This is a genomic window from Flavobacterium pectinovorum, assembly GCF_006438875.1.
GTDB lineage: Bacteria > Bacteroidota > Bacteroidia > Flavobacteriales > Flavobacteriaceae > Flavobacterium > Flavobacterium pectinovorum_A.
Genome location: NZ_RCZH01000002.1, coordinates 403,700 through 461,370, shown reverse-complemented (window position 1 = coordinate 461,370; position 57,671 = coordinate 403,700). Strand labels below are relative to the sequence as shown.

Annotated in this window: 49 protein-coding genes and 1 tRNA gene (1 of these 50 cut by a window edge); 27 read left to right on the top strand and 23 right to left on the bottom strand. The window is 31.9% G+C overall.

Annotation, left to right across the window (positions count from 1 at the left end; genetic code table 11):
• Positions 1–424 precede the first annotated feature (424 nt).
• From EAH81_RS04345 to recA, 4 genes are all read left to right on the top strand, one after another.
• Positions 425–1,573 carry an ATP-binding protein gene (locus tag EAH81_RS04345; protein WP_140504142.1) on the top strand — a complete coding sequence of 383 codons (1,149 nt, stop codon included), beginning with the start codon at positions 425–427 and terminating at the stop codon, positions 1,571–1,573.
• 7 nt (positions 1,574–1,580) lie between these two features.
• Positions 1,581–1,964 (top strand): DoxX family protein, encoded by a 384-nt coding sequence (locus tag EAH81_RS04340; RefSeq protein WP_140504139.1) that lies wholly within the window; start codon positions 1,581–1,583, stop codon positions 1,962–1,964.
• Positions 1,965–2,084: 120 nt separating this feature from the next.
• A complete protein-coding gene (locus tag EAH81_RS04335) occupies positions 2,085–2,594 on the top strand; it encodes an acyl-CoA thioesterase (protein ID WP_140504137.1) in 510 nt (169 codons plus the stop codon).
• Positions 2,595–2,783: 189 nt separating this feature from the next.
• Positions 2,784–3,791 carry a recombinase RecA gene (gene recA / locus EAH81_RS04330; RefSeq protein ID WP_140504181.1) on the top strand — a complete coding sequence of 336 codons (1,008 nt, stop codon included), beginning with the start codon at positions 2,784–2,786 and terminating at the stop codon, positions 3,789–3,791.
• 586 nt (positions 3,792–4,377) lie between these two features.
• Here recA and EAH81_RS04325 read toward each other — a convergent pair.
• A complete protein-coding gene (locus EAH81_RS04325) occupies positions 4,378–5,118 on the bottom strand; it encodes a lysophospholipid acyltransferase family protein (protein ID WP_140504134.1) in 741 nt (246 codons plus the stop codon).
• A gap of 270 nt (positions 5,119–5,388) precedes the next feature.
• Here EAH81_RS04325 and EAH81_RS04320 point away from each other — a divergent pair, with 270 nt between their 5' ends.
• Both EAH81_RS04320 and trpS read left to right on the top strand, forming a co-directional pair.
• The gene (locus EAH81_RS04320) at positions 5,389–5,799 is read left to right on the top strand and encodes a GxxExxY protein (RefSeq protein ID WP_317130488.1); all 411 of its coding nucleotides are present in this window, start codon (positions 5,389–5,391) and stop codon (positions 5,797–5,799) included.
• A gap of 169 nt (positions 5,800–5,968) precedes the next feature.
• Positions 5,969–6,943, top strand: a complete 975-nt coding sequence (gene trpS / locus EAH81_RS04315) for a tryptophan--tRNA ligase (RefSeq protein WP_140504129.1) — start codon at positions 5,969–5,971, stop codon at positions 6,941–6,943.
• A 77-nt stretch (positions 6,944–7,020) separates the two neighbouring features.
• On the opposite strand, the gene dprA is transcribed toward trpS, so the two are convergent.
• The gene (gene dprA / locus EAH81_RS04310; protein WP_140504126.1) at positions 7,021–8,121 is read right to left on the bottom strand and encodes a DNA-processing protein DprA; all 1,101 of its coding nucleotides are present in this window, start codon (positions 8,119–8,121) and stop codon (positions 7,021–7,023) included.
• A gap of 237 nt (positions 8,122–8,358) precedes the next feature.
• Between dprA and EAH81_RS04305 the strand changes: the two genes are divergently transcribed.
• Both EAH81_RS04305 and EAH81_RS04300 read left to right on the top strand, forming a co-directional pair.
• The gene (locus EAH81_RS04305; protein WP_140504124.1) at positions 8,359–9,327 is read left to right on the top strand and encodes an SPOR domain-containing protein; all 969 of its coding nucleotides are present in this window, start codon (positions 8,359–8,361) and stop codon (positions 9,325–9,327) included.
• A gap of 132 nt (positions 9,328–9,459) precedes the next feature.
• A complete protein-coding gene (locus EAH81_RS04300; RefSeq protein WP_140504121.1) occupies positions 9,460–9,879 on the top strand; it encodes a hypothetical protein in 420 nt (139 codons plus the stop codon).
• Between the two features lie 40 nt (positions 9,880–9,919).
• Here EAH81_RS04300 and EAH81_RS04295 read toward each other — a convergent pair whose 3' ends face one another.
• The 9 genes from EAH81_RS04295 to EAH81_RS04255 form a co-directional block, all read right to left on the bottom strand.
• Entirely contained in the window at positions 9,920–10,681 is a 762-nt protein-coding gene (locus EAH81_RS04295; RefSeq protein ID WP_140504118.1) for a hypothetical protein, read from the bottom strand.
• Positions 10,682–11,052: 371 nt separating this feature from the next.
• Positions 11,053–11,814, bottom strand: a complete 762-nt coding sequence (locus EAH81_RS04290) for a hypothetical protein (RefSeq protein ID WP_140504116.1) — start codon at positions 11,812–11,814, stop codon at positions 11,053–11,055.
• Positions 11,815–12,849: 1,035 nt separating this feature from the next.
• Entirely contained in the window at positions 12,850–15,129 is a 2,280-nt protein-coding gene (locus EAH81_RS04285) for a helix-turn-helix domain-containing protein (protein ID WP_140504113.1), read from the bottom strand.
• Between the two features lie 100 nt (positions 15,130–15,229).
• Complete coding sequence (locus tag EAH81_RS04280) at positions 15,230–15,808, bottom strand: OmpH family outer membrane protein (RefSeq protein WP_140504111.1); 579 nt, start codon at positions 15,806–15,808, stop codon at positions 15,230–15,232.
• 672 nt (positions 15,809–16,480) lie between these two features.
• On the bottom strand, positions 16,481–17,329 hold the full coding sequence (locus tag EAH81_RS04275; protein WP_140504179.1) for a class I SAM-dependent methyltransferase: 849 nt from the start codon (positions 17,327–17,329) through the stop codon (positions 16,481–16,483).
• A gap of 93 nt (positions 17,330–17,422) precedes the next feature.
• On the bottom strand, positions 17,423–17,887 hold the full coding sequence (locus EAH81_RS04270) for a GNAT family N-acetyltransferase (RefSeq protein WP_140504109.1): 465 nt from the start codon (positions 17,885–17,887) through the stop codon (positions 17,423–17,425).
• A 560-nt stretch (positions 17,888–18,447) separates the two neighbouring features.
• Positions 18,448–20,319, bottom strand: a complete 1,872-nt coding sequence (gene mnmG, locus EAH81_RS04265) for a tRNA uridine-5-carboxymethylaminomethyl(34) synthesis enzyme MnmG (RefSeq protein ID WP_140504107.1) — start codon at positions 20,317–20,319, stop codon at positions 18,448–18,450.
• A 482-nt stretch (positions 20,320–20,801) separates the two neighbouring features.
• Entirely contained in the window at positions 20,802–21,221 is a 420-nt protein-coding gene (gene ybeY, locus EAH81_RS04260) for an rRNA maturation RNase YbeY (RefSeq protein WP_140504105.1), read from the bottom strand.
• Positions 21,218–24,604, bottom strand: a complete 3,387-nt coding sequence (locus EAH81_RS04255) for a DUF4175 family protein (protein WP_140504103.1) — start codon at positions 24,602–24,604, stop codon at positions 21,218–21,220. Before EAH81_RS04255 ends, ybeY begins: the two co-directional genes overlap by 4 nt.
• A 161-nt stretch (positions 24,605–24,765) precedes the next feature.
• Here EAH81_RS04255 and gltX point away from each other — a divergent pair, with 161 nt between their 5' ends.
• Positions 24,766–26,271, top strand: coding sequence for a glutamate--tRNA ligase (gene gltX / locus EAH81_RS04250; protein WP_140504101.1), 1,506 nt, complete (start codon positions 24,766–24,768; stop codon positions 26,269–26,271).
• Positions 26,272–26,305: 34 nt separating this feature from the next.
• On the opposite strand, the gene EAH81_RS04245 is transcribed toward gltX, so the two are convergent.
• Complete coding sequence (locus tag EAH81_RS04245; RefSeq protein WP_140504098.1) at positions 26,306–27,283, bottom strand: hypothetical protein; 978 nt, start codon at positions 27,281–27,283, stop codon at positions 26,306–26,308.
• Between the two features lie 140 nt (positions 27,284–27,423).
• On the opposite strand from EAH81_RS04245, the gene EAH81_RS04240 reads away from it, so the two are divergent.
• Positions 27,424–28,404 (top strand): SPFH domain-containing protein, encoded by a 981-nt coding sequence (locus tag EAH81_RS04240; RefSeq protein ID WP_140504096.1) that lies wholly within the window; start codon positions 27,424–27,426, stop codon positions 28,402–28,404.
• A 22-nt stretch (positions 28,405–28,426) separates the two neighbouring features.
• On the opposite strand, the gene EAH81_RS04235 is transcribed toward EAH81_RS04240, so the two are convergent.
• From EAH81_RS04235 to EAH81_RS04215, 5 genes are all read right to left on the bottom strand, one after another.
• Complete coding sequence (locus tag EAH81_RS04235; RefSeq protein WP_140504093.1) at positions 28,427–28,681, bottom strand: DUF6327 family protein; 255 nt, start codon at positions 28,679–28,681, stop codon at positions 28,427–28,429.
• 2 nt (positions 28,682–28,683) lie between these two features.
• Entirely contained in the window at positions 28,684–29,034 is a 351-nt protein-coding gene (locus tag EAH81_RS04230; protein ID WP_140504091.1) for a competence protein, read from the bottom strand.
• A 127-nt stretch (positions 29,035–29,161) separates the two neighbouring features.
• Positions 29,162–29,488, bottom strand: coding sequence for a YtxH domain-containing protein (locus EAH81_RS04225; protein WP_089354172.1), 327 nt, complete (start codon positions 29,486–29,488; stop codon positions 29,162–29,164).
• A gap of 91 nt (positions 29,489–29,579) precedes the next feature.
• Positions 29,580–30,059, bottom strand: coding sequence for a hypothetical protein (locus EAH81_RS04220; RefSeq protein ID WP_140504088.1), 480 nt, complete (start codon positions 30,057–30,059; stop codon positions 29,580–29,582).
• A 915-nt stretch (positions 30,060–30,974) separates the two neighbouring features.
• On the bottom strand, positions 30,975–33,092 hold the full coding sequence (locus EAH81_RS04215) for a glutamine--tRNA ligase/YqeY domain fusion protein (RefSeq protein ID WP_140504086.1): 2,118 nt from the start codon (positions 33,090–33,092) through the stop codon (positions 30,975–30,977).
• A 131-nt stretch (positions 33,093–33,223) separates the two neighbouring features.
• On the opposite strand from EAH81_RS04215, the gene EAH81_RS04210 reads away from it, so the two are divergent.
• From EAH81_RS04210 to EAH81_RS27290, 4 genes are all read left to right on the top strand, one after another.
• Positions 33,224–33,442 carry a hypothetical protein gene (locus EAH81_RS04210; RefSeq protein WP_140504084.1) on the top strand — a complete coding sequence of 73 codons (219 nt, stop codon included), beginning with the start codon at positions 33,224–33,226 and terminating at the stop codon, positions 33,440–33,442.
• Complete coding sequence (locus EAH81_RS04205; RefSeq protein ID WP_140504082.1) at positions 33,443–33,739, top strand: hypothetical protein; 297 nt, start codon at positions 33,443–33,445, stop codon at positions 33,737–33,739.
• A gap of 2 nt (positions 33,740–33,741) precedes the next feature.
• Positions 33,742–34,101, top strand: a complete 360-nt coding sequence (folB, locus tag EAH81_RS04200) for a dihydroneopterin aldolase (protein WP_140504079.1) — start codon at positions 33,742–33,744, stop codon at positions 34,099–34,101.
• A gap of 93 nt (positions 34,102–34,194) precedes the next feature.
• Positions 34,195–34,265 (top strand) — tRNA-Cys (locus EAH81_RS27290).
• A 450-nt stretch (positions 34,266–34,715) separates the two neighbouring features.
• On the opposite strand, the gene EAH81_RS04195 is transcribed toward EAH81_RS27290, so the two are convergent.
• The 3 genes from EAH81_RS04195 to rnr are packed head-to-tail and all read right to left on the bottom strand — an operon-like array spanning position 34,716 to position 38,281.
• Positions 34,716–35,393, bottom strand: coding sequence for a LysE family translocator (locus tag EAH81_RS04195; RefSeq protein ID WP_140504076.1), 678 nt, complete (start codon positions 35,391–35,393; stop codon positions 34,716–34,718).
• Positions 35,394–35,407: 14 nt separating this feature from the next.
• Complete coding sequence (locus tag EAH81_RS04190) at positions 35,408–36,076, bottom strand: head GIN domain-containing protein (RefSeq protein ID WP_140504074.1); 669 nt, start codon at positions 36,074–36,076, stop codon at positions 35,408–35,410.
• A 24-nt stretch (positions 36,077–36,100) separates the two neighbouring features.
• Positions 36,101–38,281 (bottom strand): ribonuclease R, encoded by a 2,181-nt coding sequence (gene rnr / locus EAH81_RS04185; protein WP_140504071.1) that lies wholly within the window; start codon positions 38,279–38,281, stop codon positions 36,101–36,103.
• A 223-nt stretch (positions 38,282–38,504) separates the two neighbouring features.
• Here rnr and EAH81_RS04180 point away from each other — a divergent pair, with 223 nt between their 5' ends.
• Positions 38,505–38,738 (top strand): putative signal transducing protein, encoded by a 234-nt coding sequence (locus tag EAH81_RS04180; protein ID WP_140504069.1) that lies wholly within the window; start codon positions 38,505–38,507, stop codon positions 38,736–38,738.
• 785 nt (positions 38,739–39,523) lie between these two features.
• A complete protein-coding gene (gene rpiB / locus EAH81_RS04175; RefSeq protein WP_041520454.1) occupies positions 39,524–39,955 on the top strand; it encodes a ribose 5-phosphate isomerase B in 432 nt (143 codons plus the stop codon).
• 187 nt (positions 39,956–40,142) lie between these two features.
• On the opposite strand, the gene EAH81_RS04170 is transcribed toward rpiB, so the two are convergent.
• A complete protein-coding gene (locus EAH81_RS04170; protein WP_140504066.1) occupies positions 40,143–40,412 on the bottom strand; it encodes a DUF1294 domain-containing protein in 270 nt (89 codons plus the stop codon).
• A 166-nt stretch (positions 40,413–40,578) separates the two neighbouring features.
• On the opposite strand from EAH81_RS04170, the gene EAH81_RS04165 reads away from it, so the two are divergent.
• Together EAH81_RS04165 and EAH81_RS04160 are read left to right on the top strand one after the other, a co-directional pair.
• Positions 40,579–41,877, top strand: coding sequence for a Fic family protein (locus EAH81_RS04165; RefSeq protein ID WP_140504064.1), 1,299 nt, complete (start codon positions 40,579–40,581; stop codon positions 41,875–41,877).
• Between the two features lie 59 nt (positions 41,878–41,936).
• Positions 41,937–44,060, top strand: a complete 2,124-nt coding sequence (locus tag EAH81_RS04160; RefSeq protein ID WP_140504062.1) for a Tex family protein — start codon at positions 41,937–41,939, stop codon at positions 44,058–44,060.
• A gap of 58 nt (positions 44,061–44,118) precedes the next feature.
• Here EAH81_RS04160 and EAH81_RS04155 read toward each other — a convergent pair whose 3' ends face one another.
• Both EAH81_RS04155 and EAH81_RS04150 read right to left on the bottom strand, forming a co-directional pair.
• Positions 44,119–47,748, bottom strand: coding sequence for a T9SS type A sorting domain-containing protein (locus tag EAH81_RS04155; RefSeq protein WP_140504059.1), 3,630 nt, complete (start codon positions 47,746–47,748; stop codon positions 44,119–44,121).
• 131 nt (positions 47,749–47,879) lie between these two features.
• Positions 47,880–48,059, bottom strand: a complete 180-nt coding sequence (locus EAH81_RS04150; RefSeq protein WP_140504057.1) for a twin-arginine translocase TatA/TatE family subunit — start codon at positions 48,057–48,059, stop codon at positions 47,880–47,882.
• 211 nt (positions 48,060–48,270) lie between these two features.
• Here EAH81_RS04150 and EAH81_RS04145 point away from each other — a divergent pair, with 211 nt between their 5' ends.
• From EAH81_RS04145 to EAH81_RS04105, 9 genes are all read left to right on the top strand, one after another.
• Positions 48,271–48,771 carry a peptidase gene (locus tag EAH81_RS04145; protein WP_140504054.1) on the top strand — a complete coding sequence of 167 codons (501 nt, stop codon included), beginning with the start codon at positions 48,271–48,273 and terminating at the stop codon, positions 48,769–48,771.
• A gap of 11 nt (positions 48,772–48,782) precedes the next feature.
• Positions 48,783–50,267, top strand: a complete 1,485-nt coding sequence (locus EAH81_RS04140) for a GH3 auxin-responsive promoter family protein (protein ID WP_140504052.1) — start codon at positions 48,783–48,785, stop codon at positions 50,265–50,267.
• Between the two features lie 42 nt (positions 50,268–50,309).
• Entirely contained in the window at positions 50,310–50,834 is a 525-nt protein-coding gene (locus EAH81_RS04135) for a hypothetical protein (protein ID WP_140504050.1), read from the top strand.
• 75 nt (positions 50,835–50,909) lie between these two features.
• Positions 50,910–52,589, top strand: coding sequence for a DUF6909 family protein (locus tag EAH81_RS04130; protein WP_140504048.1), 1,680 nt, complete (start codon positions 50,910–50,912; stop codon positions 52,587–52,589).
• Positions 52,590–52,599: 10 nt separating this feature from the next.
• The gene (locus tag EAH81_RS04125) at positions 52,600–53,586 is read left to right on the top strand and encodes a hypothetical protein (protein ID WP_140504045.1); all 987 of its coding nucleotides are present in this window, start codon (positions 52,600–52,602) and stop codon (positions 53,584–53,586) included.
• A 13-nt stretch (positions 53,587–53,599) separates the two neighbouring features.
• Positions 53,600–54,904, top strand: a complete 1,305-nt coding sequence (locus EAH81_RS04120) for an MATE family efflux transporter (RefSeq protein WP_241676505.1) — start codon at positions 53,600–53,602, stop codon at positions 54,902–54,904.
• 9 nt (positions 54,905–54,913) lie between these two features.
• A complete protein-coding gene (locus EAH81_RS04115; RefSeq protein WP_140504041.1) occupies positions 54,914–56,002 on the top strand; it encodes a glycosyltransferase in 1,089 nt (362 codons plus the stop codon).
• Positions 56,003–56,004: 2 nt separating this feature from the next.
• Positions 56,005–57,069, top strand: a complete 1,065-nt coding sequence (locus tag EAH81_RS04110) for a hypothetical protein (protein ID WP_140504039.1) — start codon at positions 56,005–56,007, stop codon at positions 57,067–57,069.
• Positions 57,041–57,671: the start of an O-antigen ligase family protein gene (locus EAH81_RS04105; RefSeq protein ID WP_140504037.1), read on the top strand. It continues 662 nt past the right edge of the window; 631 of the gene's 1,293 nt are visible here — the first part of the coding sequence; its start codon is at positions 57,041–57,043; the stop codon falls past the right edge of the window. The genes EAH81_RS04110 and EAH81_RS04105 overlap by 29 nt, the downstream gene beginning before the upstream one ends.

Genomic DNA, 57,671 nt, shown 5'->3' with positions numbered 1-57,671 from the left:
ATTATAAGTGGTTGTTATGAAAACAAAAATATATAAATTAACTTAAATTGCAACTTTATTGATTTCTTTTTTCAAAAAAAAAGCTTAAAAAAACCTTAAAAAACAACCTTATGTCGAGAAAATGTGCGTTTTAACGGGGTTTTTGTTAAAATTGTTAAAACAAAAACCGTAAGATTATGTTTATTAAAAAATTTTAATGTTTGAAATTAATAACCAAAAAAACCTTACGTTAGTCGTTTTATCCAAAAAACTATTAACAAAAAAGTCTTAATATCTCCTCAGATTCGTCTCTTTATTAACAAAAGTTGGTTAACAAACTTCAAAAAATTGCATCCAAAACTCCAATAACGTCAGAAATGAAACGCAACGAGTAAACTTTTGATCGAAAATTTTTGCCTGTATCATTTTCTTCTATCTTTGCTTCATGCAATTTTCACAAATTTTAGGTCAGGATTACATCAAAAGTCACTTGATAAAAAGTGCATCTTCCGGACGAATTCCGCACGCTCAATTATTCATTGGGCCAGAAGGGAGTGGCACATTATCAGCAGCAATTGCCTACGCGCAATATATTTTGTGTAACAATACAGGAAATGAAAACTCAAACGGAAATGATTCCTGCAATTTGAAGTTTCAAAACATCTCACATCCCGATTTGCATTTTATATATCCAACAGTAACAACCGAGGATGTAAAAACCAAACCAAAAAGTTTAGACTTCATTCAGGACTGGCGCACCTTTATTCAGGAAATGCCTTACGGAGGATTGTTTGACTGGTATAAAATTCTTGGTGTTCAAAACAAACAGGGAGAAATTCGGGTCGAAGATGCTCAGGAAGTTTTAAAATCGCTTTCGCTAAAATCTTATGAAGGCGGCTACAAAATTATGATCATCTGGATGGCTGATAAAATGAATATCGCAGCATCAAATAAGCTTCTGAAATTATTGGAAGAACCATCGGATAAAACCATTTTTATTCTGATTTCTGAAAATGAAGAAGACATCATACAAACCATAAGATCACGTTGTCAGGTAATTCACTTTAATGGATTACCGGAAAAAGTAATTGCCGAAGCTCTAATTTCAAAAGAAAATATCGACGAAAAAGCCGCTTTTAAAATTGCACATCAGGCGCAGGGAAATTTTAACCGTGCCTTACATTTATTAAAAGAAGATGATTCAGAATATCCTTTTGAGCAATGGTTTGTCAATTGGGTGCGTGCAGCTTTTAGAGCCAAAGGAAATGCCGCTGCAATTCAGGATCTGATTTCCTGGAGTGAAGAAATAGCAGGATTAGGACGCGAAAGTCAAAAAAAATTCATTCAGTTTTGTATCGAAATGTTTCGTCAGGCACTTTTACTCAATTATCAGGCACCAACTTTAGTCTACATTGAACCAAAAGTTGATAAATTCAAACTCGAAAATTTTGCTCCGTTCGTAAATGGAAATAACATTCACGAAATTTTCAAAGAACTTTCAGAAGCCATGTATCACATTGAAAGAAATGGAAATGCAAAAATAATCCTAACCGATTTATCCATAAAATTGACTCGTTTAATTCATAAAAAATAATTTTCAAATGAATAATGTTGCCTCTATTTTACTATTAGCTTTTCTAGCCTTAACGTTTTTACAATCAGGATATGAAAAAATATTTTATTGGAAAGATAATGTGGAATGGCTTAAAGGTCATTTTGCCAAAACAATACTAAAGAACCAAGTGCCTCTCGCCTTACTTCATCTTTTAATTTTAGAATTAATTTCCGGAATTTTATGTGTTGTTGGTGCCATACAATTATTGACAGACAGCGGTCGTGAATTTGGTTTATATGGCGCTATTTTCTCCTGTATCTCTTTGTTAATGATGCTTTTTGGGCAACGATTAGCCAAAGATTATGATGGCGCGAGAACTATCGTTATCTATTTTATCCCAGCTATAATGGCTGTTTATTGGTTGAATTAAAAAATATGCCACAGATTTCACAGATTAAAAGGATTAGAAAAATCGTTGAAATCCTTTTAATCTGTGGCAAAAAAACGTCTACAAAGTGGACATGAAAAATAAAATTTTACAGTGAAAAAAATGAATCCAAAACATCCTTCAGAATCCCTAACAATCTTAACTGATTTAGTTTTACCGAGCGAAACAAATCCTTTAAACAATCTTTTTGGCGGTGAATTATTAGCCCGTATGGATCGTGCAGCCAGTATTGCAGCGCGCAGACATTCACGCCGAATTGTGGTTACTGCATCTGTAAATCACGTTGCTTTTAACAGGGCCATTCCCCTTGGAGCCGTAGTTACAATAGAAGCAAAGGTTTCCAGATCTTTTAAAAGTTCTATGGAAGTTTTTATCGATGTTTGGGTAGAAGACCGTGAATCTGGAAGCAGAACCAAAGCCAACGAAGCCATTTATACTTTTGTTGCCGTTGATGATAGCGGAAGACCTGTTGAAGTTCCGCCAATTGCGCCGGAAACGGATCTTGAAATTCAACGTTTTGATGCTGCTTTACGTCGTAAACAATTGAGCTTATTGCTTGCCGGAAAGATAAAACCGGAAGAGGCCACAGAATTAAAGGCTTTATTTTTATAATACAAATTGTGCAAATTTGATACAATTTGGAACAATCAAACTTCAAAAAAAGAAGTATTTTTACACCATTCCAAGCCTGATACAAATCTAAATCAGTAAGTTATTTAATTTCTGATTTGTTTTGAAAATGAAAGAATTATAAAAATTTAGATGAAAGAAAAAGTAAAAGAAGTAAAAGAAAAAAAAGAGATGAGTTCAGAAAAAGAAGCCAAATTAAAAGCGCTCCAACTTACGCTTGATAAACTAGATAAGACATACGGTAAAGGAACTGTAATGAAAATGGGCGACAAAGCCATTGTAGAAGTAGAAACTATTTCTTCAGGTTCTCTTGGTGTTGATTTAGCGCTTGGAGTAAATGGTTACCCTAGAGGAAGAATCATTGAAATATATGGTCCGGAATCTTCTGGAAAAACAACCTTAACCTTACATGCAATTGCTGAAGCTCAAAAAGCGGGTGGAATTGCTGCTTTTATAGATGCTGAGCATGCTTTTGATAGAAATTATGCAGAAAAATTAGGCGTAGATATCGAAAACCTAATCATCTCTCAACCAGATAACGGGGAACAAGCTCTGGAAATTGCTGAGAATTTAATTCGTTCAGGAGCAATTGATATTGTGGTAATTGACTCTGTTGCTGCATTGACACCAAAAAGTGAAATCGAAGGTGAAATGGGAGATTCTAAAATGGGTCTTCACGCACGTTTGATGTCACAGGCTTTAAGAAAATTAACCGGAACTATTAGTAAAACGAATTGTACTGTTTTCTTCATCAACCAGTTGAGAGAGAAAATTGGTGTTATGTTTGGAAATCCTGAAACTACAACGGGTGGTAACGCATTAAAATTCTACGCTTCTGTACGTATCGATATTCGTCGTTCTTCTCAAATTAAAGATGGTGAAAATGTTATTGGAAACCGAACTAAAGTTAAGATCGTAAAAAACAAAGTAGCTCCGCCTTTCAAAACTGCTGAATTCGACATTATGTACGGAGAAGGAGTTTCTAAAACTGGAGAAATTCTTGATTTAGCGGTTGAATTTGAGATCGTTAAAAAAGCAGGATCTTGGTTTAGCTACGGAGATACAAAATTAGGACAAGGTCGTGATGCTGTAAAATCTTTAATCAAAGATAATCCGGAATTAGCAGATGAATTAGAAGCAAAAATTAAAGCGCATATCAAAGAATTGGCAAACGCTTAATACACAAATACATCACAATACATCAACAAATTGTTGATCAATTTACAAAACCGACATGTTTTAATAACTGTCGGTTTTTTTATTTAAAAATAAATCCAAAAAGGACGCAACCATTTTAAAACATTTCCATCTATACAATTAAACCTAAGATTTGATTCGTATTTGGCCATAAGTACCCATTTCGAAGGTTCTTTTTATAATAAATTTGGTTGGTTTATTTTATAGAAATCCGTTAGTTTATTTGGTGCTAACGGGTTTTTATCCTTTTTTTATTTCGTTTTTAAAATTTTTACGCAACCTTTTTCCTTTTTTTATCTCTATACTATATGACATTAACTGGAGTTCTAAGCAAACTCTTTATTAGCAATCCTATAATATTTTTGACTTATGAAAGAGAAAATAGAAGTGTTGTACAATAAAAACCGCCGAATAACCAAATTAAAATTAAAAAAAGTATTACGTTTCATTTCAGAAAAGATAATTCATCGATAATCTTTGAATAGAAGACGGGGGTTTTTAATTCAAAAGGAAACCCGACAAATTTCAAAGTTTGTCGGGTTTCATCGTTTTATTGCGATTTTAGATTTTACTTTTTAAATTCAAGTAAACCTTTATAAATCAATTGTCTTACTCTGTCACGAAGCTCTTTCCTATTTTCACTTCCAAGACCTTCTGTTGCTACAAAAGGCAATACTTTCACGCGCATTTTTCCGGGACTTCCGCTGAAAAAACGATACGAAAAACGTTCTTTATTATCCGCAAAAACGATAGGAACGATAGGAATATGATGTTCTAAAGCCAATCTAAAAGCACCGTCTTTAAACTCATCCAACAAAATAGATTCATCGTCAGGAACTCCTCCTTCTGGAAAAATACAAATACTAAGTCCTTGATTAAGTCTGCTTTGTGCTCTCTTGAATACATCGTTTTTGCTTTTTGAAGAATTTCTATCTACTAAAATACAAGTTCTTTTATAGAAAAACCCAAACAACGGAATCTTCGAAAGTTCTTTTTTTCCAACGAAAACAAAAGGATTTCGTACCACCGCCAACATCAACATAATATCGGTCATTGAAGTATGGTTCGCCACAATCATGTAGCTCTTATTTTTGATCAGCTTCTGTTCGCGTTCGATTTTATAATAGAAACCCATGCCAAAAAGGATGAATTTAGCCCAAATGCGGGCCATTTTAAAGAAATAGGGATAACCACTCTCTGATATAATAGAAATCAGTAAAAACGGCAGCATAATCAATATCGGAATAGCCATCAAGACGTAAAACCAAATGCGCCACAAAACCCAAAAAACAATTTTAATTCCTTTCATGGTTTCAAATGTAAGAAAAGCGAAGTGATTTTAGATTTTTAGATCATTAGATTTTTAGAATATTAGACTTTATCAGCGAAAATTAATTTGCGAAATGCTTTTTACCGCAAAGTTCACAAAGTTTTTTCGCAAAGGAAAGAAGTTATTTTGCATATCGATATTGTAAGCAAATAAGATCACAAGCTGTATGTTATAAGATATCACTTTACAAAACTTTGTAAACTTTGCGAAAAAACTTTGCGTGCTTTGCGGTGAAACTTAAATAATATCATGAGAAAATCTGCGTTAAATTTAATAAAAACTATGACAGAAAACGAGATATCAAATATTATAATTGGACTTGCAATTGAAATTCATAAAGCGCTTGGACCAGGTTTATTGGAGAATGCTTACCAGGAATGCTTGTTTTATAAAATTAAACAACGAGGGCTTGTTGTTGAAAAAGAGAAGACAATGCCTTTAATTTTTGAAAAAGTTCAACTTGATTGTGCATATCGAATCGACTTACTTGTTGAAAACAAATTTATAATTGAAATAAAAAGTGTAGAATCACTTACCGTAAATCATCTGGCACAGACTCTAACTTATTTAAAAATTGGTAAATATAAGCTCGGATTATTAATAAATTTCAATGAAGTTTTACTAAAAAACGGCATCAGAAGGGTCGTAAATAACTTATAGATAAAGCTTAGAGAACTTCTTTAACCTTCTTAATACTTCGTGAACTTTGCGAAAAAACTTTGCGAACTTTGCGGTAAAAAATGTCAAAATAAACTTTACGTAAAGCTATTGCACACTTTGCGGTTAAAAAAAACATCACGACATTTGCAGTTAAAGAATAAAAACTAAAATGGCAAAAATACTAACTGGTGTTCAGAGTACTGGAACGCCACATTTGGGAAATTTATTAGGCGCAATTATTCCTGCAATTGAATTATCGAATGATCCTGCAAACGAATCTTATTTGTTTATTGCTGATTTACACTCGATTACACAAATTAAAGATGGTAAAACATTAAGAGAAAATACATACAGCACTGCAGCAGCTTGGCTTGCTTGTGGTTTAAAACCCGATAAAGTTACGTTCTACAGACAATCTGATGTAACTCAAACAACTGAATTAACCTGGTATTTAAGTTGTTTTTTTCCATTTCAAAGACTGACTTTAGCACATTCTTTCAAAGATAAAGCAGATCGTTTAGACGACGTTAATGCCGGACTTTTTACCTATCCGATGTTAATGGCGGCTGACATTTTACTATATGATGCTGAATTTGTTCCGGTTGGAAAAGACCAGTTGCAGCATTTAGAAATTACTCGTGCTGTAGCTTCTCGTTTCAATCACCAAATGGGCGAAACATTTGTAATTCCTGAAGCTAAAATTCAAAAGGACAGTACGTTGATTCCGGGAACTAACGGTGGAAAAATGAGTAAATCTGCCAATAATATTATCAATATTTTCCTTGACGATAAAACGCTTCGCAAGCAGGTTATGAGCATCGAAACAGATAGTACACCACTTGAAGATCCGAAAGATCCGGATACTTGTAATGCGTTTGCAATTTATGCATTACTAGCATCTGAAGCGCAAATCGCTGAAATGAGAGCGAATTATCTTGGTGGAAATTACGGTTACGGTCACGCCAAACAAGCTTTGTTTGAATTGATTACCGAAAAATTTAAAACTGAAAGAGAAAAATACAATTACTACATCAACAACCTTGAAGAAGTAGATGCGCTTTTGAAAAAAGGTGCAGGAAAAGCTTCCATTATTGCTGACGGTGTTTTGGCTAAAGTTCGAGCAATACTTGGATTTGGTAAATAATATCTTGCCACAAATTACACTAATTTCCACTAATTAATTCGGGAGAATTAGTGTAATTCGTGGCTACTTTTTTTCTGTCAAATAGCCTCAAACAATTTCCCGGGCAAAGGTCTGATTACACCTTTAAGTTCCATATTTAAAAGGATTCCTGATATTTTATAGATTGGAAAATCACATTGTAAAGCAATAAAATCCAATATTTCTTTTCCGTTTTTTAGGAGAAAATCATATACTTTTTGTTCTTCAGGTTCCAGTTCAACAAAGAGTTGTTTTTGAACTGCTTTTGACTTGCTTTCAACATCCCAATTCAGAATATAAATCAAATCTGCAGCGCTTGTCAGAACGTTTGCTTTTTGCGTTTTAATCAGGTTATTACAACCTTGGCTGTATTTGTCCGTAACGCGTCCTGGAACGGCAAAAACATCCCGATTATAATCATTAGCAAGATTTGCTGTAATAAGCGAACCGCCTTTATCTGCAGATTCTATTACAATCGTAGCCTCAGTCATGCCGGCAACAATGCGATTTCTGCGTACAAAATTTTCTTTATCCGGGCTTGAAGTACTCCAAAACTCCGTCATAAATCCCCCATTTTCCTCCATTTTTGCCACATACTTTTTATGCATTTTAGGATAAATTTGGTTTAAACCATGCGCCAGAACTCCAATAGTCTGCAAGTTGTTTTCAACAGCAAATTGATGCGCTGCAATATCAACACCATACGCAAATCCGCTTACAATAACCGGATCAAGCGGCACTAAATCTTCAATTAGCTTTTTGCAAAACTCACTTCCATACGATGTAATCTGGCGTGTTCCGACAATACTAATTAATTTTCTATTTTTCAAATTTATATTTCCGGACGAAAAGATCAAAACAGGCGAATCGATGCAATGTTTCAACCGATCGGGGTAATTTTCGTCTTGAAAAAAGGAAACATTTATATTATTAGATTTAATAAATTCAAGTTCCTCATTGGCTTTTTCAAAAATGGATTTGTCGTGAATTTTTTTTAATAAAGAACTTCCAACTCCATCAATAGCAGCAATTTGATTTAATTTTGCCTTAAAAACTGACTCTGCATTACCGCAGTGCGTCAGCAGTTTTTTGGCCATAATATCTCCAACTCCATCTACTTTTAATAATGCTAATAAATAAAATAATTCCTGATCTGACATCTGCTAAAATATTATGTAAAATAGAATATAAAATTCTAATAAATTAATACTGCAAATATGGTTAAAATAAAGTAATTTCTTAATAAAAACACCAATTAACACTATGCCCAATTTTCAATAACTAATAACATTGTTATTAAAATACTGAAAATTAATTATCTATAAAAATATCGCAATTGTTAATAAAAATTGTGAATAAAATTTTGATAACTATATTCGTTGCCTAACTTTGCTAATATGAAAATCGAAACTTACATAGGACAGTTATTGTATCGTTATCAGTGTGTAACGGTTCCGGGGTTCGGAGCATTTTTAACCGAAATTCAGTCGGCACAGCTTAATGAAAGCACAAATTCGTTTTTTCCACCCAAAAAAATGATCTCTTTCAACAGTCATTTGAGAAACAATGATGGATTGTTGGCAAATCATATTGCAAATGCAGAAAAAACATCTTACGGTTTTGCTGTAAGCGCTATTGCATTTGAGGTTTTAAGCTGGAAAAAAACATTAGAAGAAAACGGTACTATTACTCTAAAAGGAATTGGTGAAATTCGCTTTAATTCTGAAAAAAATATAATTTTCACACCAAATGATCAAACCAATTATTTAACAAGTTCATTTGGATTAAGTCCATTTGTTTCTCCGTTAGTTAAAAAAGAAATCTTCGAGAAAAAAATCGAGAGAATTTCTGAAAGAGAAACAGTATTATTGCATGAAAATGAAGAAGAAAACAGATCTTCAAATCCACTGCTGAAATACGCTGCAATTCTTGTCTTAGGGCTTGGAATTACAGGTAGTATTGGATATCCTTTATACCAAAATCAAATTGCCACCAAAACATTGATCGTTGAAAGTGCAGTTCAGAAAAAAGTACAAAACAAGATTCAGGAAGCAACATTTTTTATCCAAAATCCTCTTCCGGCAGTTACACTTTCAGTAGACTCTACAAAGGTTGAAACTGTTGAAGAAAAAACAATGCCATATCACATTATGGCTGGAGCTTACAGAAGCGAACAAAACGCAAGAAAAGCGTATAACCAACTTATAAAAGATGGTTACAGTGCAAGAATGCTTGGTGAAAATAAGCACGGTTTATTTCCTGTTTTGTATGGAAGTTATGCTACAATGGCTGAAGCCGAAAAGGCACAAAAAGAAATTCAAAAAGGCGAAAATCCAGATGCCTGGATCTTGGTTGAATCACTATAAAATTTAAAAATCCTCTTCTAACCAAGAGGATTTTTTTTGTCTTATTTTGTATGTAAAAAGACTTTATTTGGTATTGCAAGTTTTCTTCAGCCACTATTTTTGTTCTTCATTAACAAGAACAAAAATAAAATCATGAATTCTAAATTAAAATTATTCTTCGCTTTCTTCCTTATCATTTCTACTCAACATTTTTATGCACAGGACGCTTTATCAAAAAAAGCAGATCAGGAAACTAAAAGATCTTCTGACGAACTTCATAAAAAGCTTAATGATGAACAATCCAGATTGAAAAAAGAGCAAAAAAAAGTGGGGAATCATCAAAAAGATCTGAAAAATTCAGAAAAAAATCTTGATAAAACGAAACAGAAAATTTCAAAACTAGAAGCTGATAATCAAAAAATTAATACAAAGATTAATACTAGTTCGTTTACTGCAGAAGAATCTCAAAAACAAGCTATTAAAGTAAAACAGAAAGAAGTTGAAATTCAAAAACTTAAGCTGAAACAAATAGATCAGCAAAAAGATTTAGAAAAAGTAAAAGCTTCTCTTTAAACAATAAAAAATCCTATTGGCTGCTACCAATAGGATTTTTTTATTTAGCAATTATTTTGGCGCTCTGAGTAAGGATTACCTTCGTGCCCTGATAGATTGTGAGTTTCGCAGGAGGCGAATTTTTTTCGCCCAAAACGATGAATGCGCATTCATACTTGAAATTGTCTTTTATAAATTCGTATTGATGATTTCCTCCTATTCCCTCTACAACAAGTTCACCTCTGTAGATAATTAAATCCGGCTTTTCAGTCATTTTTTTATCAATAGACCACGAAGCATAACGATAATTATTGTTTCCCAGATTATCAATTCTAATTCTAAATTTAGCCGTTTCTAAAATACAAATCGGTTTCTGAAAAAAAGCAATACTTGAATCCAGATCCTTTTTTTGCGAGGCTATCAGTTTGTTTCTGAGATCTGTTTCAAATTTAGATTGATAATTTACTGCGGTTAATCGTCCGTCAACATCCATCCAAATACTTCCGTGATTTAACATAATCCCTCTCAAACCCATATCAGACCAGTCTTTCTCAGGATTTGAAGTTATTATTTCATTTTTTAAAGTGGAATCAAATAGTTCTTTATAACGCTTTATAAAGTCTGTTTTATCAACAATATCAGGTATTGGATACTCTCGCTCCAAAGGATATACAATCAGGTCTCCAATCGCCTCTTTGTTATCGTTTTTTACGTTTGTCATAAATTTGTTTACAAATGCCTTGTATTCTGTTTTTAACTCCTGAGCGGTCAAAAAAGCAGAACTTAAAATCAATAACACTAAAAATACATTTTTTAATTTCATCTTTAAAATACTTTTAATAGTTTATTAATCTGGTAACTACGATCAAATATAATTATAATTACTGCGAATCAAGAGTTAAAGTGCTTTTATGCACGAAATATTGGTAGACATAAGATTCAAAATTCGTTGGCATGCCATAGGTACGCAACAAAACAAACACATGCGTAACTGCGGCACGCTAAATTTCTTCATATTGATGTTTCTACCAACATTGAGTGCCTAACGGCACAAAATATAGACTTTCAACTCTTGATAAATTTATACTGACCTTGAAAATTTAAACCTCTTCTTAAAGAAATAGATAAACAGAAATTTTAGATAAAATATTGTATTTCAATAAAAAAACCTGTTCCATGTGGAACAGGTTTTGACTATTTGGTCACTATTTTCGCATCCTGAGAAAGTATTTCTTTGCCATTTTGAGAAATCGTTAAACTGGCCGGAGGAGATTCAGAAGTTCCTAAAACAATGATATAACATTGATACAAATAAACATCTTTCTTAAAATCAAAATGGCTGTTTCCACCACTTCCGTCAGAAATCCACTTTCCGTTAGTAATCACCAAATCAGGTTTATCACTCATTGATTTCTTGATCGACCAGGAAGCATATCTGTAATTATCATTTCCAAGATCATCAATTCTAATTCTGAATTTTGATGTTTCCAGAATATATTCTGGAGCTTTAAATTTAGCAATTGAAGGATGTAGTTTTCCTTTCTCACTCGCTATCAGTTTATTTTTGAGATCTTTTTCATATTGAGATTGATAATTAATAGTGAGTAGTTTTCCATCAGTATCAATCCATAAAGTGCCTTGATTCAGCATAATTCCGCGCCAGCCAACTTCTGACCAATCTTTTACGGGATTTGATTTTATAATTTCATTCTTCAGCGTATTATCAAAAATCTGATCATATCTTTTGATAAAATCGGCTTTGTTCTTGACTGCCGGAATTGGATACTCCCGTCCCAACGGAAAGGAAATAAAAGCAGCAACTCCCTCTTTGTTATTACTTTTTACATTGGCAATAAAGTTTTTTATAAATTTTTGATATTCCGGTTTTAAATCCTGACTAAAAGTCAATTGACCGCAAAAAATCAAAACAGCAAAATATAGTATTCTATTTTTCATATCTAAATCTTTTAATTAATTATTAATCTGATATTTACGTCAATATAAAAGTAATTATTTATTCCCGTAAATATTGATTTTTATTGAGTAATCTCGTGCTAAAACACAGTGTCATTAAGTGAAGTTTCTTGGACCATAATTTTCTCAAAATAACAAGACATAAACACAATCTTGTCATTTCGACAGAGGATAAATCTTCGTAAATAACTCCGCACCAAGAATCCAATCTTTGTCGAGCTTCTCGCGAAGATTTCTCTCCCGAAGCCTCGGGATCGAAATGACAAAATCTTTATGATTTTTCTCTTTTACGAGAGATTTACTTACTTTACTATCAAGGATGTTTTCCTTAACTTAATGACATTCCTCGAAGCCTCGGGATCGCCACAAAAAGATTTTCACTTCTATCAAGGCTAGGTCAATCATTTTTTATAAGAATGATTCCGTCTGATTTGTCATTTCGACGAAGGAGAAATCACACTCGTAGCTCGACAAAGATTGGCGATTTTGATTGTGGAATTTCTAGTGTGATTTCTCCTTCGTCGAAATGACAAAATCTTTGCGATTTTTTGTTCTACTTTTAAAATATTTCCCTTATGTAACAACATCACATTAAGACAAAACAGAACTTTTGTTTAATGTGGAACATTTATAACCTCCTAAAAAAAAGACTTTATATAATAAATTTTATTTTACATAATGTCATTTCGACGAAGGAGAAATCACACTCGTAGCTCGACAAAGATTGGCGATTTTGATTGTGGAATTTCTAGTGTGATTTCTCCTTCGTCAAAATGACAAAATCTTTGCGATTTTTTGTTCTACTTTTAAAATATTTCCCATATGTAACAACATCACATTAAGACAAAACAGAACTTTTGTTTAACGTGGAACATTTATAACCTCCTAAAAAAGAAGACTTTATATAATAAATTTTATTTTACATAATGTTAGTTGGCCAAATCTAAAATCTAAAATCTAAAATCTAAAATCTAAAATCTAAAATCTAAAATCTATCCCGAAGACTCGGCACTAAAATCAATTGATACTGGCTTTGAACATTTTAAGCTCATCCCAGGTAAATTCATCACCGTATTTTTCTTTCAATGGATTTAAAGATTCTTCCTGATAAAACTGAAAAGCTTCACGAAGTGCCAGAATTTTATCATAAGGCAAGACATCTGAAATCTCTACTTTCTTAGCCTGAATCAGTTTAACGAAATGCATTTCAATAGTTTGCACTGTAAGCTTACGAATTCTGGCAATGTCCTGAATCGAATTTTTTTCAAGCCATAAATCGTGCGTTTCCTCTACAGTTGTTTTCTTGTCAGCCTTTGGTACGCTTTTATCCAGCTTCCTTGCAGTATATCGCACCACAGGCTCTTCCGATTTAAAAATATCTGTGTTGGACATATTAAATTCCTCGCGGATTCTGGCAATCTTGTCTAATTTGTAGTTTTTAATCGCTGTAGACGACAATTTCTCTTTACAGATGGTTTCGCCTGCAACGACAATTTCTATAAGCAATTTGGCCTTCATTAAGCGCAAAACAGCTTTCGTTTGCAAATCATCCAGAAAAGCCAATTCTTCATAAAACTCTTTGACCTTTTTGAATTTCTGAATTTCGGCCATTTTCTGCAAAAGATCCGTTACCAATTTGTCCATCGGTTTAAAGAAATAATCATAGGCAGCCACTACCCTTTCCTGCACAAAAAGCAAATCGACAGTTTCTTTATTGAAAATTTTATTAAGCTGATTCACGAATTTTTGCGAAGGATCAATAAGTCCGTCAATTGTTTCTAAACGTTTATGAGCCCAAACGGAATGTTTTGATTTTTCTGATCCAGCCGCATTTTCGTTATAGCTAAAACGGTGATTACGCCATTCCTGAGATAAATCAGTCCAATTAAAACTGTTAATCAAATAGTTATGAATAAAGTTTTTGGTCTCAAAATGCAGTGAATTTTTCAGGATATCTTCTGTTGCTTTGTTCAAAGCATAATCCATGACATCCTGATCGTTCGAAATACCATTCATCTGTAGCGGAGAAAGCAAAATAAGCCCATTTAAGGACGTTAAACGTGATAATGCCACATACGCCTGTCCGGGTAAAAAAACTTGCGATACATCGAGCGCAGCTTTCTCAAAAGTTAAACCCTGACTTTTGTGTACCGTAATAGCCCACGCTAATTTTAAGGGATAATGCGCAAATGTGCCCAAAACTTCTTCTTCAACTTCTTTTGTAAGCTCATTTACCTTGTAACGAATATTTTTCCATTCGTATTTTTCAACTTCAATGGTTTTATTCTCATCCGGAAAATGCACAAAGATTTCTTCGGGAGAAAGCGACTTTATCACGCCCATTTTGCCGTTGAAATACCGTTTTTCAAATGACAAATCGTTTTTAACAAACATGACTTGCGCGCCTATTTTAAGTTTTAAGTTTTCCTCAACAGGGAATATTTTTTCGGGGAAATCACCCACAACAAACGGCTGATAAGAAAATTCATTTCCTGCCAGATCGCCAATTGCCTGCTCATTCATAGAGTCGGCTTTGGCATTATGCGTTGTAAGTGTGATATATCCGGGATTGTTTTTTAAGTCAAAATCCGGTTTGACATATTCGTTTAAAACCTGAATATCCTGTGGAGTAATCTGATTGTTTCGAAGATTATTCAAAACCGAAATAAAAGCATCATCGCTCTGACGATAAATCTTAGATAATTCGATGTACAACGGTGGATTCTGCTGAATTACATGCGAATGAAAAAAGAATTTTCCTTTGTAATAATTGCGTAATGTTCGCCATTCTTCATCCCTTACCACGGGCGGAAGCTGCAGTAAATCGCCAATAAACAGCACCTGAACACCACCAAAAGCTTTGGTGTTTCTACGAACCGTCTGCATCATAAAATCTATGGCATCCAGCAAATCAGCGCGAAGCATACTGACTTCATCAATAATCAAAAGTTCCATGTTTCTGATCACATTTCGCTTCACATTGTTCATTTTGAAATGTCGGCGCAAAGTTTCCTTATTCTCGAATTTCACCGTTTCGGTAAACTGAGAAGCCTCTTCATAAGACGGAATAAAAGCAGAAAATGGTAACTGAAACATCGAATGTATCGTTACTCCGCCTGCATTTAAGGCCGCTATTCCGGTTGGCGCCACAACTACTGTGTTTTTGTGCGTTGTCGCAATGATTTCGCGCAAAAGCGTAGTCTTTCCGGTTCCTGCTTTACCGGTCAGGAATATCGATTTTTGCGTTTGATTGATGAATTGTAAGGTGTAAGCAGCAGCTTCTGAAACGTTTTGCATTGGGCTTGTATTGAAAAACTAAAAGTATCGTATTTTTATAAAAGAAAAAACCTAAATCTTTACAGACTTAGGTTTTTAATTTAATGTAGTTAGTTTGGTATTATTTTTTAGCAGCTTCTTCTTCTTTCACTGCTGGTTTATCTGTCTTAGGCTCTGATTTGTATTTGTCATTCAAAGCTTTAATGATATCTTTTGTTATATCATATTTCTCTTCAGCATACAAAATTGATGCAGCATCACCAGTACCGTAGATATAAGAATAACCGTTTTTCTTACCGTACTCTTTGATGAATTTTTTAACTCCGCTTACTAGAGAATCCATTTCAACACCACTTTCCTGTTGCAATTGTTGAGACAAAGCTTGTTGAGCATAACCCAATTGTTGTTCTCTTTTTTGCAACTCAGCTCCTCTTTGTTGTGCCCAGGCTTGTCCATTTGCTTGTGCCTGACTTTGAAAACTAGCAGCATCTTGTTTAAAGCGCGCAATTTCAGCTTGTAGTTGTCTTCCCTTTTCTTCTGCCTGTCCTTTGTATTTTGCTTCAAGATCTTTTGCTTCAGTATACTCTTTCATTAAAACTGAAGTATCTACGTAAGCTGTTTTTACTTCCTTAACTTCTGCTGTTTTACCACATGAAACAACCAAAATTGAAAGTGCGATAATTACTAATGCTTTTTTCATTTTTTAAATTTCTAATTTTTTAATGTATAGAAGACAAAAATATAAAAAAATAAATAGCATCAACATAAAGTTTAAAAAATGCTAGAATTTTATCATATTGTTTTTATTTATCGAAAGAAAAATGTCAATAATTCAACGCTATCAAAAGTGACTTTCATAGCTTTTATTAGAAACACTATCTCGAAAAAGACGATATTCTTCCTCCTAAGAGCCGAAAAAGTCGCTTAAATTGGCTTATTTTGTGTTTTACCTGTTTTTTTTAAACCTAAAAGAATCTTGGATGCTTTTTTCGTTCCTTGATGTTTTCAAAATTTATCACGGCAAAAAAATCTTTTCCTATATCTAAAATTTTTAAACACAAAATTCGATTAACATCATTTTTTTAAATTCTGCACTTCTGAAAATATAAAATACAATTTCAATAAAAGCAAAATTCTTAATAATTTTTATCTTCATGATTTCAAAATTTAAAATGAGAAAAATTCAGCCGCAAAATTTCAAAAAACACTCCTTTTTTATGGCATTGTTTTTATTTATGGATGCCACTTAAACCATAAAAAACCACTATCAAAAGTGGCTTTTATAGCTTTAATTAGAAGTGTTTTCTCAAAAAAAAGGATATTTCCCCTCACTTGAATGAAAAAGTTGCTAGAAACGCGCTTATTTTACGTTTTAGCTGTTTTTTAAGACGTAAATGTGCGATGAATACTCTTTTGTGTTGCTTGCTTTTAAATTTGATTTTAAACCAACAAAAAATGCTCTGATGTAATTCATTTTTCCGGTTTTGTATTTTTCGGATAATAAGCTCACATAAAAAGAATCAAATTTCATCGGAAGTACTTTTTCCAATTTCATGTCGACTTTTTCAAAAAGAGATTGGATGGCTTTTTTGGAGAAATGCCAAAAATGAATTGGCACATCATAAGCGGCCCAAAATTCATTATAATATTTTGCGTCGTAAGATTTGAAATTTGGAACCGCAACAATTAATGTTCCAGTTGGCTTTAATAAGCGCTTCAATTCCTGAATTTGAAATTCCAAATTTGGAACGTGTTCTAAAACATGCCACATCGTAATTACGTCAAAAGAATTATTTTCAAGATCACTAATTTCATCCACAAAAGAAATTCCTTTTTGTATCGCAATATTTTTTGCTCGTTCGCTTGGTTCCACTCCAACAGTTTCCCAACCGTCATTTTTTGCCGTCAATAAAAAATCTCCGGTTCCGGCACCAATGTCCAAAATTTTTCCTTTTTGAGATTGTTCGCCATTTATTAAATTCAGTTTATTTTTCAGCGCCATGTTTTTTACAACATGATATGCTTTTTCAAATAACGAACGTTTGTTGTCTGTGTGAGAAATATAATCTTCACTTTCGTAATATCTTCCAAGATTTTGCAAATCGGGTTGCGGAGATGTAATCAACATGTCTAAAGTTTCGTCATGATACAATTCGAAAATCTCTTTAGATACAGAATGGTCTTTTACAGTAAGAAAATGTTTTTTGTTTAAAACGTCCATTTTTAAATTATAGGTATTTTGGTTTAATTTCATAGTAAACCCTAAAAGCGAAATTTTTCACTTTTAGGGCTTATTGTTTTTATTATTTCTCTTTTAGCGTTTCCAGTTAATTTTTACAGCCGACATTTTTTCATTTTCTAATCTAGTTTCTGCCAAAATTGTAAAACCGTTTTTTAAATAAAACACCATTGGAGATTTATATATTTCATTATTTTGTTTCATTTCATTTTCATGATCAGTAACCCAACCATTCAAACTACTATTATTCTTTTTTATTTCATTTATCAAAAGTGAACCATTTCCTTTTCCCTGAATTTGGCTATCTAAAATTATGGCAAACCAATCTTCACCTTCTCTCAAAAAAGTAAACGCCCAACCATTAATTTTATTTGAATCATCAAGCAGCAAATAATGTTTTGTATTTGAAATTCCATTCAAATACGATTCAAAATCATCGATCGTTTTTAAATGTAATCTTGCTGGATATTCGTTATTCCAAAGTTGCATTAAAGAATCTTTTTCTTCTAATGATAAAACTTCTTTTTGAACGATTTTCATAATTACTAAATATAGTTTTTATTTTTTTGCCATTCCGTTTCAAACTCGTTTCACGTGGAACAAATACTATCTAATGTTTTAGATTATCTTAAAGCAAACGAAACAAATCTTTGTCGATCTTGCAATGGAGATTACTCGTTCCTCGGAATGACAAACTATGTCAAAAGCATTCATATTTTAAATTAGTTTCACGTGGAACAATTCAAATTAAAACCTAATTTTAAATCCAAATAAAAATAGTTTCACGTGGAACAATTTAATCATTTCGTTCTTTATCCTCCTTTTAATTGTAGAGGCGCACAGCAGTGCGTCTTCGTTCCAATATATTTTGATTACAACATATTTTGATTAAAGCGAATTATATACTGTTGCGTTAGATGCACTGCTGTGCATCTCTACAGAAAACAACCTTATTCGATTTTCACGGTTCAACAAATTTAAAACTTTAAACAACTAAAGATGCACTGCTATGCATCTCTATGGAATAAAAATCAAATCTAAAGATTCAAATATTCATTCTAACAAACAATCTAAAATCTATAATCAGAAATCTACAATTTCTACCTTCCCATATAAATCAACAAAACCGAAATATCACTTGGTGACACTCCGCTTATTCTTGAAGCTTGAGAAATTGTTACAGGACGAATCTTGCTCAATTTTTGTTTTGCTTCAATCGACATTGATTTAATTTTATTATAATCGAAACTTTCAGGAATTTTCACATCTTCTAAACGTGTTAGCTTATCAGCGTTATTTCTTTCCTTTTCGATATAACCGGAATATTTGACCTGGATTTCGGCTTGTTCCAAAATTTCCTGATCAACATCGTTAGATTCTATATATTCTTTTACTTTTTCAAATTTCATCATATCCTCTAAATCAATTTGAGGACGAGAGAAAACTTTAAACATTTTATCACCTTGTGTAATCGGGGCTGTTTCTTTCGCTTCCAAAATCGGATTTGTTTCTGCAACCGATACACTCGTTTCTTTAAAGAAAGCAACCATCTTTTCAGACTCGTTTAATTTCTTTTCCATTCTGCGCAAACGAGCTTCAGAAGCCAAACCAATTTCATGCGACATTGGCGTTAATCTGAAATCTGCATTATCTTGACGCAACAATGTTCTATACTCTGCCCTTGATGTAAACATACGATAAGGTTCTTCCGTTCCTTTCGTAATCAAGTCGTCAATCAATACACCAATATAAGCTTCATCACGTTTTAAAATTAATGGTGCTTTTTCATGCACTTTTAAATGCGCATTTATTCCAGCCATCAAACCTTGCGAAGCTGCTTCTTCATATCCTGTAGTTCCGTTAATCTGTCCGGCAAAATATAAACCTTCAACCAACTTAGTTTCCAAAGTGTGTTTTAATTGCGTCGGCGGAAAATAATCATATTCGATTGCATAACCCGGACGGAAGAATTTCACTTTCTCAAATCCAACAACAGAACGCAATGCCTTAAACTGAATATCCTCCGGAAGCGAAGTTGAAAATCCGTTCACATAAACCTCACAAGTATTCCAACCTTCCGGCTCTACAAATAATTGGTGACGTTCTTTATCAGCAAAACGATTAATCTTATCTTCTATCGAAGGACAATATCTTGGACCAAGACTTTTGATCCTTCCGTTGAACATTGGCGAGCGATCAAAACCTTCTCTCAAAATATCGTGAACATCCAATGACGTGTACGTCATGTGACAAGATCTTTGATGCGTCAAAGGAGTTGTCAAATCAGAATAAGAAAACTTATCCGGCTTTGCATCTCCCTTTTCTTCGTTCATTTTCGAATAGTCCAAAGAACGTCCATCAACACGTGGTGGCGTTCCTGTTTTCATTCTTCCAGATTCAAATCCAGCTTTAACCAAATCTTCGGTAATTCCGGTTGCTGCACTTTCACCAGCTCGTCCCCCACCGAATTGTTTTTCTCCAATATGAATCAAACCATTCAGAAAAGTTCCGTTTGTCAAAACAACAGATTTAGATCTGATCTCCACTCCTAACGAAGTTTTGATTCCCTTTATCTTTCCATCCTCGATAATCAAACCTTTTACCATCTCTTGGTAGAAATCCAAATTTGGAGTTCCCTCCAACATCATTCTCCATTCCTCAGCAAAACGCATTCGATCACTTTGAACTCTCGGCGACCACATCGCAGGTCCTTTTGATTTATTCAACATCTTGAATTGAATTGCGGTTCGGTCAGAAACAATTCCTGAGTATCCGCCCAACGCATCAATCTCACGCACAATTTGTCCTTTTGCAATTCCTCCCATCGCTGGGTTGCAAGACATCTGCGCAATGTTCTGCAGGCTCATTGTAACCAATAAAGTTTTTGATCCTAAATTTGCGGCCGCTGCCGCGGCTTCAGATCCAGCATGACCTGCACCAACTACAATAACATCGTATTCTTCTAAAAACATTTTGTTTTATTATTCTCTGGAAACCGTTTAAGACGGTTCTCAGAATTAACTTTATATTTTTTTTGTTCCACGTGGAACGGCGCACTTGCACCAATAGTCATTTTTTAAATTTCAAACGCCCATTTAGAACTCAAAATTTCAACTTCAAAAACATACGCTGTTCCACGTGGAACAGCAGCTATAAGTTTTAAAATTTCGAATCGTTGCCTCAAACTGTTCCACGTGAAACAAATTTCTTCTGTAAATTCCAAACTAGAATCTTCAACACTGTTCATGTTCCACGTGAAACATTCTCAGTTCTTTTTAAAACGATACACTTTGTTTGTGTTCCACGTGAAACATTATCATCTTCAACTTTCAAAATAAACTTTAAACTAACGTTCCACGTGAAACATTCATGCCTAATATTTAAAATAAATCACTAATTGTTTCACGTGAAACAATTGGAATTTGGAATTTAAAAATTTGGAATTTGTTTTTATCTATTGTTCCACGTGAAACATCGCAATCTTCTCATCTTCTTTTGAACGCATAAGTTCAGCATCAGCATCAGACTTATCTTTGTAACCGCAGTAATGTAATATACCGTGAGCAAGAACACGCTTAATTTCTTCTTCAAAAGAAACATTAAAATCCTTAGCATTATCTTCTACTCTTTCTACAGAAACAAAAATATCCCCGTTAAGTTCATTTCCAACTGTGTAATCAAAACTGATAATATCAGTTAGAGTATCGTGATTTAGATATTCTACATTTATCTTATGAAGATATTCATCATCACAAAAAATGTAATTTATCTCTCCTTCGTTTTTATTTTCAGAAACTATTACAGCACTTAACCAATCTGCAAAGGCTTGTTCGTTGTCTAAAGTAAATTCGGTTTCGTAATTAAAATTGATCATTTTGTATTAAAATATTCTTGAACTTTTTGATTAAAATTCGAGCGCAAAGGTAGTGATTGTCTATTTAAAATCTCTACACTGTTTAAATAATCCAATAACGAGCTTGGCAACGCATTCGTTTTATTAGAAAACTCAGCCTTATTAGTTTCAGATTGACGCTTGGTATCTTGCCCTTGTTGCTGAACTGCATTGTTTAATTTTAATAATTCTTGTTGAATATTTAGAATACGCTGCAAGTTCTCATTCTTAAAACCTTTATTTAAAAGTTGTTTTTCAGAAGCTTTCATTTGATCGATTACAGATTTACCCTGAGAATCTAAACCTTGTTTTGCTAATTCCTTTTGCAATGCTTCACGAAGTTTTACTTGTTCCTTGTAGATTTCCATGATAGCTTCAGCATCCCCTTCTCCATCATTCCCGTCTTTACTTTCATTTCCTTTTCCACCGCTTTTGTTTCCTTGTCGATTTTTACCATCTCCACTTTTTCCCTCACCGTTCTTTCCTTGTCCATCTTTACCCTGACCATCTTTTCCTTCGCCTGGTTTGTCCCCAGGTTTGTCTCCCGGTTTATCGCCAGATTTTATTCCTGCCTTCATTTTATCACCCAGACCTTTTTGTTTCTGAATAATATCCGGCAATTGCATACCTTGTCCGTCTCCTGGTTTTGGTTTTCCAGATCCTGGTTTAGACATAGACATTTGCATATTGTTTAATAAATCACTTAGAAAATCTGCTAATTTATTTGCAGATGAAACAGCATATTGCTGGTGTGAAACTCCTTTAGGAACCTGAACATCGCTTAAGCTTTCAATAGCTTTATCAACATTATATTGAACATTACCAATTTCTTTAGTTACATCTTCTGCAATTTTTGGATTACGAAGAGACATTGCAAACAAACTATCATCGACATATTTAAACTGCTGTTTCAAATTCTGCTGAACTTTAATGTTCTTTGTATAAGCAGAAGATCCCAATTTCATAGATTTAAATTGTTTCATAACATCTTCCTCTGACAAAGAAAAAGCCAAAAGATTATCCAGAACCTGACGAAGCATCGCAACATCTTCCTCTAACTGATCCTGCTCTCCACCTTCCATACTAGAATCCATTTGTTCTGCCATACTTTTCATTTTCTTAGCAGCACTTTTTTGCTTTGGCTTAGCCGAAGAAGAATTCTTTTTACCTAATTCTTCAGAAGCTTTTTCTAAATCATTCTTTAAATCTTTTTCTTTAGAAGCATCAGAAGGAATATCCAATGGAGATTTTAACGTCTTGTTTTCGTCTTTCAAATCTTTTAAATCCTCTTGAATTTTATCAAATGCTTTGTTGATATCTTCCTGTTTGTCCTGAGTATTTTCTTTATCTTTATCCGAAAGCTGTTCTTGTTGGTCTGCTAACTTCTTTAATTTATCTGCAACTTGTTCTGTTTTTTTAGAAACATAAAAACGTTTTGTAAGTTCGACTAATTGTTCAAGGTTACGAGATTGGTTTTTACTGATCTGTTTGAACTTTTCCATTTTATCAAACAACTCTTCACTATTCAATTTGTCGTTTAAGTTCTTCAACTCATCCATTAACTTCTGATTCTTTTCTAAATCTTTCTCCGCATTATCCAAACGCTTTTGCAAATCATCAGCAGTTTTGTCCTTCTTCTCAGACTGAAACTTATCTAAATTCTTATTCATTTTCTCTGCAAACTGCTTCATCAATTCGTCTTGCTGTTTCTGACGTTTGATAAAATCATTTACTTTTTGCTGATCTTTGAACTCTAAATTATCTTTCTCTTTTCCGGCTTTCTGAATCTTATCCATCTCTGAGAATTGTTTGGTTTGATTCTTCAAAGACTTTTCTAAACTATTGATATTATCATTTTGCTGTTGCAATTCCATATCATGAATCTCATCAGTAGTTGAAACTCGATCAGAAAAAACAGAAGACTTTGTACTCTTAAATCCATGAGGTGCATCGTTATCAAAAACCTCAAAATAGTACTCATAAGATACTCCTTCTTGTACAGCCAGATTGCTTGGAAAATTAAAAACAAACTGATCAAATACTCCAGACTTCACAGGTATCGTTCCTCGCTTTGCAGTATTTGGTTTGTTATGTTCATAGTACACAACCTGCAATTTAGATAAACCATAATCATCACCTAGTCTGCCTAAAACATAATTCTTATCTAACTTTAAACTATCCGGTGCAGGACTTACGCTGATTGTTGGATGCTGATCTCTGATAACTGAGAGCTGATAATCCAGTTTTTCGTAGTTTTTCACCTTATTATTCGAGGTAAGAATTTGATATTCTGTATTTTGACTGATGTTTTTAGCCAATTTAAACTCATTTTCAGATTTATTGAACTTAAAAGTTGCCTTTTCATCCTTCCAAACAATCTCCTGAGTCGATTGTGTATTCATTTTCCAGGTCACCAAAGTTCCTTCCGGTACAATTGCATTTCCGGTTCCCTGAATGGTTTCAGATTTTTTCTTTAGATAAGAGGGAAAGTTCAACACCATTTCGAAATTGGCAATTGATGGAACTGTAATAACTTTCAATTCATATTCATCAGATGAAACCGAATTTCCCTCAAAAGAAAACGAAACATTTTCTACAGGTTTTTCAATCTTGAATTCAAACTTTCCCGCTTGAGATGATTCCATAAAATAACTTTCGTTACCAATATGAATCATTACATTCTCCGGAACAACATTTCCAACAGATTCCATTTTGATAACGAAATCTTTATTTTGTTCTGTTTGCAAATTCTGATTTAGGACCACAAATTTAAAAGGAGCCGGAGGCAAAAATGTCGCATTAAAATGCACTACTCTATTTAAACTTTGAGAAATTATATTGCTGTTTCCCGAAATATAAAACACCGCAAAAAGTAAAACCGGAACTATTGCCAATGGTAAATACTTCTTATTCGTTTTAAAATTGATAGCATTTCCAAATGGAATTGGCTGCAATGAATTTGCTTTTTGCTCTATCGAAGCCAACATCAATTCAGAACTTTCTGCCGAATTCTCAGAAGCTGACAATTGCAAAAAGTTCGTAAGCTTATCACTTACCTCTGTAAAATGCTCTCCAATAATTTTGGAAGCCTGATTATAATCGATTCCTTTTTGAAGTTTGAACAACTTAAAAATTGGAAAAAGAATAAATCGGAACAAAAGAAAAACTTCTACACCTATAAATAACCAAAACAAAAAGGTTCTTCCTAATGGTTTCAACCAAAGAAAATACTCAATAAAAAGCGTAAATAGAAAATACAATAACCCAAATCCAATAAAAAGGAGTCCTCCTTTTATCAATTCGTTGGTATAATATTTCTTTATAAATGCTTCAAGCTTTAGATATATTGCAGATGTTGTTTTCAAAGTGATTCTCTTTTATTTATAACCCATAAAAGTACTAATTATAGCAATTCAAATTCCAAAAAATAAATTCCAAATCCCAACTTCAACTTTACCTTGTAATTTGGAATTTTAAAAAATTGGAATTTATCTAAAGTTGTATCTTTGCATCAAAATTTAAACAAATGTCAAAGCAAGTTCGTGTGCGTTTTGCACCAAGTCCAACAGGACCTTTACATATTGGCGGAGTTCGTACTGCCCTATTTAATTATTTATTTGCCAAAAAAAACAATGGTGTTTTTTATTTAAGAATTGAAGATACAGATCAGACTCGTTTTGTTCCAGGTGCCGAAGCTTATATAATGGAAGCACTAGAATGGTTAGGAATTGCTCCTGAAGAAACCGTTGGAAAAAATGAAAAATTCGGTCCATACAGACAAAGTGATCGTAAAGAAATTTACCAATCTTATGCTGATCAATTGATCAATTCAGGTTGGGCATATTATGCTTTTGATACTCCTGAAGCTTTGGATGCACATAGAAAACAACACGAAGCCGAAGGAAAAACATTTATTTACAACCATCACAATCGTGAAAAGTTAGATACTTCCCTAGTAATTTCTGCTGATGAAGTTGCTAAAAGAATTGCAAATGGAGAACATTATGTTATCCGTTTTAAAACGCCGGTTGATGAAACTTTACATTTGAAAGATATTATTCGTGGTGATGTAAAATTTGAAACGAATCTTCTTGATGATAAAGTATTATTCAAAAGTGACGGTATGCCAACCTACCATTTAGCGAATATTGTCGATGATCATTTGATGGAAACTTCACATGTAATTCGTGGTGAAGAATGGTTGCCTTCTATGCCTCTTCACGTTTTATTATACAGAGCTTTTGGTTGGGATGCTCCGGAATTTGCGCATTTACCTTTGATTTTAAAACCAATTGGAAACGGAAAATTATCTAAAAGAGACGGTGATAAATTAGGATTTCCTGTGTTCCCGTTAGAATGGAAAACTGAAGAAGGAATTTCATCAGGTTACAGAGAGAAAGGATTTTTTCCGGAAGCGGTTATAAACTTTCTTGCTTTGTTAGGTTGGAATGACGGAACTGACAAAGAATTATTTTCATTGGAAGAATTAGTAGAGTCTTTTGACTTGAACAGAGTTCATAAATCGGGAGCTAAATTTGATCCGGAGAAAAACAAATGGTTCAATCACCAATATTTAATCAAACAAAATGATGCTGATTTAGCGAAAGACTTCACTCCTATTCTAGTTGAAAAAGGTATTAATATTTCTAAATTTGACGTTACAAGAATCGTTTCTTTGATTAAAGAACGTGCTCATTTCGTTTCTGAATTTTGGGATTTGACTGATTTCTTTTTCCAGGCTCCAACATCTTATGATGAAAAAGCAAGCAAAAACTGGAAGGAAGAAACGCCGGCTTTAATGCAGGAATTGATTTCAACTCTGGAATATATTGATGGATTTGATTCGGCAAATATAGAAGCAATCGTAAAAGATTGGTTAACTAAAAACGAAATTGGAATGGGCAAAGTAATGCAGCCTTTCCGTTTGAGTTTGGTTGGAGCACTAAAAGGCCCTCACCTATTTGACATTGTTGAAATCATAGGAAAAGAAGAAACTATCTCTAGAATTCAGAAAGCAATTGCAACTTTATAAAAACAAAAAAGCTCCCAAATTTGGGAGCTTTTTTTTATATAATTTTTAAATCTGCCATGACTTTAAATTCGCCTTCCGTTAATTGGTTTGACATATTCGCTCCCCAATTCATAGCTCCCGGCATATATAACCAAAGGATTTCGTTTGTTTCACAATCTACTATAATTTTAAAATATACTATAGTAGAAAACGAAACGAATGGTGCATTCGATTTAACAATTCCATAAGGAGCTGTATACACAACAGCAGTATTTTTAGATTTGTTAACAAGCGCATCGTTCAATTCAGATTCTGGTACAAACTTTAAATCTCCACCGTAATTTTTTATGGCAGCTTCTTTTGTTCTACCCTTCGCCAACATATTATCTTCTACTAATAATGTTTTTCCTTTTAATCTAGAAACATTTTCTTTAGCCATTTTTTCAGCATACTTGTCAAAATTTAAAACTTTATCATTAGTAATAATCCAATCTACATTCGCTTGTAAAATTGTTAAGGCATATTTATAATCAGCTTCAGATAAAGACTTATCATTATTTAAATTTCGGGATGGTAAATAAATCTTGGAATCTGTTTTAATAATATTACTTTCTATTCTTGTAAATGCTATCGCAGGAACATTTTGATTTGTTTTAACTCCCCAGTAACCTTTATCATTCAATTGAACTAATCTTAAAATAGCATACGATTTATTCTTAGCTTTTTGTAAAGCTTTAATTTCAGTACTTGTTTTAAATTCCATTTGATTAGTGAATGTCCAATATTTTTGGGCATAAACTTTAAAATCTCTATTAAAGTCAACTATAAACTTTTTGTAATCCGCTAACTCTTCAGCTTTCTTTGGTTTATCCAGTTTCTTTAAAACATCTTCATCTTCTTCAATAATTTCAACAAGTAAAGGGCGTGTTTTTAATTGTTTTAATTCATCAGGATCTGCATAAAAACTCACATTAATCTGGGCTTTCGAAACGAAAGACGTTAATAGTAAAAAATAAAATACAATTTTTTTCATAAATTTTGTTTTGGTTAAATTTTAAACCAAAAATAGAATAAATTTTAACAAATAAAATCTTCTAAAGAAATTATTATATAATGAATGTCTTTATATTATTCGTATTTTTAAAAATTAATAAAAACTAAATTAATATCATCATGGGTACAGCATTTATTATTCTAATAGTCTTCGGATTATTTATTTTAATGTCTTCGTTCTTTACTGTTAAACAACAATCATCAGTAGTTATAGAACGATTTGGGAAATTTCACAGTGTTAGAAATTCAGGATTACAATTAAAAATTCCGTTGGTAGACAGATTGGCCGGACGTGTAAATCTTAAAATTCAACAACTTGATGTTATCATCGAAACCAAAACTAAAGACAACGTTTTTATCAAAATGAAAGTTTCAGTTCAGTTTAAAGTGATACAGGAAAAAGTATATGATGCTTTTTATAAACTCGAATATCCACACGATCAGATTACTGCCTATGTATTTGATGTTGTTCGTGCCGAAGTTCCAAAGCTAAAATTGGATGACGTTTTTGAAAGAAAAGATGATATCGCAATTGCAGTAAAAAGAGAATTGAACGAAGCAATGACAACTTACGGATATGATATAATCAATACTTTAGTAACTGATATTGATCCGGATATCCAAGTGAAAAATGCCATGAACAGAATCAATGCCGCTGACAGAGAAAAAACTGCAGCTGAATTTGAAGCTGAAAGTTCAAGAATCAGAATCGTTGCAAAAGCAAAAGCTGAAGCTGAAAGTAAACGTTTACAAGGTCAGGGTATTGCAGATCAACGTCGTGAAATTGCAAGAGGTTTAGTAGAAAGTGTTGAAGTTTTGAATAATGTTGGAATTAATTCTCAGGAAGCTTCCGCCTTAATTGTAGTTACTCAACATTATGATACGCTGCAAGCTATTGGTGCTGATGCAAATTCTAACTTAATTTTGTTACCAAATTCTCCACAAGCCGGAAGCGATATGTTGAATAATATGGTTGCATCGTTTACAGCATCCAATCAAGTTGGTGAAATGATGAAGAAAAACAATAAAAAAATTGTGAAACCAAAACCAATTGAACCTCAATCTGGTTATGAAGATGACATATTACCTGAAGTAAAATAATTATAGAAAACGAAAAAGAGGCTTAATTGCCTCTTTTTTTATTGATAAACCAATTGATAATATACGGTAAAATTGATTGCAAAACCTGTGGATATGATCTGGTGAAGTAATCTTTATAGGAAGAAAAAACGCCACTAACGATACTTTGTGGTGTAATAGATTCTTTAGTTCTCTGAAAACTTAAAACCAATTTTTGATAATTAATCTCTTTTTCTAATTTGAGAATTTCTAAATCTCTTTCGATTTCTGCGTATGATGAGTATTTTTTAGTTTCCATAATTAGTCGTTAAAAAAGATTTCTGAAAATTTTTCCAATATAGGACCTTCAACAACTTTATCTTTTAAGAAGAAAAGTAAAATTGTAAATACTAAGTAGATCCCTCCTACTGTTAAAAAACCAAGTGCAGTACTTTCAAATAAAGATCCAAAAGCATACGCTGCGGCAAAAGATCCAAAAATCATAACCATACTAAAACACAATAAAATCAATGTGAACTTAAAAATTAAAGTTGTTGATTTCATGGCAACCTTAAAACCCCAAAGTTTATAATACGCTAAATGACTGTCCAGATAAACCTTAGMCTGATCCTGAATATTTTCAGTGTTTTCTTTTAATTCTTCAAAAGCCATAATTGTAATTTTAATTAAAAAAAGAAGCACAAAACTCCTGATTAAACAATTGTATACTGATTACTTTAAAATTAAAATAATCTTCCCAATCATTAAAATCACATTGAGCTTTGTGCTTCCTGTATTATTATTTTTGAAGTTTAGCGTTTTGTGCTTTTAAATCAGCCAGTTTAGATTCCAAAAAACTGATTACCTCTTCTGTTTTATAACTCATATTTGAAAGTAATTCTCCATAAGTTCCATCTAAATTTTCTTTTGCATGTGTAAATTTTTCACGTAACACTTCAGAACTTGCCGAAAGTGAATCTTTCAAATTGTGGGTTGCATCATCTAAACCTTCTTTAAGTTTAGCACGAGTTTTAGATCCTTTGTCAGGAGCAAATAAAATTCCGATTGCTGCACCAGCGGCGGCAGCACCTAAAATTGCTGCTACAGTATTTAAGTTCTTTGACATAATAATTAAATTTAAATGATTAATAAAGGTACTCTTTTTTTAAATTATAAAATGGTGACTAAATATTATTTAATAAAATTTAACACTAAATTTAATACACATAAGCTATTGCTTCATATTTTCCATCTGCCTTTTCAATAATGCTAACAAACGGATATCCACTTGAAGCCAATTGTGTTTTGATTCTCAAAGCAGTACTTTTTTGATTTGCAATTGGCGGTTCCCCTTTTGTCCTGGTCGAGACGCCCGAAAAATTAGCAGCTTGTTTTAAACCTATTGTCTTTTCCTGAGGTAAAACGGTAACGAATTTATAATCTGATTTTGAATCTACTATTACTTTATCAGATATTTTTTTTGTCTGATTGGTTTGTTTATTGGTTAATTCTGAAACAGCATATTTGCTAATTTTATGTTCTTCTGCACTTCCGATAAAAGAATAATAAACCAAATCATTTTCCAGTTTAATAAAATTAACATCAAGCTGTTCACCATTATGTTTTGTAATTTGATGTGTTTGAGAAATTGCAATATTTGCAAATAAAATAGATAGCGTAAAAATGATACTTTTCATAAGTAAAATAAATTTAAAATTTTTGAATTGTTTATAGCCAAAGATGAAAATCAAAATTTGAAACTATCAGCAAAAAAAAAATTCTATGATATTTGACCATTATGAAATCATCCTAAAAAATACTTTTACGCTGAAGTATTATCAAAATCAATTCACAATAAAAATTGGAACATAAAACAATTGATAAGAATTCGTACTTAGAATTAAAACAAAAGTCAAAAACTATTTATTTTTAAACTTTAGTAAAACTCACTTTCGATTCTCAACTTTCATTTCAAATTATTGAAAAAACAATTTCAAATTTGACAGTTGCATAAAAATAGCAACTTTATAAACAATTGTATGTTAATAACCCGTTAAACTGAGAAAAATAACGTCTAAAACTTAAATAAAGACTTAAAATCAACTATTATTCAAAAGATGAGTTAAGAGATGGAAGAAATGAAATTATACCTTAAAATCAATCTATTGAAGTTACTTTTAATCAAAAACATCTATTAAAATTAACTTTAAAATAGATTTTATAAATAATAAATTAAATGCTTTAAATATTAAAAATCGATCATTAAAATTGATATTATACTTTATCTCTATCTTTTGAGTAAAATTTTCAATTTTCCATCCAAATTTTAATCGAATTTATAAAACGAATGAAATTCTCAACTTTATAAACAATCCGTTGTTAATAAACTCAAAAACGCACTAAAACGAAGCCTAAAACTAAAATAAAGCTTTATTTTTAACGACTATCTGAAAGATGAGTTAAGAGGTGGAAGAAATGATTTTTTACCTTACAATTAATTTATGAAGGTCACTTTTGATCTAAAAAATTTATAAAATTTAAGTTTTCAATAGAAAATATAAATAATAAAAAAAGCGCTCATAAAAAGCGCTTTTCAATAGATTGTAATGATATTATTTTTGTGCTAATTCGGCAAGAATTTCAATTTCTCTTTCCGAAGCATTTTTTGGTGGATTTGAATTCAATTTTAAAATTTCTTCTTCAAATTGATTTCTGAAACTTTCATTTTCCAAATCTCTTAAATTTAAAAGTGCTTTTGATCGAACATAAGTCGATTCACTTCTAAGAGACATTGTATATAATTTTTTAATATCGTCTTCTTCAAAATCAACAGACTTCAAGATTGAATATTTCAAAATAAATTGAGCAAACAACAATGAACCTTTATTATTGTTAATATTTTTCTTTAATGAATTTTGTAATAAAGAAAAACTAGAAACATTTTTAATGCTCTCCCCTATTGCACTTTCAATTGCAATACGTTCCGGTTTTGTTTCAACTTTAAAATATTTATTGATATCTTTTAAAGAATTATTTATACTATTTTCTTCCTTCTTACCCTTTTCTTCCCATGCATCTTTTAGTCCAACAGTTTTGTTAAACACTAGATTTGAAGCAGTTGAATCTTTATCAACAGTAAAATAACCTAAACGTTGAAACTGAAATTTATCTTCGTTTTGAGCTGTTGATAAACTTGGTTCAACAAATCCTTTGATAACTTCTAATGAGTTTGGATTGACAAAATCTAAGAAATTTTTCTCCTTATAACTGTCCGGTGCTTCATCTGTAAACAAACGATCGTACATACGAACTTCTGCTTCAACTGCATGAGAAATAGAAACCCAATGTAAGGTTCCGGACACTTTTCTTTGACTTGCTTCTGTCCCACTTCCGCTCAAAGAATCCGTATCATAAGTTACATGAATCTCTGTGATATTTCCTTCTGAATCTTTTATAACACTTTCTCCTTTAATGATATAAGCATTTTTAAGACGTACTTCTTTTCCTAAAGTCAAACGGAAAAATTTAGCCGGAGCTTCTTCCAGAAAGTCTTCTCTTTCTATATATAATTCTTTAGAAAATGGTACTTTTCTGAAACCTGCATTCTCATCTTCCTGATTATTTTCTGCTTCCAACCACTCCTCTTTTCCTTCAGGATAATTTGTAATTACCAACTTTACAGGATCTAAAACAGCCATTACACGAGGTGCAATTTTGTTCAAATCTTCACGAATACAAAATTCTAAAACGGATACATTTATCAAATTATCACGTTTTGCAATACCAATTGTATTGGCAAAATTACGCAATGAAGCAGCTGTATAACCACGTCTTCTTAATCCTGAAATTGTTGACATTCTAGGATCATCCCAACCGCTAACATGCTTTTCCTTAACTAGTTGTTGTAATTTTCTTTTGCTAACAACAGTATGTGATAAGTTACGTCTGGCAAATTCTCTTTGTTTTGGACGTAGTTTATCATCCTCTAAAATTTGGTCTAAAAACCAATCATATAATTCACGGTGAGGCAAAAATTCAAGTGTACAAAAGGAGTGTGAAATCTCCTCTAAATAATCACTTTGCCCATGTGCCCAATCGTACATTGGATAAATTTTCCAATCATCTCCAGTTCTATGATGATGTCTGTGCAAAATCCTGTACATGATAGGATCACGCATCAACATATTGGTAGATTTCATGTCTATTTTTGCACGAAGAATATGAGTTCCAGCTTCAAATTCACCGTTTTTCATTCTTTCGAATAAGTCTAAATTTTCTTCTACAGAACGATTTCTATATGGACTATCTGTTCCAACAGTAGATGGAGTTCCTTTTTGAATTGCCATATCTTCTGAAGATTGACTATCAACATAAGCTTTATCTTTTTTAATCAATAAAACTGCCCAATCATACAATTGTTGAAAATAATCTGAAGCATAACGTTCTTCTGCCCAGGTATATCCCAGCCATTCAACATCTTTTTTAATAGCATCTACAAATTCCTGTTCTTCTTTTTCCGGATTGGTATCATCAAAACGTAAATTTACAGGAGATTGATAATCAAGTCCTAAACCAAAATTTAATGCGATAGAACTTGCATGACCAATGTGTAAATACCCATTTGGTTCTGGTGGAAAACGAAAATGAAGCTTACTTTGTGAAAGACCTGATTTAAGATCTTCTTCTATGATTTGTTCAATAAAATTGAGTGATTTCTCTTCTGATGCCATTATTTTATAGTAATTTTAGCAAAGATAAAAAAGTTTACAGTTTTCGGTTTACAGTTTACAGTTTTCTTTAGAAACTTCTCAGTAAACCTGAAACTTAATTTATTAGTACTTTTGTATAAATATTGAAAGTTATGAGACAATTAACTGTTACAATTCCAGACGATTTTTACGAAACTTTTGTTAGTTTTTTCAAACATATTCCTGATGTTTCTATAGACGAAAACACTGCGAATGAAGTTCCGTTATGGCAACAAGAAATGGTTTTAGAACGTATGAAAAATGCTAAACCAGAGGATTTTATAAGTTGGGAAGAATCTAAAAAAAGACTTAATGCTAAATGGAATAAATAAATGTATGAAATAATTATTCTTGTAAGAGCTGATTTAGAAGCAGATGAAATCGCTGAATATTATGAATCTTTATCTAATGGCTTAGGTACAAAGTTCTTCAATGAATATCAAGATTATGTAGAAACTTTAAAAACGTTTCCTTTTTTCGAAGAAAAATATAATACTGTTCGCATCTTACCTTTAAAAAAATTTCCTTACTCAGTTCATTTCACTGTAAATGAAAACGAAAAATCAGTTTCAGTATACGCTGTAACATCAAATCACCAAGATCCAAACAATACAAGAATAAAATTATAAAAATGGGTATTATAAAACTAAAAAACATTCGAACTTTTTCCTACCACGGATGTTTAATTGAAGAAGGAAAAATTGGATCTGATTACACAGTAGATCTAAAAATTAAAGCTAGTTTACAAAAATCAGCTCAAACTGATCACTTATTAGACACGGTTGATTATGTACATTTAAACAAAATTGTTGAAGAAGAAATGGCAATTCGTTCGCATTTATTAGAACATGTTGCTAAAAGAATCAATATTCGCGTCCTTGCAGAGATCGAAAGTGTAGAAAAAACAACAGTTTGGGTTTCTAAAATAAATCCACCTATAGGTGGTGATGTTGAAACAGTTACTATAAAAATGACAGAAAAAAGAAAGTAAATCTTTAAAATAAAATGGTAAATTTTTAAAATACTTACTTTTAAAGTTTTGAAATTTAAAGATTTTAGTTACTTTTGCCATCCGTTCAACTACGGCGTCGTGGCCGAGCGGCTAGGCTGGGCTCTGCAAAAGCTCCTACTCCGGTTCGAATCCGGACGATGCCTCAAAAAGAGATACAGAAATGTGTCTCTTTTTTTTTGTGCTTAATTTTTTCGCAATATTGTCCTTGCGAGGAACGAAGCAATCTCACTAAATTAGGGATGAATTTTACCGCAAAGGGCCCTAAGATTTTTAAAAGTATGGTTTTATAAAAACACAAAGTTCGCAAAGCTGGTTCAACACAAAGCTTTGTGAACTTTGTGTTTACTATACGTTACGAGAGATAAAAAAACTTTGCGCCCTTTGCGGTAAAATTATTTACAATACAGATAAGCTTTACGGATAATTGTTCGGGGATTTTTCGTTCCTCAAAAAGACAAACTGCACGTTAATTACTAGATGTGATTGCTTCGTTCCTCGCGAGGACACACAGGACTAAAATTTTGTCAAAATCTTAAACATAAAAAAACCTCTCAAATCGAGAGGTTCTGCAATATATTTTCAGTTGTTAACAACTACTTTTCAATCTTCTCAAAGGCATTCCTAACCATTTCTTTTTCTTTTGGAAACCAACCCTGAACCATTAATACAACTCCAAAAACCATTAAAACAATACTAATTCCTTTTTTGATTTTTAAAATGTTAGTTGGTGTCATTTTAGATTTTAACTGTTTGGCTAATAATATCTTAATACAATCTACAACTAAATAAGTAATAATAACTGCAGCAAAAAAAGTAAACATTCTTGAATTCTGCATCTCTAATTTTGGTCCTACAGAAATGATAACTGCCAACCAAAAACCAAGAACTCCAATGTTAATAACGTTCAGTAAAAACCCTTTTACAAATAAACTTCCATAGTTTCTTTTGATAATATCGCGATCTATTTCTTCGTCATCAATTTTTTCTTCATTTTTCAATCTTACAAAAGAAATAATACCATAAGCGAGCATAATAATTCCACCAAAAATAAAGAGTGCCGGTTTATCTTTTAAACTCTGAATAAGTCTGTAACTTCCTAAATAGGCAATTGCTATAAAAAAAATATCACCTAATACTACTCCAAGATCAAAGACAATTGCAGCTCTGAATCCTTTTGTAATACTGGTTTCTAATAGTATAAAAAATACTGGACCTACCATAAAACTTAAAAAAAGTCCCCACGGCAGTCCAGCCAAAATATCATTTATCATTCAAATACGATTTGTTATTTTACTTCTTCGATTTTACCTCCAAAGACTGTTTTTTGATTAATTTGTTTCGGTTTTCCATAAATGTAAATAGAGCCTCCTGCGCTTACTTTTGCATCTACAAGAGTAGAAGCATTCACATCTGCTTTTCCTCCCGCAGAAACACTTACAGTAGTTTGAGATGTGATTAATTTACTAGCTAATAAATATCCGCCAGCTCCTAAACTTGCATCCTGATTTGCTGCTTTACCGTACAAAGTTATAGAACCTCCTGAAACTGAACTAACTTTTAGTTTATCAACATCTAAATTAGCATCAATTGTTGCGCCTTCCTGAGCGCTTACTTTAAATGAAGTCGCTTTTATAGCTTCTGTACTTGTCACATTAGCACCTTCGTTAACATCTATAAGTTCTAAATGTTTGTAATATACTGTGATATCCAAATCATTTCCTGATAATAATTTTGGAAAAGGCATTCTTAATTTTAATAAACCTTTCTTGTTAACAACTTCAACTTCTGATTCACGTGCACCTTTAATTACAATCTTATTCTCTGACGATTGAATTAATTTTACACTTAATTTATCAAAAACTTTAACGGAATCAAAATCACCTAAATCTTTGGTAACCTGGCCAAAAGACATCTGAACAAATAAAATTGCCGCACCTATAATTAACTTTTTCATACTTTTATTTTTAAAATTAAACCTTTATTCTGCTCGTCGCAAAAAATGAAAATCCAGTTGTTTTTTCACTAAATCAGCATTTTTTACTTTTACATAAATTTCATCTCCTAATTGTAAAATACTATTTGAAGTAGCTCCAACCAAAGCATATTGCTTTTCATCGAAAGTGTAGTAATCATCTTTTATTTCTCTGATTCTTACCATTCCTTCGCATTTGTTAGAAACAATTTCAACATAAATTCCCCATTCCGTAACTCCTGAAATAACTCCAAGAAATTCTTCGTCCTGATGATCCTGCATGTATTTAACCTGCATGTATTTAATACTGTCACGTTCAGCATTAGTTGCTAAACTTTCCATATTCGAACAATGTAAACACTTCGTTTCATAAACTTCTTCATCTACAGAAGCGCCATTATCTAAATAATATTGAAGCAAACGATGTACCATAACGTCCGGATAACGACGAATTGGCGAAGTAAAATGACTGTAATAATCAAAAGCTAATCCGTAATGACCAATATTCTCTGTCGAATACTTGGCTTTACTCATACTTCTAATCGCAAGAGTATCAATTAAGTTTTGCTCTTTTTTTCCATTTACTTCTTCCATTAATGCATTCAAAGACTTCGAAATATCTCCTTTGTTACGGAAATCTATTTTATAACCAAATTTAGCAATTACGGTTTGCATCGCAATTAATTTGTCTTCGTTTGGTTCATCGTGAATCCTGTAAACAAATGTTTTCTTTTGTTTTCCAATGTATTCAGCCACTTTTCTGTTGGCTAAAAGCATGAATTCTTCAATCAGATGATTCGCATCTTTTGAAACTTTAAAATAAACTCCTTCAGGTTCTCCTTGTTCATCTAAGTTGAATTTTACTTCGACTTTATCAAAAGAAATAGCACCATTTGCCATTCTTTTTCTTCTTAGAATCTTAGCTAATTCATCTAATTTTAAAGTTGCCTGAACAATTTCGTCTGAAACTAAATAAGCACTTCCGGTAATTGAAATATCAACCGGAATCGTATGATCTTTTGTTTCAATGATATATTGTGCTTCTTCATAAGCAAATCGCTGATCGGAATAAATTACAGTTCTTCCAAACCATTGGTTGATAACTTGTGCAGTTGGAGAAACTTCGAATATTGCTGAGAATGTATATTTCTCTTCGTTAGGGCGCAATGAACACGCAAAATTAGACAATACTTCCGGAAGCATTGGCACTACTCTATCAACCAAATAAACAGAAGTTGCACGTTGATAAGCTTCATCATCAAGGATTGTTCCTTCTTCAAGATAATACGAAACATCGGCAATGTGAATTCCAATTTCGAAATTTCCGTTCTCTAACTTTTTGAAAGACAAAGCATCATCAAAATCTTTTGCATCTTTTGGATCTATCGTAAACGTAAGTGTATCACGCATATCACGACGTTTTGCAATCTCTGATTCCTGAATCGAAGTATCTATTTTTTGAGCATAAACCTCTACTTCTACCGGAAAATCTGCCGGTAAACCGTATTCAGCAAGAATTGCATGAATCTCAGTATTATGTTCTCCTGGTTTCCCTAAAACTCTAATTACAGATCCAAAAGGACTATCAGCTCTTTTTGGCCAATCTTCAATAGTAACTAAAACAACGTCACCATTTTCTGCTTCTCCAATTTTATCTTTTGGAATAAAAATATCAGTGTACATCTTAGGGTTTGCAGTAGACACAAAAGCAAAATTTGCCTGAATATCAATTACGCCCACAAACTCTGTTTTATTTCTTTCTACAACTTCAATTACTTCACCTTCAGGTCTTTTTCCTTTTCTTCTGTTGTAAACATAAACTTTTACTTTGTCTTTATCCAACGCACGATTCAAGTTATTGGTTGGAATAAAAACGTCTTCGCTAAAATCAGGACAAATAAAATATGCCGTTTTTCTGCTGGTCATATCAATTGTTCCTTCGTAATAATCCTGACTCTCTGCTTTTACTAAATATTTACCCGGTTCTGATTCTATAATTTTCTTTGAAGCTGCCAAAATTTTCAAATCTTTTATAATCTGATTTCTGCTTTTTGTATCGTCAAGTTCTAACTTCGCTCCTATTTGTTTGTAATTGAATGCTTTATTTGGGCTTTGCGATAAAATTTTTATTATTTTGCTTGAGAAATCTTTCTCGTTTTTTATCGGCTTTCTAATTTTCTTATTCATATATCTTTTCTTAAAAAGTTAAAATTACAAATAAGATATCAGATTATAGATTTTAACAAATAAATTATTAAAAAAATAACTTTCAAATGGGGATATTTATTGATTTTCAAAAGTCATTTGTAATTGCTTCGCCAGTTCGCTTTCGCTCGGGTCGCATATTAAATTAATGCCAGCGACAAATCTTTAGTAATACTCATTTCGTATCTTTACTAAAAGACCCTTTATGGAAAGCTTTAAAACCATAGCAATATTCAATTATCAGCACGAAACAGTTGTTCTGAAACACTTATTAGAGCAAGAGGAGATTCCGTATTTTTTTGAAAACGAAATGACGCTTTCAGTTGTTCCAATGTATACTTCGGCGCTGGGTGGAATCAAACTCAAAGTTCATCCAAATGATTTCGAAGAAGTTCAGCAAATTCTTGACAATCTTAATAACCCTCTCAAAATTGTTTAAACTCATCTATTTTTTCAATTTCAATATTTTTTTTTCTTTTTAAACTTTCAAAGTTGTCAACATATATTAAATACAACAAAAAGAAAAATTTAAATTAAATTAATTTTTGGTTGTTATTATAGCTTGTTAATATGTCATATAAATTTATTTTTAAATGTATTGAAATGAAGTTTCTCTTAGTTATATTGAGTTATCAACATACTTATATTTAGTTAAAGGATTAATTTTTAAGACTTTTTAGATTTTAATTAACAACGGTTGACAACCTAAAATAGATTCATTTTGTAGATAAGTTCATATGTTGATTTTTGTTGAAAATGGCATTTTTAGTATTGATAACTTTTCCAAAAATTCATGAAAGTTTATTAGGTTATTTCATTCCGGTTTTGGATTAGGTTTTTTTTCGACACAACCAAAAAAAACTTCTAATATTCTATCTCAACTTATTAACAAATAATGTTAACTTAAAGTTAACTGAATATCAATGAATTAGGTTTTGCTATTAACATTATAAAATTTTAACAAAAACAATGTTTATTTCTAATTGATATTCAGTTATTTATAGAGATATCAAAATTGTTAATAACGTTAACTTTTTGATATAATGATAGTTATATGTTCAAGTTTTTTTGCCACGAATTTCACGAATGAGCACGAATTATTTTTAATTTTTAAAACTATGCTTTTAAAGTTATAAGGAAATAAATTCGTGAAAATTAGTGAAATTCATGGCGAACATTTATTAATTGAGTAAATTTGCACAACACAACTTAATAGTATTTACAATGAAAATTTCGATAGGAAACGACCACGCAGGACCAGATTATAAAAAAGCAATCGTTGCGATGCTTAAAGCAAAAGGATATGAAGTAACCAATTATGGTACAGATTCTGAGGATTCTGTTGATTATCCGGATTATGGTCATCCGGTTGCAAATGATGTATCTGAAGGTAAAGCTGATTTTGGAATTGTTATCTGCGGAAGCGGAAACGGAATTGCAATGACGGTTAATAAACACCCAAAAGTTAGAGCTGGTTTATGTTGGACTAAAGAAATCGCTTATTTAACACGTTTGCATAATGATGCTAACATTGTGAGTATTCCGGCGCGTTTTACATCGATTCCTCAAGCTGTAGAAATAGTTGAAACGTTTTTAACAACTGCTTTTGAAGGCGGAAGACACCAAAACAGAGTGAATAAAATCGCTTGCCAATAAGTCAAAAAAAATCGCGGTGCTTCGCACCTATTAAATAAACAAGCCGGGCGGATTTTATAAATTCATCCGGTTTTTTCGTTTTAAAAAACATTAATTTGGTTAACGTACTGACTGAATTAACGTTAATTTGGTCAATTGACTGACTGAATTAATATCTTTTTTTATTAATTTATTTAAAATCAGTTACTTAGATTTTATCATTTAATTTTAGATAAATCAATAGAATCTGAATAAAGAGAATTATACCAAACTTTATAATAAAAGAAGATTTACTCGTTTTATGTCTAAAAAGTAACATAGCTAATAGTAATCCGATCGAGCCGCCAAAAAATGCAATTGTGAATAACGTATTTTCCGGAATTCGGCGTTTATGTTTTACAGCCAAATATTTATCGTATCCGGCCAGAATAAATTCAATAATGTTTACAATAAAAAAATATAGTAATAAAACTTTCATTGGCTTAAAATTAAAAACAAAGATATTATTTTAGCTATGGTTAATATTAATTTTCGACGTGGAAGAGAAGAATTTTCTTTATGTTGAATAATATTAAATTAGTAAATAATGCGAGATTTTACTAGAATCTCGCATTATTTACTAATTTAGCTTAAAATTAGTTTATATGTTAGAACATCCACCCACATCGAAATATGATAATAACACTATAAGTTTACTTACTCAACTTACATTGTCAGGTGAATTAAAGGAAATCAATGATGAATATTTATATTGGGATAAAGTTAAATATAAAACTAAATCTATTGAGCCGGAACAATATTGGAATGTTATTAAATTATCGAGATCATTAAATAAACAAAATATTGCATTTGGAACATATTCTTTTAATTTTAATGTTACCGATTATATTCTTAGACTTTTGCATCATTTTGATTTACATATAGGAGGAAATTTAGGAAGTAACATAGGTATAACTGATACTTACAAGAATAAATTTCTAATAAGTTCAATAATGGAAGAAGCTATTTCTAGTAGCCAAATGGAAGGTGCAAATACGACCAGAAAAGCAGCAAAAGAAATGATTCAAAAAGAACGTAAACCAAAAAATAAATCGGAACAAATGATTATGAATAATTATTTCACAATGAAATATATTGTTCAACATAAGAATGATAATTTGACACCGGAAAACTTACTTTATATACACAAACTTATATCTAATAATACATTAGAAGATGTTGAAGATGAGGGAAGATATAGAAAGAATAATGATATTTATGTAGTAAATTATTCAAATAGTGAAGTAGTACATACACCACCAAAAAATGAGGAGATACAAAAACTAATTAGTGATTTATGTTTGTTTTTTAATGAAGAACAAAAGACATTTATTCATCCAATTATAAAAGGAATTATAATTCATTTTATGATTGGGTGGATTCATCCATTTTCAGATGGAAATGGCAGAACAGCACGTGCATTATTTTACTGGTACATGCTCAAAAATGGTTATTGGCTCACTGAATATTTAACGATTTCGACAATTATAAAAGATACTAAAGGGCAGTATGAAAAAGCTTTTTTATATTCAGAAATAGATCAAAATGACCTTACTTACTTTATTACTTACCACATAAAAACAATGGAAAAAGCTTTTACGGCTTTGAAAGAATATATTGGTAGAAAACAGAATGAAGTGATTCAAGCAGCAAAATTTATTAAAATACCTCATGTTAATGATCGTCAGGCTCAAATTTTAAAAATTTTAAATGAAGATTCAGATAGAGTTTTATGTAGTAAAGAAATAGAAAATAGATTTGGAATCTCAAATTTTACGGCTAGATCAGATTTAAATAATCTTGAAAATTTAGGTTTTTTAGAAAAAATACAGGTTAATAAAATAAAACACAATTTTATTAAATCTAAACAGTTTAATAAAATTTTAAAATCTCATAAATTGTAAAAATTGCGAGATTTTACGAGAATCTCGCAATTTTTACATCTTTTTTAAAACAATAAATAATGACTAATATTCAATTCATTGCCAAGACTGTTCAAACAGCAGCGATTAACATTCAAAAAACAGTACAATTATTAGAAGAAGATTGTACGATTCCGTTTATCTCTCGTTACCGAAAAGATACAACCGGAAATCTTGACGAAGTTCAGATCGAAAATATTGCGAAACTTCAAAAAGAATATGAAACGATTGTAAAACGTAAAGAAGCCGTTCTAAAATCGATTGAAGAACAAAAATCGCTGACGCCGGAATTGAAGCAAAAAATTGAACAAAGTTTTGACTTACAAGAAATTGAAGATTTTTATCTTCCATACAAAAAGAAGAAAAAAACAAAAGCAGATGTTGCCCGAGAATTTGGCTTGGAACCATTGGCAAAAATTATCATGTCAGAAAATGATGTTGATATTGATTTTATTTCGACACAATACCTTAATGAGAATGTGATTAATGAGGAAGCTGCAATGCAAGGCGCAAGAGATATTGTTGCCGAATGGATCAACGAGAATATTTATGTTCGTAAACAATTGCGTAGATTATATCAGCGTAAAGCGACAATAGGAACTAAAGTTGTAAAAAAGAAAAGCGAAGAAGAAGGAGCGCAAAAATTCAGTCAATATTTTGATTGGGATGAAAATTTGACAAAAGCGCCTTCACACCGTTTATTGGCAATGCTTCGTGCAGAAAACGAAGGTTTTGTAAAAATGAAAGTTGATGTTGATATCGATGAAGCTTATGATATTATTGACGAAATAATCATTAAAAAACAAAATAGTACAACAGCTCATTTACAATTAGCGATTGAAGACAGTTACAAACGATTGTTGAATCCTGCGATTGGAAATGAAACATTACAAGAAGCTAAAGCTAAAGCAGATGCAAATTCTATTCAGGTTTTTGCAAACAATTTAGGACAGTTATTACTGGCTCCGCCTTTGGGCGAAAAACGAATTCTGGCAATTGATCCAGGATTTAGAAGCGGTTGTAAAGTTGTTTGTCTGGACGAAAAAGGAGATTTATTATACAACGAAACTATTTATCCTCACGCACCTCAAAATGAGGAAACAATGGCGATAAAGAAAATCCGTTCGATGGTAAATGCGTATCAAATTGATGCAATTTCTATTGGAAACGGAACTGCTTCAAGAGAAACGGAATTTTTCATTAAAAAAATCGCGTTTGACAAACCGCTGCAAGTTTTCATCGTTTCGGAAGCTGGAGCTTCAGTATATTCGGCGTCAAAAATTGCGAGAGAAGAATTTCCTAATTATGATGTAACGGTTCGTGGATCCGTTTCTATCGGGCGACGACTTTCAGATCCTTTGGCAGAGTTGGTAAAAATTGATCCAAAAGCAATTGGAGTAGGACAATATCAGCACGATGTGGATCAAACGAAATTAAAAGACGAACTTGATGCGACGGTAATTCGTTGCGTAAACTCGGTTGGAATCAATATCAACACGGCAAGTAAACATTTACTAAGTTATGTGAGTGGAATAGGAGAGAAGCTGGCTGAAAACATTGTACAGTATCGTTCAGAAAATGGTCCGTTTGAGGACAGAAAACAGTTAAAAAAAGTGCCTCGCTTAGGCGATAAAGCGTATCAGCAAGGCGCGGCTTTTATTAGAATTTCCAATGCTAAGAATCCGCTGGATAATTCGGCGGTACATCCGGAAGCTTATTCTGTTGTAGAGAAAATGGCAAAGGATCTGAAACTTTCAGTAAATGACTTAATTGCAAACAAAGAGAAAACGGCGCTTATTAAGGCAGAAAACTATATTACACCTGAAATAGGTTTACTTACGTTAAAAGACATTATAAAAGAGCTTGAAAAGCCTGGATTGGATCCGAGAAAATCTGCTAAGGTTTTTGAATTTGATGCAAACGTAAAATCAATTAAAGATGTAAGAACCGGAATGATTTTACCGGGAATTGTGAATAACATCACCAATTTTGGCTGTTTTGTTGATATCGGAATCAAAGAAAGCGGATTGGTTCATATTTCACAGTTGAAAGCTGGTTTTGTGAGTGATGTTAATGAGGTTGTTAAGCTTCACCAACATGTTGACGTTAAGGTTACAGAAGTTGATGAAGATAGAAAACGAATTCAATTGACGATGGTTTTATAAAAACAAAAAGTCCCGAAATTTCGGGACTTTTTTTATGATTATTTTCAAATAGTAAAACTTATTTTTTAATTACTTTTTTGATAGTTTTTCCATTATCATTTGAAATCTCAAATAGATAAACACCAGAAGTTAAATGTGCAATGTTTATAGTATTTGATGTTGTTTTTAATTCTTTTGAAAGTATAAATTTCCCACTCACATCAAATATTTTCAATTTGGCATTATCTATAGCATTTATTTCAATTGTAACGAAATCTTTTGTTGGATTAGGATATAATTTTAAAGAATTTTCTAAATCGAAATCTTTCGTTCCAAGCGTTTTAACTTCATAACAAGTACTTGTCACAGAGCAACCATTTTTGGTGATTTCAACCGCGTAACTTCCTGGTTTTTTAGGTGTAAAAGAAACGTTACTTTCATTTGGAATTGCAATAAATGTTCCGCTATTGCATTCAAGCCATTTGTATGTCGCTTCGGATTCAACTGCGGTTAATATACCTGCGTTGTTTGTAATAGTCGCAGTAAGACCTTTTACAGTTACAATTTGTGCTGCCGTTGAAGTATTATTACTCTTGTCTTTTACCGTCCATGTTACAGTAGTGTCACCTATTGGAAAAATTGCCGGCGCATCATTTGTTACAGAAGCGACAGAACAGTTATCTGAGGTTTTTGGTTCAACTAAAACTACGGTTGCCGCTTTACAATTTGAATCAATTGTTATTGCAGCGGGAGTTTCAATAGCTGGTGGAGTAATATCTTTTACTATTACAGTTTGTACAGCTGTTGCAATATTTGCATTTGCATCTCTTGCGGTCCAGGTAACTTTGGTTTCGCCTAATGGGAAAAAAACGGGCGCATTATTCTTTATTGTAACAAATGAACAGTCTGTAGTTACAGGATTTACTAAATTAGGCATATAAATAAGACAACTTTGTTCTAGATTTAATGTTAATGTTGGCGGAGCAGTAATTATTGGAACGGTAATATCTTTTACTGTAACTAATTGACTCGCTTGAGCCATGTTGTTACTTGCGTCCTTTACCGTCCAGGTTACCCATGTTATTCCTACAGGAAAAGCAAGAGGTGCATTATTGGTAACAGAGACGACAGAGCAATTATCAAAAGTTAGTGGAGTTCCCAGGACTATGTTTCTAACTTCACAATCAGATGTTGCATTTACTGTCACAGCAAGAGGTGCTGTAATGGTTGGAATTTCAGTATCTAAATCTGTTGTAATGGTAAAATTCTTAGTTATTTTTGTAAGATTTGCATCAGTAATTTCACAAGAATAATTTCCGGGAGTTAATCCTGTAATTGTTGAAGTTGTGGCATTATTTGACCAAAGATAAGAATATGGTCTTTTTCCTCCTGTAACAGATACAGAAGCTGAACCTGTAGCGCCGCCAGAACAAGGGACATTGATTTGAGAAGCCTCAGCGGTTAAAGGTGATGCTATATATGTTCCGTTTAAAGTAACTAAATATGATGACCTTACATCTTTATACTTACCAAATTGTCCTCCTGCAATTATAACGCCATCTGATTGTACTTCTATAGCACTAACACTATTATCTTCAATTAAATTACTATAACGATTTCTAGTGAACCCACTTCCTATGTCAAATGAAGTATCACGAGAACCATCGGCATTTAAACGAATAATACGATTAGATTCAAAATCTTGATAATTAACAAAACGGCCGCCAACAAGTATTTTTCCATCTTGTTGTAAATACATAGAAAGAATATCGTAATCAAACCCATTGCCGGTATTAAATGAAGTATCTTTACTACCATCAGCATTTAATCGAACGAAATATCCACCTTTTCCTCCTATTATAATTTTTCCATCTGGTTGTAATTTCATACAATAAACAGCTCCCAGGTAAACATCAGGAACAAACGTATTGTCTTTGCTGCCGTCGGGATTTAAACGAATTAATCCGTGTGTGATCGACAGAGTTTGGTAAAAAGAAAAATTCCCGCCAACAATTATTTTTCCGTCTGGCTGAACCAATACAGAATTAACGGTACCATCAAATCCTTTTCCAATATTAAAAGAATCATCTTTGCTTCCATTGGCATTTAAACGGACTAAATATTCTTGGCTAAGTCCTCCATATTTACCAAAATTCCCACCAACGATTATTTTCCCATCATCTTGTAGAGCAAGGGCTTTGATATAGATTTCAAAATAGAGTTTGGATGATGATTCAAAAGCTAATCTGCTAAAAGAGACATCTGGAGCACCATCAGAATTTATACGTGTTAATAAACCAGATTTACCCCCTATAAGTGTTTTTCCATCGGGTTGTATAAGTAAGCAATTAACAGTATCATCAAATCCTTTTCCAATATTAAAAGTTTTATCTTTTGTTCCATCAGCATTAAACCTAATTATTCTATTTTGTGGAATTCCATCATAGGAGGTAAAAGAACCCGCAACGATAAATTTTTTATCACTTTGTGAAGCAATAGCCAACACAGCATCATCAAGTCCTCTTCCTGTGTCAAAAGATTTATCTATACTGCCATTATCATTTAGACGGACTATATTATTTTTAGTAGTATCCTGATAGGAATTAAAATCTCCTCCCGCAATTATTTTTCCGTCAGATAGTAAGCTAAAAGAGTTAACGGCTAAAGGGACTATTGAAGTGTCTAATTTAATTAATCCAGTTCCTATGTCAAAAGAAAAATCCTTACTTCCATCACTATTTAAACGGATAATAGACCGTTGTCTCGTGGTATTATAGGAAGAAAATTTACCTCCTACAAGTATTTTCCCATCAGGTTGTATAGAAACACAATTAACTTCATCATTGAAGCCATTAGATCCTATATTAAAAGAGGTATCTTTACTACCATCAGTATTTAAACGAAGTAAACCCCTATTTGGAATACTATTGTAACATGCCACAAGTATTTTTCCATCAGACTGCAATGCCAAAGATTTTATTCTGTCTAATGATGTAAAAATTGTATCGAAAGTTGTATCAATGCTACCATCAGTATTCAAACGAACAATACTGCCTCGATTTATATTCTGATAATTTTGATATATTCCCGCGACTATTATTTTTCCATCTGATTGTAAAACTACTGAATAAAGGTAAGGCATCACATTACCTGTAAATCCAGTTCCTATGTTAAACGAAGAATCTTTGCTTCCGTCTGGATTTAAGCGAATTATATGTTGCTGAGTGATTCCCTGAAATTCAATAAAGGCACCTACTGCTATTATTTTTCCATCAGGCTGAAGGACTAAGGAATTAATACAACCATAATTTTCAAAGGCATAAAAACCATTTCCTAAATCAAAGGAAGTGTCTTTAGTTCCATCAGTATTTAATCTGATTAAGCCATGGTCATGACCAACAATTATTTTGCCATCAGGTTGAAGTATTATAGAATTTACAGTATGGTTTTCAAATAAATTATTAATTTGGAAAGATGTATCTTTACTTCCATCCGCATTTAAACGAATAAAGTTTTTTTCCTCAATTCCTTGAAACAATTTAAAGCTTCCTCCCACAATTATTTTGCCGTCAGGTTGAATTACTGTTGAATTAATAGTACCAGTAAACCCAGGATGAAGGCCAAACGATTGTAAAACATCTGTAGAATTTTGAGCAGAGATTATTAAAAATTGTAAAAAGAAAATTAAAAAAAGTAGAGTTTTTTTCATATAAAATATTTTTATCAAATATATAAATATTTAAATACAACTTTTCTTATTATACAATTTATGGATTATATAAAAAAGTAAACCCCAAACTACATTTGTAATTTGGGGTTTTTAATAAGGTATATAAATACTTATTTTGTTTCTTCCTCTTCTTTTTTGGCAGCGGCAGGTTGATCGTCTTTAGCAGCGTTCTTGAATTCTTTGATTCCGCTTCCTAAACCTTTCATTAATTCCGGAATTTTTTTACCTCCAAAAAGTAAAATCACAATACCTACTATTACGAGGATTTCTGTAAGACCTAATCTTCCCATGATTGTATATTTAATGCCGAAGCAAATTGTTTTCTAAATGATACCGCAAAGGTATATAGAAATATACGAACAAAAAGTGTTTTTGGATTAAAATATTTGTATTTAGCAACGTTAAATATTTTATAAAATCTTAAATTAAGTGTATTCCCTAAATTCAAGAGGACAACAACAAGGCGATTAATTATTATATTTGCTTGCATAAAGAACCGCAATGGCTAAGAAGAAATTCGATTTTAGAAAAAAATTATTTATCAAAAACCGATTGGTCATTTTGAATGAAGATACCTTTGAAGAGATTTTCTCGTTCAAACTTACCTTGATGAACGTATTTGTTATTTTCTCGCTAGGCGGAATATTTTTAATATTAATTACCACTTTTATTATTGCTTTTACTCCTTTAAGAGAGTTTATTCCGGGATATTCTTCTTCTGAATTGAAAAAAAATGCTACGGAATTAGCCATAAAATCAGATTCATTAGAAACAGCTTTAAAGAAAAATGAAGCTTATATACATGGAATTCAAAAAGTATTGAGAGGGGAGCTAGAATATGCAAAATTTAATAAAGATTCTATTTTAGCAGAAAAAGATGAACCTTCAGAAGTGAATATGAAAGCCACAGAAGAAGAAATAAAATTAAGAGATGAAGTGGCAAAAGAGGAGAAGGTGTCCGGCGAAAAAAAGCAAAGTAAAAACAAAAGTGACAAGAAATAATCCCATAAAAAATGTCTATTAAATCAGTAGCAGCAAAATTATTTGCCAGCAAAATATATTACGATACTTTGGCTTGGTCCAAGAAGCCGGTAGAAACGCAACAAAAAATATTTAAGGGTTTAATTAATGACGCAAGAGAAACCCAATTTGGTGCAGATCATCATTTTGATAAAATAAAAACGGTTCATGATTTCAAGAAACGTGTCCCTGTTCGTGATTATGAAGATCTAAAGCCTTATATTGATAAAGTTCGAATGGGCGAAAAAGATATTCTGTGGAAAGGAAAGCCAATTTATTTTGCCAAAACTTCAGGAACAACTTCTGGTGCGAAATATATTCCGTTAACCAAGGAATCGATGCCGTATCATATTGAAGCTTCTCGAAATGCGATTCTACATTATATTTATGAAACCGGGAATGCCGATTTTGTTGACGGAAAAATGATCTTCTTACAAGGAAGTCCGATTTTAGTTGAGAAATACGGAATCAAATTTGGAAGATTATCCGGAATCGGAGCGCATTTTGTGCCTAAATATCTCCAAAAAAACAGAATGCCATCTTGGGAAACCAATTGCATAGAAGATTGGGAAACCAAAATAGACGCTATTGTTGAGGAAACAATTGAGCAGGATATGACAATTATTTCCGGAATTCCGTCCTGGGTTCAAATGTATTTTGAGCGTTTGCAGGAAAAAAGTGGAGGAAAGAAAATAGGCGACTTATTCAAGAATTTTAACTTGTTTATTTACGGAGGCGTAAATTACGAACCGTATCGTGCGAAGTTCGAAAACATGATTGGAAGAAAAGTAGACAGCATCGAACTTTTTCCGGCTTCTGAAGGATTTTTTGCGTATCAGGATTCCCAAAAGATAAAAGGGATGCTGTTGTTATTGAACTCAGGAATTTTCTACGAGTTCATTAAAGCCGATGAATTTTTTGAGCCAAATGCTAAAAGTTTAACGATTGGAGAAGTTGAAACAGGCGTAAATTATGCTTTGATTATTTCGACAAATGCGGGACTTTGGCGTTATAATATTGGTGATACTGTTCAGTTTACGTCTTTATTTCCGCATCGCGTTATAGTTTCGGGAAGAATTAAACATTATATTTCGGCTTTTGGAGAACATGTTATTGCCAATGAAGTCGAAAAAGCGATGAAGGAAGCAACGGACGGAACCAAAATCGTAATCAACGAATTTACAGTTGCGCCACAAATTAATCCGTTAAGCGGATTACCGTATCACGAATGGCTGGTTGAATTTGAAACGGAGCCGGAAAACATGGAAGATTTTGCAGAAGCAATTGATAATTCAATGCGAAAACAAAACATCTATTATGACGACTTGATTACCGGAAACGTTCTGAGAAAAGTGGTTGTAACCAAAGTTTCTAAAAACGGGTTTCAGGAATATATGAAATCTCAGGGAAAATTAGGTGGACAAAATAAAACACCAAGATTGTCGAATGATAGAAAGATTGCAGATAATTTGAAGTAATACTATTATTTTTTTTTGCCAGATAACTTTAATAATTAGAAAATGAAAATTATCAAGATTGCAGTTCTTTTTTTGATGTTATCACTTCTATCTTGTGAAAAAAATTCAGTTTCTAAGCCTGAAGATGTTGGAAAAAAAGTTTTTGAAGTATTAAAAAGAATCGATAAAAAAACAATTTCTGATTATAATATTCAGGTAATAACTTATAATGATTTTGAGGATTTAAGAAATAATCCTAACACAAAGCTTGGCGACTACAGGAATGAGTTAAAATCATATACACCTGAAAAATTTAAAAAAATGACCATCAGTAATTTTAAGGGTATTAAAACAGATGGAACACATTTTAAAATCGATTGGAAAAAAATTATATTTTTAAATTTTGAACTTCAAAATTTTGAATTTGGTTATCCAAATGGATTACTTGGAAAAACGTATTTTAAAAATTCTGATGGAAAAGAATATTTTGTAAAATCGATGTCTTTTTATGATGGAAAAGGATTTAAAACAATAGCTGTAGGTCAGCTGGAACGAAAAGGAAGTACAAAAGTTCATTGGATTAATTGAATTAATCGCTTAATTTCGTTTAATTAAAAAACACATATTACATCTTCTTAAACAGAAGATTTTAAAATAAATAGCATGAAAGAAACCAAACATATATCAAGATCAAGAGCGCAGGAATCATCTGCAGCGATAGAAAAAATGTATATTACAATGCGTCACTTATTCAACCGTGGTTTTTATAAACCAATGGGAGTTTCGGGCGATAGTTTAAGAGAATCATTATTAGCATTACGTCCGGAGATTTACGGAAATATAGGCGAAGAAAAAGTAGAACTTAACGGGCTATTGTACGTTATAGAACGTTTGCCAATAGGAATAGAACAATGTAGATTTATCAATTTAACTTCGGATGAAGGATATTCTAAATCGCATTTTCAGGCAATTGTTCCTCCAAAAAGAAGACGAAATTGTTATAGAATTGACGAAGAACAAATGAATGTTGAAATCACGCGTGGACGTTCAGATATTTATGATATTCTAACGCATTTGACTTTTATTTTCATTGAATCTCATAAAATTAAAAACAGAGTTTTACTAGATGATGGTGGCGAAGTTTCCCGCGATTGGATGAAGTTGGAACAAGCTGTAATGCAGACTAAAAAACTGCCTTTAATAGAGAAAGAAAAAGCAATATCGCATGTTGCCAATATCTTAGGACGAACTTTTGAAGAAGTTTTAGACATTTATGATGCTTTTGGATCTGAAAATGATCCTGATCGTTTCTTACACGTTATATATTGGTTAGGAAAACTAGCGATCGAAGAAGTTATCGACAATAATAAAAGAACCATAACTTTCAGTCCGGTTTTAAGAGAACGTCTTGGACATCATATCCACGGTGAAATTTGGGCAACCAATATCAAGGAAGTTTTAAAGGCTAATAATCTTCTAAAAAGACCAATTCACGTAATTAGTGCGAATATGCATAGTGTGATGAATTCTATTTTTGCAACGCCGTTGTTAAAAACAAAGTTTAAAGACAAATCTGATTTCTTTATATATGAAGAATTAAGTAAATCCGGCGCAAAAGAAATTAGAAGTATTGTAGAAGATCTGGCGCTGAAAAACGGAATGATTTCATTACCGGATACCTCAGGGACCAACATCGATGTTCAGATTTTTGATACGGCTAAAATTGATTGGGCAAAAACCGGATTTCCAAAAGCACAGCTTGACGAAGTAAAACCTGTTATTATTGTAATGGATTATGCTTTTGGTGAGCAAGCTTACGAAACTATCGACGAGCTTTTGAAACCATACAAAAAGGAAACAAAATTAGAAGTACGATCAGTTTCGATAATGGGTAAAGCCGGAATCCTTGAAGGAGGTAAAGGCGACATTATGATCCCAACGGCACATATAAACGAAGGAACTGCGGATAATTATTTCTTCGAAAATGAATTAACAGGCGCAATGTTCGAAGGAAATGATATTGCTGTTTTTGAAGGCGCAATGGTTACTGTTTTAGGAACATCATTACAAAACAGAGATTTACTGAAATTCTTTCACGAATCAACCTGGGGAGTTATTGGTCTTGAAATGGAAGGTTCCTATTATCAAAAAGCAATACAATCAGCATCAAAAATTAGAAAAAGTGTACCTCACGATATCAAAGTACGTTATGCGTATTATGCATCTGATAATCCATTAGAAACGGGAAGTACATTAGCTTCAGGCGGATTGGGAACAACAGGTGTAAAACCAACATATTTGATTACTATCAAAATTTTAGAGCAGATTTTCAACGTAAAATAAAAAACAATAAATGAGTACAAAATTACCCCAAGACACCAATGATCAGGAAATTGATATTTTTCAGCTTTCGCGAAGTATTGGCAGTTTTTTCGATCGCGTTAATACATCTATATTTCGCTCGATTCAGTTTTTTGTTCGAAACTGGATTATTGTCCTGACATTAGTTGTTATCGGATTTGGATTGGGGTGGTACTTGGACTCAAGCAAAAAAACGTTTCAGAATCAGGTTATTGTAACACCAAATTTTGAAAGTGTTGATTATTTATATGCGAAAATAGATCTAATACAAGCCAAAATTCTTTCTGGGGATACTATTTTTTTGAAAAATGTAGTTGGAATTTTGCATCCACAAACAATCAAAAAAATTGAAATTAAACCAGTTGCAGATGTTTACAAATTTATTGCAGATAAAGAACAAAACTTTGAGCTTATTAAATTAATGGCTGAGGTTGGCGAAGTCAAAAAGGTTTTAGAAGATAATATCACAAGTAAAAATTATACTTTTCATACGATTTCATTTGTTTCAAATAAAACAATTGATGAAAAAGAAGTAGTTGAACCGTTGCTAAAATTCCTGAATAATTCAGCTTATTTTAATGCTATTCAGAAAATAGGATTTAAAAATATGGAGCGCGAAATTGCGCAAAACGATACTATAATTGCGCAAATTGATAGAGTATTAAGTGGTTTTACGAATTCTGTAAATAACGTTGCTAAAAATGACAAATTGGTTTATTACAATGAAAATCTGCAATTGAATGATATTCTAAAAACCAAACAAAAATTAGTAACTGATCAAGGAAAGAACAGACTGAAATTAGTAAATTTAGATAAAACGATTAAAGAAATTAATGCAACATTAAATATAAATGATCATAAAATCGTAAGTGGAAATTTCAAATTATTGTTTCCACTTTTCTTCATTTTCATCTTTGTTTTGGTTAGTTTATTCTCGAAGTTTTACCGAAAACAATTGGCTCTATCAACCAAAAACTAATTTTTATAAACAATTGAAAACCAATAGTATTTTAAAAAAAATTACTCAAAATCCATTTTTAAAACAAAGTTTAAGCACCTTGTTTTTAAGAATTTCTGGAGTGCTTTTATTGTTTGGTTTTACTATATTTTTAACCAAATCATATACACCAAAACTGGTTGGTCAATACGATTTTGTACGTTCCTTTCTTTTGGCAATTGGTAGTATGTGCTTGTTAGGCTTTGACCAGTCTATTTTATATTTTAAAGGGAGATTAGCGAGCCAAAGTGCCATTGAAGAATTAAAAAAGGTATATATCAAGATGCTTACAATGCTTTTTGTGACTTCAATACTTGTTTTGGTTGTAATTCTCATTATAGACAAAAGAATCATAAACAATTACTTTGCAGATCAGGATGTATATTCAATATTATTAAAAGGTGCTGCAACTTTGTTTTTCTACGCAATATTTACTTTAAATACAGAGGTTTTTCGGGCTCTGGATAAATTATACGTCGCCGAATTGTTTCGAAATATTCTTAAATATATTCCCTTATTTATTGGTTCAATCGCATTGTTTTATTGGAACAAAGAAACTTATTTAGTTGATGTTTTCCTTATTGGGTTTATTATTCTTGCTATTGTTAGTTCAATATTACTTTTCAGTTATTTAAGTAAAATGGCTGAGGTAGAAATAAAAGAAAATATTTCACATAAAGAAGTATTTTTAAAATCATATCCAATTGCGATTAGTGGAATGGCGCTGTTTTTATTAATGTGTTTTGATATTATGTTTTTAAAAAAATATAGAAATGATGAAACAGTTGCTTTTTATTCTGTTGGAGTTAAGTTAATGACAATTGTTTCAGTGATAATTGTGACCATTAATATTACTATTTCGGCAAAAATTGCAGAATTCTATGCAAATCAAAACATAACAGAATTAAAAAAAGTAATGAGAAAAAGTGTTCGATTAATTTTTGGGATTACGTTTCCAGTTATTCTTTTGATGTGTATTTTTTCAGAATATGTTTTATCATTTTTTGGACATCAATATATCGCAGCTCATGAACCATTCCTAATTTTGATTATAGGTCAGGGAATTTGCTCCGCATTTGGGTCAGCTCCGGTTTATTTGAATATGACTGGAAGACAACATATATTTCAGATCATTTTAATTATTGCTGTTGCAATTAATTTTGTTTTAAACCGATTTTTAATTCCAGTTTACGGAATGACCGGAGCCGCAGTTGCATTTGTTTCGAGTTCTTTTTTCTGGAATTTTGTAACGACAGTTTTTATTTATAAAAGGGATAAAGTAAAAATTTTTTTGCACTAGCCAACTATTATGAAAGTACTGCAAATTATAAATAGATTCGATTCAGGAGGTGCTGAAAAATTGCTATTGGAGACAATTCCTATCTACAATGCAAAAGGACTTCATGTTGATCTTTTATTGCTAAATGGAACAGAATCTTCTTTTTTGAAAGTTTTAAAAGCCCAGAATTGCTGTAAAATTTATTCTTTGGGTTCTTATTCAGTGTACAATCCAATTCATATTTTTAAAATAATTCCATTTTTAAAAAAATATGATATAGCTCATGTTCATTTATTTCCGTCTCAATATTGGATTGTATTAGCAAAAATTATTTCTTTTTCTAAAATAAAAATTCTTGTTACCGAGCACAGTTCTTCAAACCCGCGTATTGAAAATTATTTTTTCAGTAAGATAGATCAGTTAATGTATCGATTTTATGATGCAATAATTTGTATAACAGATGATGTTTATAAAATTATACAAAGGCATACAAAATTGCCTAAGAATAAATTTAAAGTTATAGAAAACGGAATAAATTTAAAAATAATTGATAATGCTGAACCTTATTTAAAAAATGAAATTTCAGAATTATTAAATGAAGAGGATATTTTATTAATTCACGTTGCAAGATTTAGTATTCATAAAGATCCCGAAACGGTCGTTAGAGCAATGCAACTATTACCTATTAATATCAAATTAATTTTTGTAGGAGATGGTAATCTGAGAGGAAAATGCGAAAAATTGGTTCAAGAACTAGAATTAGAAAATAGAATATTATTTTTAGGAAATCGAATTGATATCGCCAGACTTTTAAAAACGGCTGACATTTCAATTTTAAGTTCAAATGGAGAAGGCTTTGGTTTAGTTGCAATAGAAAGTATGGCTTCAGGTATACCTTTTATTGCTTCAGACGTTGTAGGATTATCCGGTTTGGTAAAAGGAGCGGGTGTTTTATTTGAAAAAGGGAACCAACAAGACTTGGCTTTTATCATTAATGAACTGATTCAAAATGAAGATTTTTGTATTAATGTAATAAAAACTGGTAAACTCAAAGCGAAACAATTTGATGTTGAAGTAATGGCTGAAAAATATATAAAGTTTTATAAAACACTCCTATAACCATGCGATTTTTAATAAAAAAAAATACCGTCGCATTTTTGGTCATTGCAATTGCAAATCTATTTGTTGCATTGTTGTCTTCTTTTGTTTTACCACCAAAATTTTTTTACGATGCTGCTGTTATTGCATACGATAAATACAATGAAATAGGATATATAGGAAGTTATCCTTTAACGATTTTATTTTATAAAATAACAGGTTTGCGTTATTTAGCTTTTCCAATTGTTGCTCTTTTTCAATTTCCGATTTTAATGTATATTTTATATAAAATAGGAATTCCGGATAAATTCGAAAAAATTAATATCAAGAATATTTTAGTGTATTTAGGTGTTTTTATGGTAGCTATATATATAGCAATGCCATCAAAAGAATTTATAACTTATTTGTACGTTACACCAATCGTTTTTATGTGCAGCAATAAGCTATTTTCATTCAAAAAAGTGGTAATAATATCTGTTGTACTGTTTATTGTTTTTGGAGCTTTGTATCGTCCTTATTTTGCTTTGATTCCCATAATTGTTGGAGGAATGTATTTTGTTAGTTTAATAAATTTTAAGAATAAAACTGCATCGACAATTTTTTATGGTTTATTGATAGCTTTTTTTCTATCTCTGAGTTATGGAATTCTAAAAGGAGAGTATTTTTCTGAAATGAGTAGAGAAGTTGTTAATAATGCCCGAATTGGATCTGCAGATGCAAATTCAATTATTATTCCACCAGTAAAAGCAGATACCTGGTATGGAGAAATTATCAGTATTTTTTACGGCTTTTTTACGGTAAATCTTCCAATAAATGGATTAAAACATATACTTTCTCCGCAAATTATAGTATTTGTGATTTGGCAGCTTTTTCTGTCTTATATATTATTAGTTCGTTTTTCTAAATGTTTAAAAGAAAGAAAAAAGTATGAATATGAACTTTTCATCTTGCTTGTAATTTTTTCTTTTTTTATTATCCAAGGCGTTTTTGAACCAGATTTAGGATCGGCAATCAGGCATAAAATAGGCATTTTTCCATTAATTTATTTTGCATTGTATTATGAAAATTTCCGAAAAGAACTTCAATAAAACCTTTCATGTTTTTTTGTGTTTGATTGCAACTGCCATGATTTTCAGGAAACCCTGTTCACTATTAATCATTTTGTTTGCCGTTTTTAATTTGATTTTTTTCAAAAAATTAAAATATACCAAAACATCATTGTTGTTGATGGCATGTATTGGTTCGCCTGTTTTGTTAGAATTATTACTTTTTTGGAACAATGATTCTTTTGCAAAAGGTTTGAAAGCGATTGAGAAAAGCACTTCTTTAATAATTTTTCCATTGTTTATTATTGGCAATTATCAGCGTGTTAATTTTCTAAAATTAGTTAAGACTTATGTTATTCTAACAACTTTGATTGTGTTGTTTTTCTTCATAAGATTTAATGTTATTTATCCTGAGTTGATGAACAAATATCTAAACGGAATTCATCTTTGGGAAATGGGATATCAATTTGCAATGAGTATTGGTATTCATGCACCGGCGCTGAATATGCATTTGGCTTTTGTTTCCGTTTGTGCTTTGTATTTTGTTTTTGAAAGTTTCCATAATCAGGAAAAAGTAAAATTTAAAATCTTTTATGGTATTATTTTTTTACTCTCGTTTTTCTTTGTTCTTTTTGTAAATACCA

What these genes read in the sequence shown, in the direction of transcription:
- EAH81_RS04345 (WP_140504142.1), top strand. Translation starts at nt 425, where the DNA reads ATGCAATTTTCACAAATTTTAGGTCAGGATTACATCAAAAGTCACTTG.
- EAH81_RS04340 (WP_140504139.1), top strand. Translation starts at nt 1,581, where the DNA reads ATGAATAATGTTGCCTCTATTTTACTATTAGCTTTTCTAGCCTTAACG.
- EAH81_RS04335 (WP_140504137.1), top strand. Translation starts at nt 2,085, where the DNA reads ATGAATCCAAAACATCCTTCAGAATCCCTAACAATCTTAACTGATTTA.
- recA (WP_140504181.1), top strand. Translation starts at nt 2,784, where the DNA reads ATGAGTTCAGAAAAAGAAGCCAAATTAAAAGCGCTCCAACTTACGCTT.
- EAH81_RS04325 (WP_140504134.1), bottom strand. Translation starts at nt 5,118, where the DNA reads ATGAAAGGAATTAAAATTGTTTTTTGGGTTTTGTGGCGCATTTGGTTT.
- EAH81_RS04320 (WP_317130488.1), top strand. Translation starts at nt 5,389, where the DNA reads ATGAGAAAATCTGCGTTAAATTTAATAAAAACTATGACAGAAAACGAG.
- trpS (WP_140504129.1), top strand. Translation starts at nt 5,969, where the DNA reads ATGGCAAAAATACTAACTGGTGTTCAGAGTACTGGAACGCCACATTTG.
- dprA (WP_140504126.1), bottom strand. Translation starts at nt 8,121, where the DNA reads ATGTCAGATCAGGAATTATTTTATTTATTAGCATTATTAAAAGTAGAT.
- EAH81_RS04305 (WP_140504124.1), top strand. Translation starts at nt 8,359, where the DNA reads ATGAAAATCGAAACTTACATAGGACAGTTATTGTATCGTTATCAGTGT.
- EAH81_RS04300 (WP_140504121.1), top strand. Translation starts at nt 9,460, where the DNA reads ATGAATTCTAAATTAAAATTATTCTTCGCTTTCTTCCTTATCATTTCT.
- EAH81_RS04295 (WP_140504118.1), bottom strand. Translation starts at nt 10,681, where the DNA reads ATGAAATTAAAAAATGTATTTTTAGTGTTATTGATTTTAAGTTCTGCT.
- EAH81_RS04290 (WP_140504116.1), bottom strand. Translation starts at nt 11,814, where the DNA reads ATGAAAAATAGAATACTATATTTTGCTGTTTTGATTTTTTGCGGTCAA.
- EAH81_RS04285 (WP_140504113.1), bottom strand. Translation starts at nt 15,129, where the DNA reads ATGCAAAACGTTTCAGAAGCTGCTGCTTACACCTTACAATTCATCAAT.
- EAH81_RS04280 (WP_140504111.1), bottom strand. Translation starts at nt 15,808, where the DNA reads ATGAAAAAAGCATTAGTAATTATCGCACTTTCAATTTTGGTTGTTTCA.
- EAH81_RS04275 (WP_140504179.1), bottom strand. Translation starts at nt 17,329, where the DNA reads ATGGACGTTTTAAACAAAAAACATTTTCTTACTGTAAAAGACCATTCT.
- EAH81_RS04270 (WP_140504109.1), bottom strand. Translation starts at nt 17,887, where the DNA reads ATGAAAATCGTTCAAAAAGAAGTTTTATCATTAGAAGAAAAAGATTCT.
- mnmG (WP_140504107.1), bottom strand. Translation starts at nt 20,319, where the DNA reads ATGTTTTTAGAAGAATACGATGTTATTGTAGTTGGTGCAGGTCATGCT.
- ybeY (WP_140504105.1), bottom strand. Translation starts at nt 21,221, where the DNA reads ATGATCAATTTTAATTACGAAACCGAATTTACTTTAGACAACGAACAA.
- gltX (WP_140504101.1), top strand. Translation starts at nt 24,766, where the DNA reads ATGTCAAAGCAAGTTCGTGTGCGTTTTGCACCAAGTCCAACAGGACCT.
- EAH81_RS04245 (WP_140504098.1), bottom strand. Translation starts at nt 27,283, where the DNA reads ATGAAAAAAATTGTATTTTATTTTTTACTATTAACGTCTTTCGTTTCG.
- EAH81_RS04240 (WP_140504096.1), top strand. Translation starts at nt 27,424, where the DNA reads ATGGGTACAGCATTTATTATTCTAATAGTCTTCGGATTATTTATTTTA.
- EAH81_RS04235 (WP_140504093.1), bottom strand. Translation starts at nt 28,681, where the DNA reads ATGGAAACTAAAAAATACTCATCATACGCAGAAATCGAAAGAGATTTA.
- EAH81_RS04225 (WP_089354172.1), bottom strand. Translation starts at nt 29,488, where the DNA reads ATGTCAAAGAACTTAAATACTGTAGCAGCAATTTTAGGTGCTGCCGCC.
- EAH81_RS04220 (WP_140504088.1), bottom strand. Translation starts at nt 30,059, where the DNA reads ATGAAAAGTATCATTTTTACGCTATCTATTTTATTTGCAAATATTGCA.
- EAH81_RS04215 (WP_140504086.1), bottom strand. Translation starts at nt 33,092, where the DNA reads ATGGCATCAGAAGAGAAATCACTCAATTTTATTGAACAAATCATAGAA.
- EAH81_RS04210 (WP_140504084.1), top strand. Translation starts at nt 33,224, where the DNA reads ATGAGACAATTAACTGTTACAATTCCAGACGATTTTTACGAAACTTTT.
- EAH81_RS04205 (WP_140504082.1), top strand. Translation starts at nt 33,443, where the DNA reads ATGTATGAAATAATTATTCTTGTAAGAGCTGATTTAGAAGCAGATGAA.
- folB (WP_140504079.1), top strand. Translation starts at nt 33,742, where the DNA reads ATGGGTATTATAAAACTAAAAAACATTCGAACTTTTTCCTACCACGGA.
- EAH81_RS04195 (WP_140504076.1), bottom strand. Translation starts at nt 35,393, where the DNA reads ATGATAAATGATATTTTGGCTGGACTGCCGTGGGGACTTTTTTTAAGT.
- EAH81_RS04190 (WP_140504074.1), bottom strand. Translation starts at nt 36,076, where the DNA reads ATGAAAAAGTTAATTATAGGTGCGGCAATTTTATTTGTTCAGATGTCT.
- rnr (WP_140504071.1), bottom strand. Translation starts at nt 38,281, where the DNA reads ATGAATAAGAAAATTAGAAAGCCGATAAAAAACGAGAAAGATTTCTCA.
- EAH81_RS04180 (WP_140504069.1), top strand. Translation starts at nt 38,505, where the DNA reads ATGGAAAGCTTTAAAACCATAGCAATATTCAATTATCAGCACGAAACA.
- rpiB (WP_041520454.1), top strand. Translation starts at nt 39,524, where the DNA reads ATGAAAATTTCGATAGGAAACGACCACGCAGGACCAGATTATAAAAAA.
- EAH81_RS04170 (WP_140504066.1), bottom strand. Translation starts at nt 40,412, where the DNA reads ATGAAAGTTTTATTACTATATTTTTTTATTGTAAACATTATTGAATTT.
- EAH81_RS04165 (WP_140504064.1), top strand. Translation starts at nt 40,579, where the DNA reads ATGTTAGAACATCCACCCACATCGAAATATGATAATAACACTATAAGT.
- EAH81_RS04160 (WP_140504062.1), top strand. Translation starts at nt 41,937, where the DNA reads ATGACTAATATTCAATTCATTGCCAAGACTGTTCAAACAGCAGCGATT.
- EAH81_RS04155 (WP_140504059.1), bottom strand. Translation starts at nt 47,748, where the DNA reads ATGAAAAAAACTCTACTTTTTTTAATTTTCTTTTTACAATTTTTAATA.
- EAH81_RS04150 (WP_140504057.1), bottom strand. Translation starts at nt 48,059, where the DNA reads ATGGGAAGATTAGGTCTTACAGAAATCCTCGTAATAGTAGGTATTGTG.
- EAH81_RS04145 (WP_140504054.1), top strand. Translation starts at nt 48,271, where the DNA reads ATGGCTAAGAAGAAATTCGATTTTAGAAAAAAATTATTTATCAAAAAC.
- EAH81_RS04140 (WP_140504052.1), top strand. Translation starts at nt 48,783, where the DNA reads ATGTCTATTAAATCAGTAGCAGCAAAATTATTTGCCAGCAAAATATAT.
- EAH81_RS04135 (WP_140504050.1), top strand. Translation starts at nt 50,310, where the DNA reads ATGAAAATTATCAAGATTGCAGTTCTTTTTTTGATGTTATCACTTCTA.
- EAH81_RS04130 (WP_140504048.1), top strand. Translation starts at nt 50,910, where the DNA reads ATGAAAGAAACCAAACATATATCAAGATCAAGAGCGCAGGAATCATCT.
- EAH81_RS04125 (WP_140504045.1), top strand. Translation starts at nt 52,600, where the DNA reads ATGAGTACAAAATTACCCCAAGACACCAATGATCAGGAAATTGATATT.
- EAH81_RS04115 (WP_140504041.1), top strand. Translation starts at nt 54,914, where the DNA reads ATGAAAGTACTGCAAATTATAAATAGATTCGATTCAGGAGGTGCTGAA.
- EAH81_RS04110 (WP_140504039.1), top strand. Translation starts at nt 56,005, where the DNA reads ATGCGATTTTTAATAAAAAAAAATACCGTCGCATTTTTGGTCATTGCA.